This is a genomic window from Streptomyces sp. NPDC002181, from assembly GCF_042890485.1.
GTDB lineage: Bacteria > Actinomycetota > Actinomycetes > Streptomycetales > Streptomycetaceae > Streptomyces.
In genome coordinates this window covers 169,683-225,353 of the sequence record NZ_JBIASC010000002.1, presented here as the reverse complement: position 1 = coordinate 225,353, position 55,671 = coordinate 169,683, and the positions used below count along the sequence as shown (strand labels likewise).

The 55,671-nt window shown below is 72.3% G+C and carries 53 protein-coding genes and 1 pseudogene (2 of these 54 running past the window's edge); 25 read left to right on the top strand and 29 right to left on the bottom strand.

What is annotated here, in order from left to right; all coding sequences use genetic code 11:
- Positions 1-728: the 5' portion of an LLM class flavin-dependent oxidoreductase gene (locus ACFYXV_RS07240; RefSeq protein WP_385468884.1), read on the bottom strand. 271 nt of this gene lie to the left of the window's left edge; the window shows 728 of its 999 coding nt (coding positions 1-728); its start codon is at positions 726-728; the stop codon falls past the left edge of the window.
- Between the two features lie 53 nt (positions 729-781).
- On the opposite strand from ACFYXV_RS07240, the gene ACFYXV_RS07235 reads away from it, so the two are divergent.
- Positions 782-1,276, top strand: a complete 495-nt coding sequence (locus ACFYXV_RS07235) for a hypothetical protein (protein ID WP_385468887.1) — start codon at positions 782-784, stop codon at positions 1,274-1,276.
- Between the two features lie 141 nt (positions 1,277-1,417).
- Here ACFYXV_RS07235 and ACFYXV_RS07230 read toward each other — a convergent pair whose 3' ends face one another.
- Positions 1,418-1,633, bottom strand: a complete 216-nt coding sequence (locus tag ACFYXV_RS07230) for a dodecin (RefSeq protein WP_385468890.1) — start codon at positions 1,631-1,633, stop codon at positions 1,418-1,420.
- A 172-nt stretch (positions 1,634-1,805) separates the two neighbouring features.
- Here ACFYXV_RS07230 and ACFYXV_RS07225 point away from each other — a divergent pair, with 172 nt between their 5' ends.
- The 3 genes and pseudogenes from ACFYXV_RS07225 to ACFYXV_RS07215 all read left to right on the top strand — a co-directional run.
- Complete coding sequence (locus ACFYXV_RS07225) at positions 1,806-3,068, top strand: extracellular solute-binding protein (RefSeq protein WP_389382254.1); 1,263 nt, start codon at positions 1,806-1,808, stop codon at positions 3,066-3,068.
- 168 nt (positions 3,069-3,236) lie between these two features.
- Entirely contained in the window at positions 3,237-4,091 is an 855-nt protein-coding gene (locus ACFYXV_RS07220; protein WP_389382253.1) for a GNAT family N-acetyltransferase, read from the top strand.
- Positions 4,088-4,615, top strand: a pseudogene (locus tag ACFYXV_RS07215) (lysophospholipid acyltransferase family protein); the annotation flags it as partial. The gene ACFYXV_RS07220 and the pseudogene ACFYXV_RS07215, both read left to right, overlap by 4 nt.
- Positions 4,616-4,854: 239 nt before the next feature.
- Here ACFYXV_RS07215 and egtD read toward each other — a convergent pair.
- The 4 genes from egtD to egtA are packed head-to-tail and all read right to left on the bottom strand — an operon-like array spanning position 4,855 to position 9,342.
- Positions 4,855-5,916: an L-histidine N(alpha)-methyltransferase gene (gene egtD, locus ACFYXV_RS07210; RefSeq protein ID WP_385468899.1), complete on the bottom strand. Its 1,062-nt coding sequence runs from the start codon at positions 5,914-5,916 to the stop codon at positions 4,855-4,857.
- Positions 5,913-6,671 (bottom strand): ergothioneine biosynthesis protein EgtC, encoded by a 759-nt coding sequence (gene egtC / locus ACFYXV_RS07205; protein WP_385468902.1) that lies wholly within the window; start codon positions 6,669-6,671, stop codon positions 5,913-5,915. The genes egtD and egtC overlap by 4 nt, the downstream gene beginning before the upstream one ends.
- A complete protein-coding gene (gene egtB / locus ACFYXV_RS07200) occupies positions 6,671-8,002 on the bottom strand; it encodes an ergothioneine biosynthesis protein EgtB (protein ID WP_389382252.1) in 1,332 nt (443 codons plus the stop codon). The genes egtC and egtB overlap by 1 nt, the downstream gene beginning before the upstream one ends.
- Positions 7,999-9,342: an ergothioneine biosynthesis glutamate--cysteine ligase EgtA gene (gene egtA, locus ACFYXV_RS07195; protein ID WP_389382251.1), complete on the bottom strand. Its 1,344-nt coding sequence runs from the start codon at positions 9,340-9,342 to the stop codon at positions 7,999-8,001. The genes egtB and egtA overlap by 4 nt, the downstream gene beginning before the upstream one ends.
- 134 nt (positions 9,343-9,476) lie before the next feature.
- Here egtA and ACFYXV_RS07190 point away from each other — a divergent pair, with 134 nt between their 5' ends.
- Positions 9,477-10,319 carry a TIGR02452 family protein gene (locus tag ACFYXV_RS07190; protein ID WP_389382250.1) on the top strand — a complete coding sequence of 281 codons (843 nt, stop codon included), beginning with the start codon at positions 9,477-9,479 and terminating at the stop codon, positions 10,317-10,319.
- Positions 10,320-10,373: 54 nt separating this feature from the next.
- On the opposite strand, the gene ACFYXV_RS07185 is transcribed toward ACFYXV_RS07190, so the two are convergent.
- The 3 genes from ACFYXV_RS07185 to ACFYXV_RS07175 all read right to left on the bottom strand — a co-directional run bounded on the left by ACFYXV_RS07185 (position 10,374) and on the right by ACFYXV_RS07175 (position 12,033).
- Positions 10,374-10,838 carry a type II toxin-antitoxin system PemK/MazF family toxin gene (locus ACFYXV_RS07185; RefSeq protein WP_385468912.1) on the bottom strand — a complete coding sequence of 155 codons (465 nt, stop codon included), beginning with the start codon at positions 10,836-10,838 and terminating at the stop codon, positions 10,374-10,376.
- Positions 10,839-10,880: 42 nt separating this feature from the next.
- Positions 10,881-11,543, bottom strand: a complete 663-nt coding sequence (locus ACFYXV_RS07180; protein ID WP_389382249.1) for an O-methyltransferase — start codon at positions 11,541-11,543, stop codon at positions 10,881-10,883.
- A gap of 97 nt (positions 11,544-11,640) precedes the next feature.
- Entirely contained in the window at positions 11,641-12,033 is a 393-nt protein-coding gene (locus ACFYXV_RS07175) for a MerR family transcriptional regulator (protein WP_389382248.1), read from the bottom strand.
- A 116-nt stretch (positions 12,034-12,149) separates the two neighbouring features.
- Here ACFYXV_RS07175 and ACFYXV_RS07170 point away from each other — a divergent pair, with 116 nt between their 5' ends.
- Together ACFYXV_RS07170 and ACFYXV_RS07165 are read left to right on the top strand one after the other, a co-directional pair.
- Positions 12,150-13,223 (top strand): alkene reductase, encoded by a 1,074-nt coding sequence (locus ACFYXV_RS07170; protein WP_385468921.1) that lies wholly within the window; start codon positions 12,150-12,152, stop codon positions 13,221-13,223.
- A gap of 121 nt (positions 13,224-13,344) precedes the next feature.
- A complete protein-coding gene (locus ACFYXV_RS07165) occupies positions 13,345-13,911 on the top strand; it encodes a pyridoxamine 5'-phosphate oxidase family protein (RefSeq protein WP_385468924.1) in 567 nt (188 codons plus the stop codon).
- A gap of 63 nt (positions 13,912-13,974) precedes the next feature.
- Here the strand turns inward: ACFYXV_RS07165 and ACFYXV_RS07160 are convergent, their stop codons facing one another.
- Together ACFYXV_RS07160 and ACFYXV_RS07155 are read right to left on the bottom strand one after the other, a co-directional pair.
- Entirely contained in the window at positions 13,975-16,017 is a 2,043-nt protein-coding gene (locus ACFYXV_RS07160; protein WP_389382247.1) for a calcium-binding protein, read from the bottom strand.
- A gap of 164 nt (positions 16,018-16,181) precedes the next feature.
- Complete coding sequence (locus ACFYXV_RS07155) at positions 16,182-17,696, bottom strand: FAD-dependent oxidoreductase (RefSeq protein WP_389382246.1); 1,515 nt, start codon at positions 17,694-17,696, stop codon at positions 16,182-16,184.
- Between the two features lie 248 nt (positions 17,697-17,944).
- On the opposite strand from ACFYXV_RS07155, the gene ACFYXV_RS07150 reads away from it, so the two are divergent.
- From ACFYXV_RS07150 to ACFYXV_RS07140, 3 genes are all read left to right on the top strand, one after another.
- Complete coding sequence (locus tag ACFYXV_RS07150; protein ID WP_389382245.1) at positions 17,945-18,613, top strand: DUF5701 family protein; 669 nt, start codon at positions 17,945-17,947, stop codon at positions 18,611-18,613.
- Positions 18,614-18,656: 43 nt separating this feature from the next.
- Positions 18,657-19,559, top strand: a complete 903-nt coding sequence (locus tag ACFYXV_RS07145; protein ID WP_385468936.1) for an AraC family transcriptional regulator N-terminal domain-containing protein — start codon at positions 18,657-18,659, stop codon at positions 19,557-19,559.
- Positions 19,560-19,680: 121 nt separating this feature from the next.
- Positions 19,681-20,439 carry an SDR family NAD(P)-dependent oxidoreductase gene (locus tag ACFYXV_RS07140; RefSeq protein WP_385468939.1) on the top strand — a complete coding sequence of 253 codons (759 nt, stop codon included), beginning with the start codon at positions 19,681-19,683 and terminating at the stop codon, positions 20,437-20,439.
- Positions 20,440-20,581: 142 nt separating this feature from the next.
- Here ACFYXV_RS07140 and ACFYXV_RS07135 read toward each other — a convergent pair whose 3' ends face one another.
- A complete protein-coding gene (locus ACFYXV_RS07135; RefSeq protein WP_389382244.1) occupies positions 20,582-21,286 on the bottom strand; it encodes an alpha/beta fold hydrolase in 705 nt (234 codons plus the stop codon).
- A 70-nt stretch (positions 21,287-21,356) separates the two neighbouring features.
- A complete protein-coding gene (locus ACFYXV_RS07130) occupies positions 21,357-22,634 on the bottom strand; it encodes an MFS transporter (protein ID WP_389382243.1) in 1,278 nt (425 codons plus the stop codon).
- 378 nt (positions 22,635-23,012) lie between these two features.
- Between ACFYXV_RS07130 and ACFYXV_RS07125 the strand changes: the two genes are divergently transcribed.
- The 5 genes from ACFYXV_RS07125 to ACFYXV_RS07105 all read left to right on the top strand — a co-directional run bounded on the left by ACFYXV_RS07125 (position 23,013) and on the right by ACFYXV_RS07105 (position 29,077).
- Positions 23,013-24,026 carry a LacI family DNA-binding transcriptional regulator gene (locus tag ACFYXV_RS07125; RefSeq protein ID WP_385468948.1) on the top strand — a complete coding sequence of 338 codons (1,014 nt, stop codon included), beginning with the start codon at positions 23,013-23,015 and terminating at the stop codon, positions 24,024-24,026.
- Between the two features lie 198 nt (positions 24,027-24,224).
- On the top strand, positions 24,225-25,442 hold the full coding sequence (locus ACFYXV_RS07120; RefSeq protein WP_385468951.1) for a thiolase family protein: 1,218 nt from the start codon (positions 24,225-24,227) through the stop codon (positions 25,440-25,442).
- 163 nt (positions 25,443-25,605) lie between these two features.
- Positions 25,606-27,045, top strand: coding sequence for an aldehyde dehydrogenase family protein (locus tag ACFYXV_RS07115; RefSeq protein ID WP_389382242.1), 1,440 nt, complete (start codon positions 25,606-25,608; stop codon positions 27,043-27,045).
- An 85-nt stretch (positions 27,046-27,130) separates the two neighbouring features.
- The gene (locus ACFYXV_RS07110) at positions 27,131-27,520 is read left to right on the top strand and encodes a thioredoxin family protein (protein WP_385468957.1); all 390 of its coding nucleotides are present in this window, start codon (positions 27,131-27,133) and stop codon (positions 27,518-27,520) included.
- Positions 27,521-27,637: 117 nt separating this feature from the next.
- The gene (locus tag ACFYXV_RS07105; RefSeq protein WP_385468960.1) at positions 27,638-29,077 is read left to right on the top strand and encodes a dihydrolipoyl dehydrogenase family protein; all 1,440 of its coding nucleotides are present in this window, start codon (positions 27,638-27,640) and stop codon (positions 29,075-29,077) included.
- Here ACFYXV_RS07105 and ACFYXV_RS07100 read toward each other — a convergent pair.
- Positions 29,049-29,351: a DUF2087 domain-containing protein gene (locus ACFYXV_RS07100; RefSeq protein WP_389382241.1), complete on the bottom strand. Its 303-nt coding sequence runs from the start codon at positions 29,349-29,351 to the stop codon at positions 29,049-29,051. The genes ACFYXV_RS07105 and ACFYXV_RS07100 overlap by 29 nt on opposite strands.
- 165 nt (positions 29,352-29,516) lie before the next feature.
- Between ACFYXV_RS07100 and ACFYXV_RS07095 the strand changes: the two genes are divergently transcribed.
- Positions 29,517-32,264: a penicillin acylase family protein gene (locus tag ACFYXV_RS07095; RefSeq protein WP_389382240.1), complete on the top strand. Its 2,748-nt coding sequence runs from the start codon at positions 29,517-29,519 to the stop codon at positions 32,262-32,264.
- Positions 32,265-32,357: 93 nt separating this feature from the next.
- Here ACFYXV_RS07095 and ACFYXV_RS07090 read toward each other — a convergent pair whose 3' ends face one another.
- The 6 genes from ACFYXV_RS07090 to ACFYXV_RS07065 form a co-directional block, all read right to left on the bottom strand.
- Positions 32,358-33,008, bottom strand: coding sequence for a hypothetical protein (locus ACFYXV_RS07090; RefSeq protein ID WP_385468969.1), 651 nt, complete (start codon positions 33,006-33,008; stop codon positions 32,358-32,360).
- Positions 33,005-33,520, bottom strand: coding sequence for a DUF6114 domain-containing protein (locus ACFYXV_RS07085; RefSeq protein WP_389382239.1), 516 nt, complete (start codon positions 33,518-33,520; stop codon positions 33,005-33,007). Before ACFYXV_RS07085 ends, ACFYXV_RS07090 begins: the two co-directional genes overlap by 4 nt.
- Positions 33,511-34,173, bottom strand: coding sequence for a DUF6230 family protein (locus ACFYXV_RS07080; protein ID WP_383348635.1), 663 nt, complete (start codon positions 34,171-34,173; stop codon positions 33,511-33,513). Before ACFYXV_RS07080 ends, ACFYXV_RS07085 begins: the two co-directional genes overlap by 10 nt.
- 138 nt (positions 34,174-34,311) lie before the next feature.
- Positions 34,312-35,142, bottom strand: a complete 831-nt coding sequence (locus ACFYXV_RS07075) for a MerR family transcriptional regulator (RefSeq protein WP_389382238.1) — start codon at positions 35,140-35,142, stop codon at positions 34,312-34,314.
- 52 nt (positions 35,143-35,194) lie between these two features.
- On the bottom strand, positions 35,195-36,382 hold the full coding sequence (locus tag ACFYXV_RS07070) for a methyltransferase (RefSeq protein WP_385469068.1): 1,188 nt from the start codon (positions 36,380-36,382) through the stop codon (positions 35,195-35,197).
- A gap of 57 nt (positions 36,383-36,439) precedes the next feature.
- Positions 36,440-36,793: a tetratricopeptide repeat protein gene (locus ACFYXV_RS07065; protein WP_389382237.1), complete on the bottom strand. Its 354-nt coding sequence runs from the start codon at positions 36,791-36,793 to the stop codon at positions 36,440-36,442.
- 106 nt (positions 36,794-36,899) lie between these two features.
- On the opposite strand from ACFYXV_RS07065, the gene ACFYXV_RS07060 reads away from it, so the two are divergent.
- Positions 36,900-37,865 carry a pirin family protein gene (locus ACFYXV_RS07060; protein WP_389382236.1) on the top strand — a complete coding sequence of 322 codons (966 nt, stop codon included), beginning with the start codon at positions 36,900-36,902 and terminating at the stop codon, positions 37,863-37,865.
- A gap of 422 nt (positions 37,866-38,287) precedes the next feature.
- Here ACFYXV_RS07060 and ACFYXV_RS07055 read toward each other — a convergent pair whose 3' ends face one another.
- Both ACFYXV_RS07055 and ACFYXV_RS07050 read right to left on the bottom strand, forming a co-directional pair.
- On the bottom strand, positions 38,288-39,076 hold the full coding sequence (locus tag ACFYXV_RS07055) for a hypothetical protein (RefSeq protein WP_389382235.1): 789 nt from the start codon (positions 39,074-39,076) through the stop codon (positions 38,288-38,290).
- Positions 39,073-39,669 (bottom strand): hypothetical protein, encoded by a 597-nt coding sequence (locus tag ACFYXV_RS07050; RefSeq protein ID WP_389382234.1) that lies wholly within the window; start codon positions 39,667-39,669, stop codon positions 39,073-39,075. Before ACFYXV_RS07050 ends, ACFYXV_RS07055 begins: the two co-directional genes overlap by 4 nt.
- A 574-nt stretch (positions 39,670-40,243) precedes the next feature.
- Here ACFYXV_RS07050 and ACFYXV_RS07045 point away from each other — a divergent pair.
- Positions 40,244-41,146 carry a helix-turn-helix domain-containing protein gene (locus tag ACFYXV_RS07045; protein ID WP_389382233.1) on the top strand — a complete coding sequence of 301 codons (903 nt, stop codon included), beginning with the start codon at positions 40,244-40,246 and terminating at the stop codon, positions 41,144-41,146.
- A gap of 162 nt (positions 41,147-41,308) precedes the next feature.
- A complete protein-coding gene (locus ACFYXV_RS07040) occupies positions 41,309-42,286 on the top strand; it encodes a hypothetical protein (protein WP_389382232.1) in 978 nt (325 codons plus the stop codon).
- A 145-nt stretch (positions 42,287-42,431) separates the two neighbouring features.
- On the opposite strand, the gene ACFYXV_RS07035 is transcribed toward ACFYXV_RS07040, so the two are convergent.
- Positions 42,432-42,947: a helix-turn-helix domain-containing protein gene (locus ACFYXV_RS07035; protein WP_252310438.1), complete on the bottom strand. Its 516-nt coding sequence runs from the start codon at positions 42,945-42,947 to the stop codon at positions 42,432-42,434.
- A 100-nt stretch (positions 42,948-43,047) separates the two neighbouring features.
- Here ACFYXV_RS07035 and ACFYXV_RS07030 point away from each other — a divergent pair, with 100 nt between their 5' ends.
- From ACFYXV_RS07030 to ACFYXV_RS07020, 3 genes are all read left to right on the top strand, one after another.
- Positions 43,048-43,833: an SDR family oxidoreductase gene (locus ACFYXV_RS07030; protein WP_389382231.1), complete on the top strand. Its 786-nt coding sequence runs from the start codon at positions 43,048-43,050 to the stop codon at positions 43,831-43,833.
- 25 nt (positions 43,834-43,858) lie between these two features.
- The gene (locus tag ACFYXV_RS07025; RefSeq protein WP_389382230.1) at positions 43,859-44,218 is read left to right on the top strand and encodes a nuclear transport factor 2 family protein; all 360 of its coding nucleotides are present in this window, start codon (positions 43,859-43,861) and stop codon (positions 44,216-44,218) included.
- 462 nt (positions 44,219-44,680) lie between these two features.
- Positions 44,681-45,157 carry a cupin domain-containing protein gene (locus ACFYXV_RS07020; RefSeq protein WP_266782098.1) on the top strand — a complete coding sequence of 159 codons (477 nt, stop codon included), beginning with the start codon at positions 44,681-44,683 and terminating at the stop codon, positions 45,155-45,157.
- A gap of 410 nt (positions 45,158-45,567) precedes the next feature.
- Here the strand turns inward: ACFYXV_RS07020 and aspA are convergent, their stop codons facing one another.
- The 5 genes from aspA to ACFYXV_RS06995 form a co-directional block, all read right to left on the bottom strand.
- Entirely contained in the window at positions 45,568-46,977 is a 1,410-nt protein-coding gene (gene aspA, locus ACFYXV_RS07015; protein ID WP_073772927.1) for an aspartate ammonia-lyase, read from the bottom strand.
- 71 nt (positions 46,978-47,048) lie between these two features.
- Positions 47,049-48,071: an asparaginase gene (locus ACFYXV_RS07010; protein WP_385957198.1), complete on the bottom strand. Its 1,023-nt coding sequence runs from the start codon at positions 48,069-48,071 to the stop codon at positions 47,049-47,051.
- An 83-nt stretch (positions 48,072-48,154) separates the two neighbouring features.
- Entirely contained in the window at positions 48,155-49,594 is a 1,440-nt protein-coding gene (locus tag ACFYXV_RS07005; RefSeq protein WP_073796631.1) for an amino acid permease, read from the bottom strand.
- The gene (locus tag ACFYXV_RS07000) at positions 49,591-50,322 is read right to left on the bottom strand and encodes a FadR/GntR family transcriptional regulator (protein ID WP_073796630.1); all 732 of its coding nucleotides are present in this window, start codon (positions 50,320-50,322) and stop codon (positions 49,591-49,593) included. The genes ACFYXV_RS07005 and ACFYXV_RS07000 overlap by 4 nt, the downstream gene beginning before the upstream one ends.
- A gap of 31 nt (positions 50,323-50,353) precedes the next feature.
- Positions 50,354-51,145, bottom strand: coding sequence for a gamma-glutamyl-gamma-aminobutyrate hydrolase family protein (locus ACFYXV_RS06995; protein WP_389382229.1), 792 nt, complete (start codon positions 51,143-51,145; stop codon positions 50,354-50,356).
- 247 nt (positions 51,146-51,392) lie between these two features.
- Here ACFYXV_RS06995 and ACFYXV_RS06990 point away from each other — a divergent pair, with 247 nt between their 5' ends.
- Positions 51,393-52,301, top strand: coding sequence for a LysR family transcriptional regulator (locus ACFYXV_RS06990; RefSeq protein ID WP_326749616.1), 909 nt, complete (start codon positions 51,393-51,395; stop codon positions 52,299-52,301).
- 214 nt (positions 52,302-52,515) lie between these two features.
- Positions 52,516-53,781: a hypothetical protein gene (locus ACFYXV_RS06985; protein ID WP_389382228.1), complete on the top strand. Its 1,266-nt coding sequence runs from the start codon at positions 52,516-52,518 to the stop codon at positions 53,779-53,781.
- Positions 53,782-54,642: 861 nt separating this feature from the next.
- On the opposite strand, the gene ACFYXV_RS06980 is transcribed toward ACFYXV_RS06985, so the two are convergent.
- Entirely contained in the window at positions 54,643-55,299 is a 657-nt protein-coding gene (locus ACFYXV_RS06980) for an HSP18 transcriptional regulator (RefSeq protein ID WP_381744945.1), read from the bottom strand.
- A 128-nt stretch (positions 55,300-55,427) separates the two neighbouring features.
- On the opposite strand from ACFYXV_RS06980, the gene ACFYXV_RS06975 reads away from it, so the two are divergent.
- On the top strand, positions 55,428-55,671 hold the 5' portion of the coding sequence (locus ACFYXV_RS06975; protein WP_389382227.1) for an Hsp20/alpha crystallin family protein. 191 nt of this gene lie beyond the right edge of the window; 244 of the gene's 435 nt are visible here — the first part of the coding sequence; it begins with the start codon at positions 55,428-55,430; its stop codon lies off the right edge, out of view.

Here is a 55,671-nt window from a genome sequence, read left to right as displayed (position 1 = left end):
GCGAGGGACCAGGCCTCGGGGAACAGGATGCGCCGGGCCTCCTCCGGGGTCCGTGCCACGGCCACCGTCCCGGAGACCACCACGTACGGTTCCGAGCCGCCGGCCGAGGGACGGAACTCCGCGCGGTAGCGGTCGACGACCTCCTTGACCCGGCCGCGGGAGCGCAGGTCGCCCACCACCAGCGGCAGCCCGGCCCGGGCCGCGATCCCGGCGCCCTCGCCGGTGGCCAGGACGTACGCCGGAATCCGCAGCCCCTCCGCGGGGCGGGCGTGCACCTCGGGATGCGCCTGCTGGGTGCCGTCCAGCCAGCCCAGCAGCTCCGCCAGCTGCTCCTCGAAGCGGTCGGCGTCCTGCGTGTCGCGGCCCAGCGCCCGCCGAATCCCGCCGGTGAAGCCGACCGAGCGGCCGAGGCCCATGTCGATCCGGCCGGGGAACAGCGATTCCAGGACCCCGAACTGCTCCGCGACCACCAGCGGTTGGTGGTTGGGCAGCATGACCCCGCCCGTTCCGACGCGGATCCGCCGGGTGGCCCCGGCGACCGCCGCGGCCAGTACGGCGGGCGCGGAGCCGGCGACTCCGGGGACGCTGTGGTGCTCGGACACCCAGAAGCGGTGGTAGCCGAGCCGCTCCGCCGCGCGGGCGAGCTCCACGGTGTCGCGCAGGGCCTGCGGGGCCGGGTGCCCCTCGCGGGTCCGGGACCGGTCGAGGATGGAGAGTTTGCGGATCACACAGACCTGTAACGCACGGGCGCCGAAAGGATTCCCTGCCTACTCTGACCCGCATGAGTGACAGCAACGACCGCCGGCCGCTGGCCGTCTTCGACATCGACAACACCCTGGCCGACACCGATCACCGCCAGCACTTCCTGGAGGACCGGCCCCGGGACTGGGACGGCTTCTTCGGCGCGGCCCCGGCCGACCCGCCGCTGGCGCGCGGGGTGGCACTGGCGGTGGAGCAGGCGGCCGACTGCGAGGTCGTGTACCTGACCGGGCGCCCCGAGCGGTGCCGGGCCGACACGGAGGAGTGGCTGACGCGGCACGGGCTGCCCGAGGGCCGGGTGTGGATGCGCGGGAACCAGGACCGCAGGCCGGCCCGGACCACCAAGCTGGAGGTGCTGCGGCGGATCGCGCGGGGGCGGGAGGTGCGGATGCTCGTGGACGACGACGAGCTCGTCTGCCAGGCGGCGCGCGCCGCGGGCTTCACGGTGGTCCTGGCGAACTGGGCGGCGGACGCGCCTGAGCTCAAGTCCGCCCAGGAGGGTGAGGGCCGGACCTGATCCGAGGGCCGGACCGAACCGCGGGCCGGACCGAACCGCGGGCCGCACCCGGTCCGCGGGCCGCACCCGATCCGCGGGGCGCCCCCGGGCCGGCGCGCGCCCCGGCCCGGGGGCCGCGCGGCCGCGCGCCACCGCCGGGGTTCAGTCCTCGCCGTCGAGGCGGAACCCGACCTTGAGCCCCACCTGGTAGTGCGCCACCGTGCCGTTCTCGACGTGCCCGCGCACCTGCGTGACCTCGAACCAGTCCAGGTTGCGCAGCGTCTCGCCGGCCCGGGTGATGCCGTTGCGGATGGCCTGATCGATGCCCTCGGGGGAGGTGCCGACGATCTCGGTCACCCGGTAGGTGTGGTTCGACATGGGTTCTCCCGACGGTGGGTGGGCTTTTGCCTCGTTCCACGGTGCCCCAGTAAGTCCGTCTCCGCGAACTTTGCGTGAACAGTCCTGAGCGAAAGGGCCTTGACCCACCCATTGGTCTATGCCAATTTCAAGCCATCTCCGAGACCGGACCGGACTCCAGAAGGTGACCTTCGTGAAGATGCGCTTCCTCGCCGTGTGCACGGCCCTCGCGGCCGCGACCGCCCTCACCGGCTGCAGTCAGCTGGCGGGATCGGCGGGAGGAACGCAGAAGGTGACGCTCTGGCTGATGAAGGGCAGCGCCTCGGAGGACTTCGTCACGAAGTTCACCTCCTCGTTCGAGAAGGAGCACCCCGGCGTCGACCTCGACGTCAGGATCCAGGAGTGGACGGGCATCGGCGAGAAGGTCAACGCGGTGCTCGCGGGCAAGGGCACCGAGAGCGCCGACGTCATCGAGGTGGGCAACACCCAGGTCGCCCAGTACATCGAGACCGGCGGCCTGTCCGAGCTCACCCTTGAGGGCCTGCGGGAATGGGGCAGCAGGGACTGGCTCAAGGGCCTCGCCGACCCGGGGAGCATCGACGGGGCACAGTTCGGCGTCCCCTGGTACGCCGCGAACCGCGTGGTGATCTACAACAAGGACCTCTTCGCGGACGCGGGCATCAAGACCCCGCCCAAGAACCGGCAGGAGTGGATCCAGGCCACCCAGAAGCTGGACAAGGGCGGCCGGCAGGGCATCTACCTGCCCGGTCAGAACTGGTACGTCCTCTCCGGGTTCATCTGGGACGAGGGCGGCGAGCTCGCCGTCGAGACGGGCAGCGAATGGGTCGGCACCCTCGACGACGACAAGGCCCTGGCCGGCATGGAGTTCTACAAGCAGCTCCAGGCCCTCGGCGACGGCCCCAAGAACGCCGACGAGGAGACGCCCCCGCAGTCCGGGGTCTTCGCGAGCGGCGAGGTCGCGCAGATCATCGCCCCGCCCGGCCAGGCCGCCGCCATCGAGGCCGCCAACCCGGCCCTCAAGGGCAAGCTGGGCTTCTTCCCGATCCCGGGCAAGACCTCCGACAAGCCCGGAGCCGTCTTCACCGGCGGCTCCGACCTGATCATCCCCGAACGGACGAAGCACCGCCGCGAGGCCGTCGACGTGATCACCGCGCTGGTCAGCGAGACCTGGCAGACCGAGCTCGCGCGCACGATGAGCTACGTACCGAACAAGGCCTCCCTCGCCCACGTGGTCGACGGCAACGAGGGGGCCGCGAGCATGGCACCGGGAGCCGCCCAGGGCCGCGCCACCCCGAAGTCCGCCCGCTGGGCCGAGGTCGAGGGCAAGAACCCGATCAAGCCCTACATGACCGCCGTACTCACCGGAGAGGACCCGCGCCGGGCCGCCAAGGAGGCCTCCGTCATGATCGGCAAGGTCCTCAACTCCGACCGCTGACCCTCCGTTCGAGCGGACGCCGAGCGCCGCCGCGCCCGCCGAGTTCAGCGTTCGCACATCCAAGGGCCGCTGAGCGGTCATGTCGAATCCAGCCGGTCACGGAAGAAGTAAAGGAGCCAGGCCGCACCACCTGCCGGCCTGGCTCCCGTGCCCGGATCAGGAGCCGCCATGACCATCGCCCCCCTGTCCCCGTCCACCCTTCCCCCCACCGCGACCTCGCCCGTCACCCCCCTCCTCACCACCGCTGCCGTCCCCGCGGCCGCACCCGTCACGGCCCCCGCTGCCCTCCCCGCCACCCCCCACTACACGGTCCGCCTCGCCCGCGACGAGGACGAGGTACGCGCCGCCCAGCGCCTGCGCCACCTGGTCTTCGCCGGGGAGCTCGGCGCCCGCCTCGACGGGCCCGAGCCGGGTCTCGACTCCGATGCCTTCGACGCGTACTGCGACCACCTCCTCGTCGTCGAGGAGGAGACCGAGCAGGTCGTCGGCACCTACCGGCTGCTGCCCCCGGAGCGCGCCGCCGTCGCCGGCCGCCTCTACTCCGAGAGCGAGTTCGACCTCTCCGCCCTCGCCCCGATCCGCCCGGACCTCGTCGAGGTCGGCCGCTCCTGCGTCCACCCCGACCACCGCAACGGCGCCGTCATCGCGCTGATCTGGGCCGGCCTCGCCCGCTACATGGACCGCTCCGGCCACAACTGGCTCGCCGGCTGCTGCTCGATACCGCTCGCCGACGGCGGGGTCCTGGCCGCCGCCACCCGTGAGAGCGTCCTCACCCGCAACCTCGCCCCCGAGGAGTACCGGGTCACCCCGCACCTCCCGTGGAGCCCCGGGGGCATCGCCTTCCCGCCGCGTGTCGAGCTGCCCCCGCTGCTGCGCGGCTACCTGCGCCTGGGCGCCTGGGTCTGCGGCGAGCCCGCCCTCGACGCCGAGTTCGGCTGCGCCGACCTGTACGTCCTGCTCTCCCTGCGGCGCACCAACCCGCGCTACCTGAAGCACTTCCTCTCGCTCGTCCCGGCCGCATGAGCGTCTGGCTGCCCACCTCGCCCTGCACCCCCGAGGCCTGCGCCGGCCACGAGGGGGAGCGGGCGAGCCTCGCCCGCGCGGTGCTCCGGCTCACCACCGCCGTAGCCCTGGTCCTGCTCGGGATCCTGGGCTTCCAGCCCCTGCGGCTGCTCCCCGACCGCCCCCGCCGGACGCTGGTGCGGGCCTGGGCGACCGCCCTGGTCAGGGCCTTCGGCATCCGGCTCACCGTGCACGGGAGCACCGGCCCGGGCGGCGGCCGCCTGATCGTCGCCAACCACGTCTCCTGGCTGGACATCCCGCTCGTCGCCGCCGCCGTGCCCTGCCGGATGCTGGCCAAGAGCGACATCGGCAACTGGCCGGTCCTCGGACGGCTGTCCCGGCAGAACGGGACCCTGTTCATCGAACGGGACCGGATCCGCGCCCTCCCCGCCACCGTCGAGACCATGACCCGGGCCCTGCTGGCCGGCGACCGCGTCGCCGTCTTCCCCGAGGGAAGCACCTGGTGCGGGCGCGCCCGGGGGACCTTCCGGCGGGCCGCCTTCCAGTCCGCCCTGGACGCACGGGTCCCCGTACAGCCCGTGCGGCTCGCCTACCTGCTGCCCGACGGGAGTCCCGCCGGGGCCCCCGCCTTCGTCGGGGACGATCCGCTGACCGCCTCCCTGTGGCGGATCGCCCGGGCCCGCGGGGTACGCGCCGAAGTACGGCTGCTGCCGCGGATCCCGCCGGGCCGGCACGCGGACCGGCGGGAGCTCGCGGCCGCGGCTCAGGCCGCCGTCGCCGTCGCGTCCGTCCCCGTCGTACCCGTCACCTCCGCCGTTCCCGCCTCCTCGCTCCTCGCGGGCGTGCCGGCCCAGCCGAACTCGCCCTCGGCCACCGCCAGGGACAGCGCGAAGCGACCCTCCGCATCCGTCCACCACTGAGTCAGCTCAAGACCGGCCTCGGCGAGTTCCTTCCGTACGCCCTCCTGGCGGAACTTCGCCGAGACCTCCGTCAGGATCTCCTCACCCGCCGCGAACGGCACCACCAGATCCAGCGCCCGTACCTTCACCACCAGCTCCGACCGGGCCCGCAGCCGCATCTCGATCCACTCCTGCTCCCGGTTCCACACCGCGACGTGGCGGAAGTCGTCGGTGCGGAAGTCCGCGCCCAGCTCCCGGTTGACGACGGCCAGCACGTTCTTGTTGAACTCGGCCGTCACCCCCTGCGCGTCGTCGTACGCGGCCACCAGCACGCCCTCGTCCTTGACCAGGTCCGTCCCCATCAGCAGGGCGTCCCCGGGCGACAGCATCGCCCGTACGGAGGCCAGGAACTCGGCGCGCTCCGGCGGCAGCAGGTTGCCGACCGTGCCGCCGAGGAACACCACCAGCCGGGGCCCCGGCGCCTCCGGCAGCCGCAACGGCTTCGTGAAGTCGGCCACCAGCGCGTGCACCCGCAGCCCCGGGTGCTCGGCCAGCAGCGTCCGCGCCGCCCCCTCCAGGGCGCTCCCGCTCACGTCCACCGGGATGTACGTGTCGAGCGCGGGCATGGCCTCGATCAGGTGCCGGGTCTTCTCCGAGGAGCCGGAACCCAGCTCCACGAGCGTGCGCGCCCCGCTCGCCGCCGCGATCTCACCGGCCCGCGCCAGCAGGATCTCCCGCTCGGCGCGCGTCGGGTAGTACTCGGGCAGCCGCGTGATCTCCTCGAAGAGTTCGCTGCCCCGGGCGTCGTAGAACCACTTGGGCGGCAGCACCTTGGGGGACACCGTCAGCCCGTGCAGGACATCGGCGCGCAGCGCGGTGTCGGCGGAGTGCTCGTCGAGGGTGCGGGTCAACTGGAAGTCGCTCACGGGGAGGTCTCCTTCAGCGGTGTCAGGTCGACCCGTGTGGCACGGGCGGTCAGCAGGGTCCGGTCGGGTACTTCGCACCAGCGGGCATCGTCGTCGTAGGGCTCGGACGCCACCACCGTGCGCTGCGCCTGTGCGTCGGCCAGGTACCAGAGCGAATCGCCCCAGGCCGTCGCGGCGATGCCGTCGCCGTCCGTCAGCAGCAGGTTGAGGCGGGAGCCGGGCGCTGCCGCCGCGAGCTCCCGCACCGGTTCGGCCAGCGCCGTGCCGAGGTCGTCCCCGTGCTGGAGCCGGTGCTGCACGAGGGCCCAGACCAGCGCCGAGTCCGTGCTCGCGGCCAGGGACAGCAGCTCCGCGGGGGGCAGGGAGGCGGCGAGCGGCGCCGCCGCGTCCGGCCAGTCCCGTACCGCGCCGTTGTGGCTGAACAGCCACGGCCCGGCGGCGAACGGCGCCGCGGCGGCCTCCCCGTCCGCCCCGAACACGGTGGCGTCCCGTACGGCGGCCAGCGCGGCCCGCGTACGGACGACCCGGGCCAGATCGGCGAAGTTGGCGTCCCCCCAGACGGGCCCGGACCGGCGGTAGCGCGCGGGGACCGGGTCGCCCTCCGCGTACCAGCCGACACCGAAGCCGTCGGCGTTGACCGTGCCGTGGCGCTGGCGGCGCGGCTCCCAGGACTGCCGCACAAGGCAGTGCTCGGGCTCGGTCAGCAGCCGGGCCAGGGGTATCTCCAGCCCCACGAAAGCGATGTGACGGCACATCAGGCATCCCTCGCGGTCCGGAACCCGGAGAAGATCTGCCGGCGCACCGGCAGGTCCCAGTTGCGGAACGTGCCCCGGCAGGCCACCGGGTCCACGGCGAACGAGCCGCCGCGCAGCACCTTGTGCTCCGGGCCGAAGAACACTTCCGAGTACTCGCGGTACGGGAAGGCGCGGAACCCGGGGTAGGGCAGGAAGTCGGAGGAGGTCCACTCCCACACGTCGCCGATCAGCTGGCGCACACCGAGCGGGGACGCCCCGGCCGGGTAGCTGCCCGCCGGGGCCGGGCGCAGGTGGCGCTGGCCGAGGTTGGCGCGGTCCGGGGTCGGGTCCTCGTCGCCCCAGGGGTACCGGGTGGAGCGGCCGGTGGCGGGGTCGTGCCGGGCGGCCTTCTCCCACTCGGCCTCCGTGGGCAGCCGGCGTCCCGCCCAGCGGGCGTACGCGTCCGCCTCGTACCAGCTGACGTGCAGTACGGGCTCGTCGGCGGGCACCGGCTCGGTCGCGCCGAAGCGGCGGCGCAGCCACTGGCCGGCCTCGCGGTGCCAGAACAGCGGGGCCTCGATCCCGTGCCGGTGGATCTGGTCCCAGCCCTCGGGGGCCCACCAGCGGTCGTCGCGGTAGCCGCCGTCGGCGATGAACGCCTGGTAGGCGGAGTTGGTCACCGGTGCCGTGTCGATCCGGAACGCCCCGACGTCCCGGGTGTGCGCGGGCCGCTCGTTGTCCAGCGACCAGGGCTCGGCCGAGGTGCCCATCGTGAACGGGCCGCCGGGCACCAGGACTTCGGTGAGCGCGGGCGGCGGTCCTTCCGGGGGGTCCGGTTCGGGCGCGGTGAGCACCGGCTCGCCGCGGCGCAGCTGATGGGTGATCAGCATGGTCTCGTCGTGCTGCTGTTCGTGCTGGGCGATCATCCCGAACGCGAAGCCGTCGTCCAGCAGGGCGGAGCCTTCGAGCGCCGTGCGCTCCAGCAGGTCGAAGACCCGGCCGCGGACCTCGGCCGTGTAGCGGCGGGCCTCCGCCGGACCCAGCAGGGGCAGGTTCGGCCGCTCGGCGCGGGGGTGGCGGAACGCGTCGTAGAGCGGGTCGATCTCCGGGTGGAGGGAGTCGTGGCCGGCGACGTTGCGCAGCAGCCAGAGCTCCTCCTGGTTCCCGATGTGGGCGAGGTCCCAGACCAGCGGGGACATCAGGGGGGAGTGCTGGGCGATCAGGTCCCGGTCGCTCACGGCGTCGGTGAGCAGGGCCGTGCGCGCGCGGGCGGCGGTCAGGGCCGTGAAGGCCCGCTCGCGCAGGGCCGCGGGGGTCGGGCGGGCGGGTTCGGCTGCAGGTGATGCGGTCATGAGCGGGCCCCCGTCGCGGTGAGCTGCAGGTATCCGTCGTCGGCCGGGCAGCGGCCGCGCAGTGGGAAGCGTTCGGTGAAGGCGCCGACCACGTCCTGGACGTGTCGGCTCGCGCCGAGGCGCGGCAGCGCCTGCGCGGCGGCCCGGAAGCAGGCGGCAGCGGCCGTGCGCAGCTCCGGATCGGCCAGGCCGTACCGGGCGGCGGACTGCCACAGGGGATTGCGCGGCGAGGGCCGGGGCCCGTGGGTGTCGGCCAGGGCCTTCGCGGCCCGGTACGCGCTCTCGGCCGCCTCCGGGTCGTCGAACAGCGCGTGGACGACGGCGACCGGTACCAGCCAGCCGTCGTCGCCGGGCTGGGCGTCGATCATCCGGAACTCCAGGTGCCCGCGCGGGCGCACCGGCGGGAACAGCGTGGTCAGGTGGTACTCCAGGTCCTCGGCGGTGGGCGGCCGCAGGCCGTCCGGGCCCGGGGCGCCCCCGCTGCCGCGGCCGCCGGCGGCTTCGCCGGCGCGGAGCCAGTCGCGGAAGGTCAGCCCGCGCGGGACCGGCCACGGCCCGTCCCCTTCCGACCGTACGCACATCACCTCGGTGTCCAGCGCGTGCCGGGTCCAGCCGGCCCGCGGTTCGGCGTCCGGCGGCGGGGCCAGCGAGCGCCGGGCGTCGAGGTCGTTCCAGATCCCCTGCCGGGAGCACCGCCATCCGGCGTACGGGCCCTCGTGCGCGGGGGAGTTGGCGAAGGCCGCCACGAACACGGCGCCCAGCAGGTGCGCCAGCCGCCAGCGCCGGCCGTACCCGAGCGGGCCGGGTTCCTCGTACCCGGCGTCCACGCAGACCTGGACGGAGGCGGAAGAGCACATCATGGCCCGCCCGGCCGGGCCGGTGCGGTCGAAGTAGGTCTCCATCGCGTCGTAGCGCGGGCTGCACAGCAGGCGGCTCAGCGGCCGGCGTGGATCGCGGCCGGTGCCGCACAGGACCAGGCCCCGGGACCGCAGGGCGGCCCGCACGGCGGTCAGGTCGGCCTGGAGGCCGTCCACGCAGCCGGAGAGGGAGGAGGCGGGAGCGGAGCTCAGTTCCAGCTGGCCGCCGGGCTCGATGGTGAAGCGGGAGTTCAGGGGCAGGGCGCGGGCCGCGTCGTGCGCGGCCGTCAACCGGTCGGGCGGCAGTATCTCGCCGGGCCGCTCGGCGTCCAGTACGAGCCATTCGAGCTCGGCGCCGAGGGTGCGGGGCGGGCCCGTTTTGAAACAGATGCCGTGGACGAGGTCCTCGGCGGCGGTTTCACTGAGAGTGGGCGCGTCGCCCGGGGCTAGGGGGTCTGGTGGCGCGTACGAGTCCTGTGGCATGGCAGGGTCTCCTGTCCACGGGTGTGACCTGACCATGCCTACCTACCCGTCCTTGCCGGCCCGAAAAGGGGGGAGCGGGCCACCGCGCGGAAAACCCTTGGCCGCGGGTGGTTCCTGCCGTCGATGATGGCGGCGTGAGCAGCAGATTGCGCGAGATCGCGCGGGAGAACGCGACCATCGTGGCGGCCGGCGGGTACCGGACGCGGTCGGGGCGGCAGGTCTCCCTCGCCGCCGCCCTGGCGGAATCCAGGGCCGGAACCAGGATATATGGGCCAAACCAGGTCATTCCAGACGAGGAGCTCCCCGCCGGACGGTACGGGACCGTCGTCGAGGTGACGCCGGAGAGCAGCACGGTCGCTGCGCGCAGGCTCGCCGCGGACGCCCCCGGCCCGGTCTCCGGGGCGGGGGTGGCCGCCTTGAACTTCGCCTCGGCCCGCAATCCCGGGGGCGGCTACGTCCGCGGGGCCAAGGCCCAGGAGGAGGCGCTGTGCCGCGCCTCGGCCCTGTACGAGACGCTGCTGGAGGCCCCGGAGTACTACGAGGTCCACCGCGCGGGAAGGAGCACGTTCTACACCGACCGGGTGATTCACTCGCCCGGGGTGCCCGTCTTCCGCGACGACCGGGGCGAGCTGCTGGAGGCCCCCGTCCGGGTGGGTTTCCTGACCTCCCCGGCTCCGAACGCGGGCACCATCCGCCGCCAGGAGCCGGAGCGCGCCGCCGAGATCCCGGCGGCGCTGGCTCGGCGCGCGGAGCGCGTCCTGGAGACGGCGGCGCTGCACGGGTACCCGCGGCTGGTGCTGGGGGCGTGGGGGTGCGGCGTGTTCCGCAACGATCCGGCGGAGGTCGCCGAGGCCTTCCGGGCCCTGCTGGCCGGTCGTTTCGCGGGGGTCTTCGAGCGGGTGGTGTTCGGGGTGCTGGACCGCGACCCCGCGCCGCGGGAGGCGTTCGAACGGGCCTTCGCCGGGTTCGGCGCGTAGGTCCGGCGGTGCCGGCGTGCGCGGCGGCCGGCCGGAACGGCCGGCCCGGCCCGCCTACCGCCAGCCGTAGCGCTCGCGGAGCCGGTTGACGACCAGCTGGAACCTGCCCCGGTCCAGGGCGCAGGCCTCGCGCCGCATGCCGTCCTCGTGCACGCGCAGCACCCGGTCCACGTCGACCCAGGACTCCCGTCCGGCGCCGTCCCAGGGTCCGGTTCCGATCGGCACCCACTCGCGGTCGTTGTCGTGCCGCTTGCTGGACAGCTGTACGGCGAGCAGCGTGCGCCCGCCCGCCTCCCGGGCGACGACCAGCACCGGGCGGTCCTTGCCGCGCCCGTCGTTCTCCTCGTACGGGACCCAGGTCCACACGATCTCGCCGGGGTCCGGATCGCCGTCCTTGTCGGGCGCGTACTCGGTGCGCACGGGCCCGATGGCGTGCGGATCGGCCTCGGTGGTGGCGGTGGCCCCGCCGCGCCCGGGCTGCTCGGCGGGGTCGGAGCTGTGGTGGGAAAGTGCCGTCATGCGGCCGAGGTTAGTGGTTCGGGCGGCCGGCCGGGGCGCGGTTCAGTCGGTGACGAGGGCCATGACGAGGCCGTCGTACCCCTTGCTGCCGACGGTCTGGAGGGCGGTCGCGGTCAACTTCGGGTGTTCGGCGATGAGTTCGGTGAAGCGGCGGACGCCCCGGACACGCGGGTCGGAGCTGTCCGGGTCGACGACGGCGCCGTCGCGGACGACGTTGTCGCCGATGATGACGCTGCCGGGCCGGGTCAGTTCGAGGGCCCACTTCAGGTAGTCCGGGTTGGACGGCTTGTCGGCGTCGATGAAGACCAGGTCGAACGGGGCGAGGCCGGTGAGCTGCGGCAGCAGGTCGAGGGCCGGGCCGCGCCGGATGTCGACCACGTCCGCCAGCCCGGCCCGGGCGACGTTCGCGGCGGCCACGTCGGCGCAGTGCGCGTCGACCTCCAGAGTGACCAGCCGCCCGCCGGTCGGCAGGGCCCGGGCGAGCCAGATGGTGCTGTAGCCGCCGAGGGTGCCGATTTCGAGGATGGTGCGGGCGCCGCGGATCCGGGCGAGGAGGTGCAGCAGCTTCCCCTGGTTCGGGGCGACCTGGTGCGCGGGCAGCCCGGCGGCCTCGGCATCCGTGTTGGCGGCGGCCAGCGCCTCGTCCTCCTCCACGAGCAGTCCGTCGAAGTAGTCGTCGACGGCCGTCCACGTCCGCTGCCCCATGAGCTCTCCCGATCCCCTCGACCCGCTTGTGAGTTCCCAAAAGGAACTTACATGAAAGCGGCTCCTTTCGACAGGTCGTCTCTCGGCAGGCCGTCTTTCAGCAGGCCGTCGCGGAGATGTCCGCGGCCGCCCGCAGGCCCTCCCGGTGTGCCCGGGTCGTGGCCATCAGGCCGTCGAGGGCGTCCCGGGTGCGGATGAGATCGGCGATGTGGCCCGAGAGCCGGTCGCGCTCCTGCGCCATCCGCGTCAGCGCGGTATCGGAGGCCTCCTCGCTGGGCGAATCCACGCACGGCAGCAGTTCGGCGATGGTCCGGCTGGACAGCCCCGCGGCGTACAGCCGCTGGATGAACACGACCCGCTCCACCCCCTCGTCGGTGTAGTGCCGCTGCCCACTGGCGCTGCGCGTGCTGGCGAGCAGGCCCTGTTCCTCGTAGTAGCGCACCGACCGGACGCTGACCCCGGCCCGCGCCGCGAGCTCCCCGATACGCATCTCGCCCTCCCCGGCTGTGAGTTGCGGCACACAGCTTGCCTCTGACGTCAATGTCAGGTTTTAGCGTAGCCGCCGTGCCCGACACACGGGCGCCGCGGACAGCAAGGAGCTCTACGGTGACGACGCTTTTCGACAGCCATCGACTCGGTGACCTGACCCTGCCGAACCGGGTGGTGATGGCCCCGATGACGCGGTTCCGGGCCGCCGCCGACGGTCTGGCGACACCGTCGATGGCGACGTACTACGCCCAGCGGGCCACCGCCGGGCTGATCGTGACCGAGGGGGTGCAGCCGAGCCTGATCGGCCAGTCCGGCCCGGGGACCCCGGGACTGCACACCGACGAGCAGGTCGACGCGTGGCGCCCGGTGACCGCAGCGGTCCACGCCAACGGCGGACGGATCTTCGCCCAGATCATGCACGGCGGCCGCGTCTCGCACCCCGACACCACGGGCACGCAGCCGGTCGGGCCCTCGGCCGTCGCCGCGGTGGGCGACGTGTTCACCGCGGCCGGACCCCGTCCCGCGCCCGTACCGCGCGCCCTGGACACCGCCGAGGTGCCCGAGCACGCCCGCTCGTACGCCGAGGCCGCCCGGCGCGCCGTCGACTCGGGCTTCGACGGGGTCGAACTGCACGGCGCCAACGGCTATCTGATCTCGCAGTTCCTCTCCTCCAACGCCAACCTGCGCACGGACCGCTACGGAGGCTCGGTGGCGGGCCGGATCCGGTTCGCCGTCGAGGCGGCGGCCGCCACCGTCGACGCCGTCGGCGGGACCAGGACCGGCATCCGCCTCTCCCCGGGCGGCACGTTCTGGGGCGTCGCGGAAACCGAGGTCCCCGAGCTCTACGCGGCGCTGCTCGCCGAACTCGCCCCCCTCGACCTGGCGTACGTCCACCTCGAAGCGACCTCCGGCGAGGACGTGCTCCTCGGCCTGCGCCGCGCCTGGCCGGGCACCCTCATCGTGAACCCGACCCTCCCGATGGGCCCGAAGCAGACCGGCCGGACCGACGCGGACCACTGGCTCGGGCTCGGTGCCGACCTCGTCAGCTTCGGCCGCGCCTACATCGCCAACCCCGACCTGGTCGAGCGACTGCGCCTCGCACTGCCCGTCGCCCCCGCGGACGAGGCCACGTTCTACAAGGGCGGCGACGCCGGTTACCTCACTTACGGGTCGTACCAGCACACGCACTGACCGCGCGCCCACCCTCCGCCTCCCCCCCCGCCGCCACGTGCGGGCAGACGGGCGAAACGGGCGCGGCGGGGGTTTCCGCGGGGGGAGCGGGTCGTTACGGGACGAGGAAGGGAGGTCCGCCATGCCCGCACACGGACCCGAGAAGCACCCCGCGGCGACCGAGCTGGACGCCCGCTACAGCTCCGCCCTCAACCCCCGCCCGGGAGCCGCGGACGTCACCGCCACCGACTGGGCCGAGGCCCTGCGGCAGTTGGAGGGCGCCGAGATCTTCTGGGCGTCCACGGTGCGGGCCGACGGCCGGCTGCACGTCACTCCCGTGATTGCCGCATGGCACGACGGGGTGCTGTACTTCTCGACCGGCCCGGACGAGCAGAAGGCGAAGAACCTCGCCCATGACGGCCACTGCGCACTGACCACCACCACGGGTGGGAACTCCCTCACCGAGGGCCTCGACCTCGTGATCGAGGGCACGGCCCGGCCGGTCTCGGATCCGGCGGCGCTGGAGGAGGCGATCACGGCGTACGAGACGAAGTACGGCCCCCACATCACCTCCTCCGAGGGCACCTTCCACGGCATGGGGGACGCGCTGCGCAAGGGCGACGCGGTGGCCTTCGCACTGCCCCCGTCCACGGCCTACGGATTCGGCCGCGACAACGGCGTCTACACCCACACCCGCTGGACGTTCTGAGCGACGGCGGAGAGCCGTCGCCGGGTTCGCGGCGACGGCTCTCCGGCGAGGGGGTCAGGGGTGTCAGGGGCAGCTGGTGCGGGTGTCGCCCGGGTCCGTGGTGCAGGTGTCGGTGCCGGGGCCGCCGTTGGCGCTGTCGTTGGCGGAGACTCCGTCGGTGGTGGTCAGGCGGTCGTTGCCGTAGTCGCCCGTCAGGGTGTCGTTGCCCGGGCCGCCGTTGACGGTGTCGTCGCCGAAGCCGCCGTCGAGGTTGTCGTTCCCGTAGCCGCCGTACACGGTGTCGTTCCCGTAGCCCGCGCGGATCGTGTCGTTGCCGCCGAGACCGCAGATCACGTCGGTGAAGTAGCCGCCGGTCAGGGTGTCCGCGCCGACGGTGCCGATGATCGTGCACCCGTGGGCGTTGTTCACCGAGGTCGTAGCCGCCCTCGTGTTGTTCGCGGTCGACGGGTCCTGCTGCGCCGCGCTCACGACCGCCGTGTTCGTGATCGTGCCGGTGGACCGCGGCTCCGCCGTGATCGTGACCGTCGCGCTCGCGCCCGGGGCCAGGGAGCCGAGGGCGCAGCCGGTCCCCGTCGCCGTCGTCGTGCACGTACCCTGCGAGGCGGCCGCCGAGGTGAGGGCCACCCCGGCGCCGCTGAGGGTGTCCGTCAGCGTGACGCCGGTCGCGGTGGCGGTGGAGGCCGCGGAGTTGGAGACCGTCACCGTGTACGAGGCGCGGTCGCCGATGCTCACGGTGGCCGCGGGGGCTTGAGTCACCGACAGGTCCGCGCTCGGCGGCGGGGGAGGCGTGGTGCCGTCGCCGCCCTGGTAGCGGGCGAGGGCGAAGGCGAAGCCCGCGCCGAAGCCCGCCGCGACGATCTTGCCGTCCGGCTGTACGAGCACCCCGCGGGCCTCGTCCCAGTCCTGGAAGCCCGTGACCACGAAGCCGTCGCCGCCGAAGCCGGTGTCCACCGTGCCGTTGGTGTTGAAGCGGGCCAGGCCGAAGTCGTTGGCCTCCTGGCTGTTCGGGTCGTCTGCCTGCCCCGCGATGACGATCTTGCCGTTCGGCTGGAGCGCCAGGGCGTTGGCGCCTCCGCCGTCACCGGGGAAGTGGACCGAGGTGCGCCCGGCGGTGCCGAAGCCGCCGTCGGGGCTGCCGTCGGCGTTGTAGCGCAGCAGGGCGACGCCCACCGCGCCGGATCCCGCGGCGACGATCTTGCCGTCCGGCTGCACCGCCACGGCGTTGCCGAACTCGGTGCCGCCGAAGTTCGCGGTCACCATGCCGTCACCGCTGAAGGACGGGTCGAGGCTGCCGTTCGGCAGGTAGCGGGCCACGCCGATGTCGAAGTTGGTGTTGCCCACGTACCCGACCGCGACGATCTTTCCGTCCGGCTGGAGGGCCATGCGGCGGGCGATGCCGCCGGCGTCCTGGGGCGACGCGGGCGTGAAACCGGCGACGACCGCGCCGTCGCCGCCGAGCCCCGGGTCCAGGTGTCCGGCGGTGTCGAGGCGGACCAGGGCGAACCCTCCGCCGCCGCCCTTGCCCGCGGCGATGATCTTCCCGTCGGGCTGCACCGCCACGTCCGCGCCGTCCGCGGACCCGCCGAACTCCTCGACCCGTACGAGGCCGCCGTCGCCGAAGCCCGAGTCCAGGCTGCCGTCCGTGTTGTAGCGGGCCACGGAGAAGAAGCAGCAGCCGCCGCCCTCCTCCGGGACCTCGGTGGTGCCCGCCACGACGATCTTCCCGTCCGAGGGCTGGATCGCCACCGCGTTGGCGGAGTGGGACCCGCCGCCGAAGTCGCTGGTCACCGTGCCGTCCCCGGCGAAGCCGGAGTCGAGAACGCCGTCGGCGTTGTACCGGGCGAGCGCGAAACCGGCCTCGCTCAGCCCGACCACGACGAGCTTGCCGTCGGCCTGCCGCGCGATGTCGTGGCCTTCCGCGTATCCGGGGAACGCGGTGACCACCCGGCCGTCGGGTCCGAAGGACGGATCCGGATCGCCGGGCGCGGCCAGCGCGGAGCCGGGCAGCGCCAGTACGAGCGCCAGGCCGAGCGCGGCGGCCAGCACCCCGGTCCTCCCGCCGGTTCCGCGGCGGCGCCGCGCAAGTCTCAAGTGTGCGTGGGTCATGGGCGTACCAACCTCCGGCCTCGCGGGGTGCAGGGAGCAGCGCACAGCTTCGTACGGGAGCCCGCCCGCGCCCCGCGAGACGTGCCGTGCCGCGCCCGCCCGGCCCCGGGAACCACCCCGGCGGGGGAGCGCGCGGGTGGTGATCGCCGGGGTGGGCCGCGTACTCAGCGGGCGGCGGCCCCGAACCATTTCGGCAGGTGGGCCAGCAGATCCCGCTGGTCCTCGCCCACCCACACGACGTGGCCGTCCGGGCGCAGCAGTACGGCGGGCACGTCCAGTTCCTCGCTGACGTCGACTACGTGGTCGACCCGGTCCGACCAGCCGGCCACCGAGAGCCGGCCCGTCTGATCCAGCAGCAGGCCCCGGCCGCCGTGCGTGAGCCCGTAGAGGCGGCCGCGCCCCAGCGCCACGTCCCGCATCCGCCGGCCGAGCAGTTCACGGCCGCCGCGGGCCCGGTCCTGCCCCCGGTCCTGGCCGGAGCCGTGGCCCGGGCCCTCGGCCTCGCCCCCGTTCTCCCCCGTGCTCTCGCCCTGGCCGACGTCGTAGCGGACGGAGATCGCGGTGATCTTCTCGATCAGGTACCGGTTCACCTCCTCGAAGTCCACCAGTTCCGCGAGCAGTCGGCGTACCGCCCGCGCACCCGGCTCCGTCGACATCAGCTGGATCTGCGCGCGGGTGTTGTCCAGTACGTCGGCGGCCACCGGGTGGCGTTCCGCGTGGTAGCTGTCCAGCAGCCCCTCCGGTGCCCAGCCGGCGATCTCGGCGGCCAGCTTCCAGCCGAGGTTGAACGCGTCCTGGATGCCGAGGTTGAGCCCCTGCCCACCGGTCGGCGGGTGGATGTGCGCCGCGTCACCGGCCAGCAGTACGCGGCCGACCCGGTAGCGCTCGGCCAGCCGCGTCGCGTCGCCGAAGCGGGAGAGCCAGCGCGGCGAGTGCGCGCCGAAGTCCGTGCCCGCGAAGGCGCGCAGCTGCTGCTTGAACTCGTCGAGGGTCGGCGCGGCGGCCCGGTCCTCGGCCACTCCCTCGGCGGGCGTGACGACGCGGTAGAGGCCGTCGCCCATCGGCATGGCGCCGAACCGCAGCTGCTTCCGGCGGACTTCGGCCACCACGGAGGCCACCGTCTCCGCCGGTTCGGCCAGCTCCATCACGCCGAGCAGGGTCTCGACCCGGGAAGGCTCCCCGGGGAAGTCGACGCCGAGCAGTTTGCGGACCGTACTGCGGCCTCCGTCGCAGCCGACGGCGTAGCGGGCGCGCAGCCGCGTTCCGTCGGCCAGCTCGACGCTCACCCCGTCGCCGTCCTGGCTCAGCCCGACCACCTCGCGGCCGCGCCGGATCTCCACGCCGGTCTCGGTGGCGTGCTCGGTCAGCAGCCGCTCGGTGACCTCCTGCGGGATGTGGAGGACGTACGAGTGCGCCGTGTCCAGCCGCTCCGGCCAGCAGGTGCCGAGCCCGGCGAAGAAACCGCCGACCCTGAACTGCCGGCCGAGCGGGAGGAACCGCTCCAGCAGGCCGCGCTGGTCCATCACCTCGATGCTGCGTGCGTGCAGGCCTTGGGCGCGGGACTGACGGGTCGGCTCCGCCTCCTTCTCCAGCACGAGCACCCGCACGCCGTGCAGCCTCAGCTCACAGGCCAGCATCAGGCCGGTCGGCCCGCCGCCGACCACGATCACGTCCATCAAGAAAACCCCCGGTTGCGTTGAAAAGGCGCAGGTGGTCGACGATTGTGCGGGGTGGCGGGGGCCTTGCGGCAAGCCCCCTGCTGCGCTATATGTTGAGAGTGGCAAGGAGTGGGTTACCTCCTTGCCCTTCTTTTTTGAATCAATCCGGTCCGGGCGGGTGGGACCGGGCGCCGGCGGTGGGAACGATCCGGCGGGCCGCCTCGTTCGTCCGGCGTCCACCGCTGTGTACCGCGTACCGCAGGAGTGACGTGCCCGAGACCTCGTCCAGCCCCGGCCCGCCCCCTCTCCCGCCGCTCGCCGCCCAGGCCGAGCGCCTGATCGAGCTCGGGGTGCACGAGCTCGCCCGGATCCCCGCCGATGAACTGCGCGCGTTCGCCTCCGCGCAGGACACCGGCGGCGGCTACGGCGACGACGTCCTGCTCGCCGTCCACCCGGAGCGCGCCCCCGCCTCCGCCCTCGCGCCGCTGCTGCGCCGCGAGGACAAGCCCGGCTTCGTCGTCACCGACATGCCCGACGTAGACGGCTTCGGCCCGCTCGACGCCGTCGAGCTCCCCGAGACCCCGCTGTACGTCGTCACGGGCGTCGACCGGGGCGACCACATGTCCAACTGGAGCCCCGAAGAGGCACTGCCCGCCCTCACGAAGCAGGAGCGCACTCCGCTGCTGCTCACCGAGGGCATCCACTGGGTGCTCCAGCAGCCGGCCGCCCTGGAGCGCAACCGCTGCTTCATGACCATCGGCTCCCGGCTGCGCAAGGCGAACGGCGCCCTGGACGCCCGCACCCCGGCGATCTGGATCAGCAACGGCACCGGCCGGGACGGCCGCGAACGCCGCGAGGCCCCGAAGGTCGGCTGGTGCTGGTGGGGCAACCGCCACACCTGGCTCGGCTTCGCCTCCGCGACGAGCCGCACACCGTGACGCACGAGGGGTGACCGGAAGGCCGCTGTGCTGCAATCGACGTATGCAGCTTGAGGAACTCCGCGAACTGCTGGCCCGGCACGCGCGCCCGGACTGGAGCACCGACATCGAGGGGGTTCGCGTATCGAAGATCGAGAGCCCCCACCCGCCCACGCCGGCCACGTCCGGCACGGTGCTGGCCGTCATCGCCCAGGGGACCAAGCGGCTGGCGCTGGGCGAGCAGGTGTACGAGTACGGGGCCGGCCAGTACCTCGTCGCCTCGGTGGACCTGCCCATCACCGGCAACTTCACCGAGGCGAGCCGCGAGGAACCCGCCCTCGGGTTCGGGCTGACCCTGGAGGCGTCCGCCATCGCCGAGCTGCTGCTCGCCGGACCCGGTGACGCCGTACGCACCCCGGGCGGACCGCACCCCGCCATCGCGGTCAGCGACGCCCCGCCGGAGCTGCTCGACGCGGTGGTCCGGCTGCTGCGCCTGCTGGACCGGCCGCGCGACCGGGCGGTGCTCGCCCCGCTGGTCACACGCGAGATCCTGTGGCTGCTGATCACCGGCGAGCAGGGCGAGACCGTACGGCAGCTCGGTCTCGCCGACAGCAGCCTCAGCCACATCGCGCGGGCGGTGCGCTGGATCCGGGAACACTACGCCGAGCCGTTCCGCGTCGAGGACCTGGCCCGGCTCACCGGCTTGAGCGTGTCCGCCTTCCACCGCAACTTCCGGACGGTGACGGCGATGAGCCCCATCCGCTTCCAGAAGCAGATCCGCCTCTCGGAGGCGCGGCTGATGCTGGCGACGCGCTCAGGGGACGTCACCGGTGTCAGCCTGCGCGTCGGCTACGAGAGCCCGTCGCAGTTCAGCCGCGAGTACCGCAGGCAGTTCGGCGCCTCGCCCAGCCAGGACGCCGCCCTGCTGAGCCGTTCCGCACGCGCCCGGGCGGACGCCCTGCCCTGAGAGGAATGGGCAAGGACGCGGGAGGATCTTTCTTTCGGCGGTGCGCTGCCGGCTGGTTGCCTTGAAGTGTCACATTCCGGGTGGAGCGTACGTACTCCACCGCTTGAGCGGGAGGCACATCATGCAGGTAGCCGTGGTCACGGGCGCGAGCTCGGGCATCGGACGCAGCGCGGCGTTGCGGATCGCCGCACGGGGCGTCGGGGTCGTCCTCACGTACGGATCCGACCGGCAGGGCGGCGAAGACGCCGTCGCCGAGATCGAGAAGCGGGGCGGCACCGCCGTGGCGCTGCCACTGGACATCGCCGACACCGCAGGCTTCCCCGCGTTCCGCGAGGCCGTCGCCGACGCGCTGCGCGCCACCTGGCAGCGCGACACCTTCGACCACCTCGTCAACAACGCGGGATTCGCGGGCCAGTCGATGATCGAGGACACCACCGAGGAGCTCTTCGACCGGCTCGCCGACGGCCTGTTCAAGGGCCCGTTCTTCCTCACCCGGGAGCTGCTGCCGCTGATGGCCGACGGCGGGGCGATCGTCAACACCACCAGCAACTCCGCGCTGCCGCACGTGACGGCACCCGGGTACTCGGTCTATGCCTCGCTGAAGGGCGCCGTGACCGTGCTGACCCGCTACATGGCCAAGGAGTTCAGCCCGCGCGGCATCCGCGTCAACTCCGTCGCACCCGGCGCGACCCGCACCCGGTTCGCCGACAACGCCTTCGAACGGCACCCGGAGATCATCCCGGAGCTGGCGCGCGAGTTCGCGCTCGGGCGGATCGGCGAACCGGAGGACGTCGGCATGGTGATCGCCACCCTGGTCTCCGAGGAAGGCCGCTGGATCACCGCGCAGAACATCGAGGTCTCCGGCGGACAGAACCTCTGAGGTGACCGGTTCCGGTGTGCCGGTGCCCGGTGCCCGGTGCCCGGTGCCCGGTGCCCGGTGCCCGGTGCCCGGTGCCCGGTGCCCGGTGCCCGGTGCCCGTGGCGGTGTCGCCGGACGCCGGGCCCGAGAGCGGCTGGAGCGGCTAGAGCGGCTGGATCCAGCCCTCCAGCGAGGCCATGAAGCCGTCGAAGTCGTCCCGGTGGATGGTGTGTCCGGCGCCGGCGACCGACCGCACTTCGAAACCGCGCTCCTCCAGCAGCGAAGCCCGCTCCGGGGAGATCAGGAAGCTGGGGTCGGCGAGCTGGACGAGCGAGGGGACCACCGGCGCCGCCGGCAGCAGGTCCGTGCCGGACAGCCGGCCCAGGCCGAGCACCGTCGCCTCGTCCCACACGGCGAGGGTCTCCAGCTCGATGTCGATGTCCGCCTCCTCCCAGCGCGGGTTCATCTCCCGGATCCGCTCCCTGGAGGCGGACTTGAACTGCGCGAACACCTCCGGGCCCATTCCCCCGGCGGGACTGGCCAGGTGCCAGGCCGGGTCGGAGAACACCGCGCGCTTCGGCCTCAGCCGGTCCACGGCCAGCGAGAGGGTCAGCCCGCCCAGCGAGTGGCCGATGGCGAGGTCGGCGCCGGCCGGCAGGGTCTCGACGAGGTCCTCGGCGAAGAGCGCCGGATCGTACTCGCCCCGCCCGCTGGCGCCGTGGCCGCGCAGGTCCACGGCGATGACGCGGTAGCCGCGCTCGGCGAGCGCGGGGGCCACCCGGCGCCAGGTCCGGTGGTCGGCCATCATGCCGTGGATCAGGAGCGCGACGCGGTCGCCCTGGCCCCAGGTGTGGGTGTGCAGCTGCACGGTGAAGCCTTTCTCGGAGGGTTCTGGAAGGTTCTGAGAGGGTTCGGCGGTCGCGGAGGCTCCCGGGAGCTCAGCGGACGCTGCGGATCGGCTTCACCGCAAGGGCGCCCGCCACCGCCAGGACCGCCGCGACGATGAACAGCGCGGTGTAGCCGCCGCTCACCGAGACGATCACCGAGGCGATGAACGGCGCGATGATCTGCGGCCCCGCATTGGCGATGTTGAGCACGCCCATGTCGCGGGCCGCGTCCTCCGCCTTCGGGAGCACCATCGTCACGAGCGCCGTGTCGACGGCCATGTACGAACCGAACGCGAGCCCGTTGACGGCCGCGAAGGCGAGCATCGCCGTCCAGCTGTCCGACACGGCCGGGATCACGAGCGCGACGGCCGACAGCAGGGCCGAGGCGCCGACGAAGAGCTTGCGCCGGTCGAGCCGGTCGGAGAGGTACCCGCCGAGGACCGTGGAGACCACCATGGCGACGCTGGTCAGCGGCATCAGCACCGCCACCGCCTCCTCCGGCTCCATCCCGGCGGGCAGCACGGTGTGGTCCTGGAGGATGTACAGCTGGTACCCGCTGACGGCGAAGTACCCGAGGACGAGCAGCGCCCGCCCGATGAAGGCCCAGCGGAAGTCGTGGTCGCGCAGGGCGCCGGTGAACGCGGCCAGTTGCTCCCTGGCCGGCAGCGCGGCGCGCGCCGGGAGGCGCTCCTCGCGGGTGCAGGCGGTGAACAGGACCGCGGCGCCCGCCACGACCGCGCCGAAGAGGAGGTAACCGGTGCGGTAGTCGTCCGAGAACGCGGCGCCGATCAGCGCCCCGAGGGTGGAGCCGAAGGGCAGGCCGAGCCCGACGGCGGCGGAGGCCTTGCCGCGCGCGGACACCGGGACCCGGTCGGGGACCACGGAGGTGACGGCGGCCTGGTAGACGTTCATGACGGCCTGGCCGAGGCACCAGGCGATCGTGATCAGCAGGATCGTGTCGGCGGCGCCCAGCAGGAACATCGCCGGCAGGGCGGCGATTCCGCCGCCCAGGATCCAGGGGTTGCGCCGTCCGCTGCGGTCGGAGAGGGCGCCGGCCACCGGGTTGAAGATCGTGGCGAAGATCGCCGAGACCCCTGCGATCAGGCCGAAGTTGGCGACCTTGGCCGCCGGGTCGACGTCCTCGACCTGGAGGGCGAGAAGGACGCCGCCGACGCCGATGTAGAGCGTGTACATCGCGCTGTTCGCGACGAGCAGCAAGGGGAACAGGCCGCGTCCGGGAGCGCGCGCGGCGCCGGTGGCGGCCGGTGCGGCGGACGCGTCGTCGGGGGTGGCTCCGGTGGTGCCGGTGCCGGAGGAGGAAAGGGCCACGGTGCCCTCCTGGGCGGGTTCTTCGTGCGGATGAGGGTGGGGTCGAGCTGGAGTGGAGCTGAGGTGGGAGGTGCGGGAGGGGGTGTCGGGAGGCGTGGGAAAGGAGTGCCGTGACGGGTGCGGCGCGGGGTGCGGGGAGGGTCCGGGGAAGGTGCGGGGAGGGTGCGCGCCGCCCTGTCGCTGCGGCGGGGGTGCGTCGGATCACGACAGGACGGCGGCACGACGGGACACGGTCGGACACGTGCGGGAGCACCCCCGGGGAACGGGATGTGACGCCCGGGTTACACGTGTCAATGAATCGTGTAACCACTGTGTAGCATTCGTTTCCGGCCATCCGCTAGCCCTCGGGCGCAATCGGTCTGGAAAGATGCCACGGCAATGTCACAGTCATCGAAACCGCCGCAGCCGGCCCCCGTGCCGACCAGCGCCGACGTGGCCCGTCTCGCCGGAGTGTCGCGCGCGACCGTCAGTTACGTCCTCAACAACGCGGAAGCCGTACGCATCAGCGAGCCGACCCGCCGCAAGGTCCGCAGGGCCGCCGAGGAACTCGGGTACGTCCCGCACGCCGCCGCCCGCAGCCTGCGCGCCGGACACACCCGGATCGTGCTGCTGCCCACCTCGCACGTGCCCATCGGGCCGCTCTACAGCGCCTTCCTCAACGAGCTCCAGTGGTCGCTGCGCCGCCTCGACTACACCGTGGTCCAGTACGGCAGCCTCGGCCTCAGCGGCGACGAGGCGGCCCGTGCCTGGGCCGAGCTGCGCCCGGTCGCGGTGATCTCGCTCGGCGAGATCACCCTGTCCGCACACAACGTGGCCACGCTGAAACGGGCCGGCGCCCGTGCGGTGATAACGATGGGACCGGTCGGCGTCCCCGGGGCACACGCCCTGGTGATGGACCAGAGCGAGGTCGGCGCCCGGGCCGCCGCCCACCTCGTCGAGCGCGGGCACCGGCGGATCGGCGTGGCCGTCCCGCAGGAGGAGGGGCTGGAGCTCTTCTCCACCCCGCGGCTGGAGGGCGCCCGCTCGGTGGCGGGCGCCGAGATCGAGGCACTGCCGATGGCGTACTCGGAGGAGTCGGCCGCCGCGCTCGCCGCCCGCTGGCGCTCTCTCGGCCTGGACGCGGTGTTCGCGTACAACGACGAGTACGCGATGCTGCTGATGCGCGCGCTGCTGGACGAGGGGCTGCGGGTCCCCGAGGACGTCGCCGTCATGGGTGCGGACGATCTGCTCATCGGCCGTCTGCTGCGGCCGCGGCTGAGCACCGTGCAGATCGAGCTGCCGACCGGGGACCACCTGGCCGAGCTGGTGGACCGGGCGGTGCGCGAGCCGTCCGAGATCACGCAGCGGCAGGACCTGATCTCGGCGGTGGCCGTCCGGCGGGAGTCGACCTGACGGCCGAGACGGCCGCGACAGCCCGGCGGCCGCGTTGGCCGCGACGGCGCGTGCATGGCCGGCAGGGGGCCGTTGACAGGCGGTGACCTGCGGACGGAGACTTCGGGCGCGCCCCACCGGGCGCGCCCGGCGTCCGACCGGTGCCGACCCCGGCGCCGCCCCGGCGCCGCCCGTACGGATCCGCCCAGGAGAGCCCCCATGAGCATCCGCACCGCCCGCGACGGACGCACCGTCCGCGACGTCTACGTCGTCGACGCCGTCCGCACCCCGATCGGCAAGTTCGGCGGAGCGTACGCCGGGGTCCGCCCCGACGACCTCGCCGCGCACGTCGTCCGCGCGCTGGTGGACCGTACGCCCGACCTCGACCCCGCCCGCATCGACGACGTGGTCTTCGGCGACGCCAACGGCGCGGGCGAGGACAACCGCGACGTGGCCCGGATGGCCGTCCTGCTCGCCGGGCTCCCGGTGTCCGTCCCCGGGGTCACCGTCAACCGGCTCTGCGGCTCCGGCCTCGAAGCGGTGATCCAGGCCGCCCGGGCCATCGCGCTGGGCGACGCCTCGGTCGCCGTCGCGGGCGGCGTGGAGTCGATGAGCCGGGCCCCCTGGGTGGTGCAGAAGCCCGAGCGGCCCTTCCCGGCCGGCCACCAGCAGATGTGGTCCACCACCCTGGGCTGGCGGATGACCAACCCGCGCATGCCCGCGGAGTGGACGGGCTCGCTCGGCGAGGGCGCCGAACTCATCGCGGAGAAGCACGGCATCACCCGTGAGGCCCAGGACCTCTTCGCCCTGGAGAGCCACCGCAAGGCCGCGGCCGCCTGGGCCGCCGGGCAGTACGCGGACGAGGTCGTCGCGTACCCCGGCGTGGACCTCGTACGCGACGAATGCATCCGCGAGGGCTCCACCCCCGAGGCCCTGGCCCGACTGAAGCCCGCCTTCCGCACGGACGGCACCGGTACGGTCACGGCCGCGAACGCCTCCCCGCTCAACGACGGCGCCGCGGCGCTGCTGCTGACCGACGAGGAGGGGCTGGCGGCCACCGGCCGGGAGCCGCTGGCCCGGATCAGCGCCTCCGCGGTCACCGGCATCGAGCCGCAGCTCTTCGGCCTCGGCCCGGTCGACGCCGTACAGCGGGCGCTCGCGAAGGCGGGCCGGAGCCTGGCCGATCTGACGACCGTCGAGCTCAACGAGGCGTTCGCGGCCCAGGCGCTGGGCTGTGTCGCGGCCTGGCCGGAGCTGGACCCGGCCGTGCTCAACCCGCGCGGCGGCGCCATCGCCATCGGGCACCCGCTCGGCGCCTCCGGGGCCCGGCTGGCCGGTTCGGTGGCACACCAACTGGCCGCGGCCGGCTCGGGTACGGGCCTGGCGACGCTGTGCATCGGCGTCGGGCAGGGCATCGCGCTCGTCCTGGAGCGCTGAGCCGGAGCACCGAACGCCCGTACAGCGCCGCGCCGTCGATCGTTTCCGGTCACGACGGCGTGTCAACTGCCCAATAACAGAACAGATGTGGTGCCTCCGGTCTGGCACGATGGCGCGTGCTGCCGCCCCCCGCCCCACCCATCCCCACCGGAGGCCCCGCGCCATGCCGCTCCTCGAACCGACGCTCTGGCAGGACGGACCGACCCTCACCGGGGGCCCCGCCCCGGTCGTAGAACCCGCCACCGGCCGCACCCTGGCCACCCTCGCGCTGGCCGCGCCCGCCGACGTCGCGGAGTCCGCCGTACGGGCCCGGGCCGCCCAGGAGGCCTGGGCGCGGACCGGCCACACGGAGCGGGCCGCCGTCCTGCGCCGCGCCGGAGACCTGTTCGCCGCCCACGCCGAGGAGCTGCGGGACTGGCTGGTGCGGGAGTCGGGCTCCATACCCGGCAAGGCCGACTTCGAGCTGCACGTCGCCGCCCAGGAGTGCTACGAGGCCGCCGCGCTGGCCTCCCGGCCGGCCGGGCAGGTGCTGCCCAGCGAGGCGCCGCGGCTCTCCTTCACCCGCCGGGTCCCGGCGGGCGTGGTGGGGGTGGTGGCCCCGTTCAACGCGCCGCTGATCCTGTCGATCCGCTCGGTCGCCCCGGCCCTCGCCCTCGGCAACGCGGTGCTGCTCAAGCCGGACCGGCGGACCGGTGTCTGCGGCGGCCTCGCGCTCGCCGCCGTCTTCGCGGCCGCGGGACTGCCGGCCGGGCTGCTGCACGTGCTGCCCGGGGGCGCGGAGACCGGGGCGGCGGTCGTCGCCGATCCGCTGGTCCGCGTGGTGTCGTTCACCGGGTCCACCGCCGCCGGGCGGATCGTCGGGGAACTGGCCGGCCGTCATCTCAAGCGTGCCCACCTGGAGTTGGGGGGCAATTCGGCGCTCGTCGTCCTCAGGGACGCCGATGTGGAAGCCGCCGTCGCGCAGGCCTCCTGGGGATCGTTCTTCCACCAGGGCCAGATCTGCATGACGGCCGGCCGCCACCTCGTCCACGCCTCGCTCTACGACGAGTACGTCGAGCGGCTCGCCGCGCGGGCCGAGGCACTGGCGGTGGGGGACCCGTACCGCGAGCGGGTGCACCTGGGACCGCTGATCGACCGCGGCCAGCTGGAGCGGGTGCACGCCCTGGTCGAGGCGAGCACGGAGCGGGGGGCCAAGCTCGTCGTCGGTGGAACGTACGAGGACCTCTTCTACCGGCCGACCGTGCTGGCGGGCGTCGCCGACGACACCCCCGCCTACGCGCAGGAGGTCTTCGGCCCGGTGGCGCCCGTACGGTCCTTCGTGACGGAGGACGAGGCGGTGGCCCTGGCCTCGGCCGGCCCGTACGGACTCTCCCTGGGGATCGTGACCCGGGACGCGGCGCGCGGGCTGGAGCTGGCCGGACGGATCCCGACCGGGATCGCGCACGTCAACGACCAGACCGTGAACGACGAGGCCGTGGCCCCCTTCGGCGGGGTCGGCGCCTCCGGTACCGGGGCCCGGTTCGGCGGTGAGGCGAACCTGGACGCGTTCACGGAGCTGCGCTGGACGACGGTCCGCTCGACTCCGGCGGGGCACCCCTTCTGAGACGGCCCGCCCGCGGACGCTGCGGAATGCGTGGGGCGCGCCGATCGTTCAAGGTGCATACAAGGCAATCAGGAGGTCTGGAACCGTGGCTACTGTCGAGCTCACCAAGGAGAACTTCGACCAGACGGTCAGCGAGAACCCGTTCGTGCTGATCGATTTCTGGGCGGGATGGTGCAGGCCCTGCCTGCAGTTCGCCCCGGTCTACGACAAGGCCTCGGAGGCCAATCCGGACCTGGTGTTCGCCAAGGTGGACACGGAGGCGCAGCAGGAGCTGGCCGCGGCCTTCCAGATCACCTCGATCCCGACGCTGATGATCGTCCGGGACCAGGTGGCGATCTTCTCGCAGCCCGGCGCGCTGCCGGAGGCCGCGCTGACCGACCTGATCGGACAGGCGCGGGCGCTGGACATGGAAGAGGTGCACGCGAAGATCGCCGCGTCGCAGCAGGACGGCCGGACGGGTACCGCGGAGGCCTGAGCGAGGACCCGACGCGCCGACGGCGCGCCGATCCGCAGGCCACGCCGCCGCGCGTCTGCGGCGCGGCCCACGGTCCGCACGTAAGGTGACGGGGAACAAGAGCCCCTGGAACCACGGATGGTGACTGTGTCGGAAGCGGTGGAGTACGACGTCGTGGTGCTCGGCGCGGGACCGGCCGGCGAGAACATCGTGGACCGGACCCGCGCCGCCGGGCTGAGCACGGCCCTGGTGGAGGCCGAGCTCGTCGGCGGCGAGTGCTCGTACTGGGCCTGCGTACCGAGCAAGGCGCTGCTGCGCCCGGCGCTGGCCAGGGCCGAGGCCCGCCGGGTGCCCGGGCTCGCCGGCTCGGTCCAGGGCCCGCTGGACACGGCGGCCGTGCTGGCGCACCGCGACTACTGGACCTCCAGCTGGAAGGACGACGGTGCGGTCGACTGGGTCGAGTCGACCGGCGCCCACCTCTACCGGGGTCACGGCCGCCTCTACGGCGTCCGCAAGGTCGCCGTCACCAGCCCCGAGGGCGAGCACGTGGTGCTCGCCGCCCGGCACGCCGTCGTCGTCGCCACCGGCACCCGCGCCGTCATCCCGGACGTGCCCGGGCTCGCCGGGGCGCGGCCGTGGACCAGCCGCGAGGCCACTTCCGCCCAGCACGCGCCGGGCCGGCTGCTGATCGTGGGCGGCTCCGTGGTGGCCGTGGAGATGGCCACGGCCTGGCAGGCCCTCGGCTCCCGGGTCACGCTGCTCGTACGCGGCTCCGGACTGCTGCCGCGAATGGAGTCCTTCGCGGGGGAGCTGGTCGCCGAGGCGCTGCGCGAGGCCGGCGCGGTGATCCGTACGGACGTCTCCGTCGAGGCGGTCGTACGGGACGGTTCGACCGGGCCGGTCCAGGTCGTACTGGAGGGCGGCGAGATCCTGGAGGGGGACGAGCTGCTGATGGCGACCGGCCGCACCCCGCACACCGAGGACATCGGGCTGGAGACCGTCGGGCTGACGCCCGGGGGCTGGATCCCGGTCGACGAGAGCTGCCGGGTCGAGGGCCACGACTGGCTGTACGCCGTCGGCGACGTGAACCACCGTGCGCTGCTGACCCACCAGGGCAAGTACCAGGGCCGCATCGCCGGGGCCGCCATCGCCGCCCGCGCGGCGGGCGCCCCGGAGCTCGACACCGGCCGCTGGGGCGCGCACGTGGCGAGCGCCGATACGCAGGCCATGCCGCAGGCGGTGTTCACCGACCCGGAGGCGGCCGCGGTGGGCCTCACCCTCGCGGAGGCCGAGCGGGCGGGCCACCGGGTCCGCGCCGTCGACTACGACCTCGGCAAGGTCTCGGGCGCCGGCCTGTACGCCGACGGGTACCGGGGCCGGGCCCGGATGGTCGTCGACCTGGACCGGGAGGTGCTCCTCGGGGCCACCTTCGTCGGCCCGGGCGCGGCCGAGCTGCTGCACGCTGCCACGATCGCGGTCGCGGGGGAGGTGCCGATCGCGCGGCTGTGGCACGCGGTCCCGGCGTTCCCGACGATCAGCGAGATCTGGCTCAGGCTGCTGGAGACGTACCGGGGGTAGCGGATTCCACCCGGTCGGCGCGGCGGTAGCTGCCGCCGTCCCGGGTGCGGGTCAGCAGGCCCGAGGTGATCAGGTAGCGCCGCAGCGCCGAGCAGTCCTCGTGCACCGTGCGCAGCGCGTCGTTCACCTCGGGCTCCGTGTAGGTCCGGCCCTCCTCGAAGAGGGTCTCGGCGAGGTGGGCGAGCAGCTGCTCGCGGCGGGCGACCTTGCGGGGGACGGCGATGAGCCGGCCGCCGGAGAAGAGGTCGGCTACTCGGCGCTCTTTCTGTGACATGACAGCGACCCTCTCCGACATCCCGCGCGTCCGGCAACGCATTTATGCCCTCGGCCGGGGCTCGGGACCAACTCCCCTTAAAAGTGACGGTCGTTCATCTTACTGAGCGGTAGACCTCGCCAGTACCCTCCCCGTGACCGCTTCCTGCCCCACGGAGGAGCACGCATGCGACGTCCCACCGCTCGCCTGAGAACCGCCTTGGCCGCCGGGGTGATCGCCCTCGGCGCCGCCCTGCTCACCCCGCCCCCGCCCGCCGCGGCCGCCGATCCCGTACCGCTGCCCATCGCCGACTACTGCGGCGGCCAGTGCGCGGACATCCTGCCGCCCGGACAGAACGGCAACGCGACCCTCGCCCAGATCCTCCTGCACAAGGCGTTCGGCACGATGCCGGCCCACGCCTCGGACCAACTGGCCCGCTACGACTCGCTGGTGGCCGGATATCCGGGGCTCACCGACGCCAAGGTCAACGACTTCTTCAACGACGCCTCCTTCGGCGTCCCGGCCAACCAGGTCGAGTCGGCCACCAGCCCGCGCGCCGACGTCACCATCACCCGCGACAAGAAGACCGGCGTCCCCCACATCAAGGGCACCACCCGCTACGGGACTTCCTACGGCGCCGGATTCGCCGCCGCCCAGGACCGCCTCTGGCAGATGGACCTCTTCCGCCACGTCGGCCGCGGCGACCTGACCCCGTTCGCCGGCGGCGCCCTCGCCAACCAGGGCCTGGAGCAGCAGTTCTGGCCGCAGGCCCCGTACACCGAGGCCGATCTCCAGGCGCAGGTGGACCGGATCCGCACCACCGAGGGCGACCGGGGCCGCCTCGCAATGGAGGACGCGCAGGCGTACGTCGACGGGATCAACGCCTATCGCGTCCAGTCCAAGAACGGCCGCTACTTCCCCGGGGAGTACGTGCTCACCGGCCACATCGACTCGATCACCAACGCCGGCGAGATCCAGCCGTTCAAGGTCACCGACCTGATCGCCCTCGCCTCCGTCGTGGGCGGGCTCTTCGGGGGTGGAGGCGGCGGCGAGGTGCAGGCCGCGCTGTCCCTGCTCGCCGCGCAGCAGAAGTACGGCCTGGAGGAGGGCACCCGGGTCTGGGAGTCCTTCCGCGAGCGCGACGACCCCGAGGCCGTGCTCACGGTCCACGACGGCAGCAGCTTCCCGTACGCGCAGAAGCCCGTGAACCCGCAGGGCACCGCGCTCCCGGACCCCGGCTCGGTCACCGCCGAGCAGCTCGTCCACGACCGCACGGGCGCCGCGGCCACGGCGGCCGCAGTGAACCCGCCCAAGCCGGTCAAGCAGAGCATGTCCAACGCCCTGCTCGTGTCGGGGGCGAAGACCGCGAGCGGCCACCCCGTCGCCGTCTTCGGCCCGCAGACGGGCTACCTCGCGCCCCAGCTCCTCATGCTCCAGGAGATCCAGGGCCCCGGCATCAGCGCCCGCGGCGCGTCCTTCGCCGGGGTGAGCATGTACGTCCAGCTCGGCCGCGGCCAGGACTACGCCTGGAGCGCCACCTCCGCCGGGCAGGACATCACCGACACCTTCGCCGTCGAGCTGTGCGAGCCGGGCGGGGGCACGCCGACCACCGCGAGCGCCTCGTACCTCTACCGGGGCACCTGCACCCCCATGGAGAAGCTGGAGCGCACCAACGCCTGGAAGTCCTCGGTGGCCGACCCGACGCCGAGCGGCTCGTACCGGATGCAGGTCTGGCGGACGAACTACGGCATCGTCACCCACCGCGCCACCGTGGCGGGCAAACCCGTGGCTTACACCGCGCTCCGCTCCACGTACCGGCACGAGGCCGACTCGATCATCGGCTTCCAGATGCTCAACGACCCCTCGTACGTGACGGACGCGCGGACCTTCCAGCAGGCCGCCGAGCACATCGGCTACGCCTTCAACTGGTTCTACGCCGACGCGCGCGAAGCGGCCTACTACAACAGCGGGTTGAACCCGGTCCGGCCGTCCGGGGTCGATGCCGCGCTGCCGATCGCGGGCAAGCAGGCGTACGAGTGGCAGGGCTTCGACCCGGCGGCCAACACCGCCGCCTACACCCCGCCGGCCGAGCACCCGCAGTCCATCGGGCAGGACTACTACGTCAGTTGGAACAACAAGCAGGCCAAGGACTACGCCGCGGCCGGGTTCGGCATGGGCTCCGTGCACCGCGGGGACCTCCTCGACCAGCGGGTCAAACCGCTCGTCGCCGCGGGCGGGGTCACCCGGGCAAAGCTCACCCAGGCCATGGCGGACGCGGCCGTCACCGACCTGCGGGCCGAGAACCTGCTGCCCGAGCTGCTCGCCGTGCTGCGCAGCGGACCGGTCACCGATCCGGCGGTGGCCGCCGCGGTCGACAAGCTGGCCGCGTGGCAGGCGGCGGGCACCGAGCGCAAGGAGACCGCTCAGGGCTCGAAGACGTACGCGTACGCCGATGCCGTCCGGATCATGGACGCCTGGTGGCCGCTGCTGATCGAGGCCGAGTTCAAACCGGGCCTCGGGGCGCCGCTCTACGACGCCCTGCGGGCCTCGCTGACCGTGGACGAGGCGCCCAACGCGGGCCACGGGCCCACCGGTTCGCACGCCGGGTCGGCGTTCCAGTACGGCTGGTGGAGCTACGCGGACAAGGACCTGCGCACGGTGCTCGGACGCCCGGTCGCCGGTCCGCTGGCCAAGGCGTACTGCGGCGGCGGCTCGCTGTCCGCGTGCCGCGACGCGATGGCGGCCACGCTCAAGCAGGCGGCCGCCGCGACCCCGGCGTCGGTGTACCCGGCCGACGGGACCTGCGCGGCGGGCAACCAGTGGTGCGCGGACTCGATCGTGCAGCGTCCGGTGGGCGGCCTGAGCCACCCGCAGATCAACTGGCAGAACCGGCCGACGTACCAGCAGGTGGTGGAGTTCCCGGCACACCGCTGAGCCCCGTACGGGCAGAGGCCCGCCGGCCCCGGATCGCTCCCGGGCCGGCGGGCCTCCTCATCAGGTCCGTTGCCGTCTGTCAGGGGCCGTCTCTCAGGGGCCGACGGTGATCTGCTGCGCCGGGTCGGTCGTGTCGCTGACCTTGTACACGGCGTTGAAGACGGACGAGGTCGCGCTGGTCGGACAGCCGAACCCGCCGGTGACCGTGACCGGTACGGAGGAGTTCGTGAAGGTCAGGCTCGGCGGGGCGCCGTTCGCCCAGGTCCCGGCGACGTTCGCCGGCGCGGTCGGTGCGGCGGTGACCGTACAGGTGGCGAGGCCGGACGTCTGCACGACGAGCCCGCCGGTCGGGACGGTCATCGTGGCGGTGATCGGGGAGCCGTCCTGCATCGACACCGACCAGGAACCACTGGTGGTGACCGTCGGGGTCACGCCCCAGATGCTCGACGTACAGGAGCTGTACGTGGGCGGGGAGATCGGCGACGAGACGGGCCCGGAGGCGTTCTGGTTCCCGGGGGCGGCCGGGACGGTGCCGGTGGAGACGGAGACCGTACAAGTCACGGTCACCGAACCGGCCTTGAGGGTGGCCTTGCCGCTGAGGGTGGCCTTGAACGAATGCCCGGCCGGGGTGACGGTGGTCGATCCGGCCAGCGGCGCGGGCGCGGCGGTGGCGGTGACCGAGGCCACCGACAGCGCTCCGGCGGCGGCCAACCCGAGGGCGAGCGCGGTACGCGTGCGACTCATGGCTGTGCTCCTTGGGGATCGGGGTGCGCGGTGGTGCCGGTTGGGGTGGTTCGCGTGGGGGTGGGGGACTGCGGTTCGTGCGGCTCGGAGGACTTGGAGGGTTCGGGGGGCTCGGAGGACTCGGGGGGTTCGGGGGGTTCGGGGGAGGGGCGCCGGGCGCCGGCGTTCGGCTGCCAGGCGAACATCAGGCCGCCGCCGAGGATCCCGAGCAGGGTGCCGATCAGGAACCCGCCGAGGTTCGACATGATCAGCGCGGCGGTGGCGATGAGCGTGGTGAGGACACCGGCGAGGCTTCGCTGGGCGGGCGAGAACCAGGCGGTGAGGCCGAGCACGATCATGACGATGCCCATCAGGACGGACGGGATGCCCGCGATGCCCTGCTGGAGCATCACCTTCAGCGGTGCGAGCGGCAGGGCACAGATCTCGGCCCCGGCGAGGATCGCGAAGAACCCTCCCCAGAACGGCCTGCTCCGACGCCACTGCCGCCACCGCCGCCAGAGGCTCAGAAGCATTCCTTCTTGCCCTTGCTGATGTTCATGCTGAGCCCGGAGAGCTTGAAGGTGCCCGCGTTCGTGGCCCAGGCCGTCTGCTGCAGATCGGTGATGCTGACCGTGTCCGCCTGCTGGGCGAACAGGTCCTGCATGCCCACGGCTTCCGCCGGCCCCTTGTCGAGGGTGGAGGCGTCGCGGCCGATCTCGATGTTGCTGAACACGGCGTCGCCGGCGAGCTGGGTGGCGTCGACGAAGAGGTTGCTGGCCTCGACGGGGGCCTTCTTGCCCGCGGTGAGGTTGAGCGAGATGTCGCCGACGACCGGGAGCGTGGTGACGACCGACTGGCAGAGGCTGTGGAGCTTGGCCTCCTTGATGGCGGTGACCGCCACGGGGATGAGCTCCTCGCGGGCGTTGACGTCGATACTGCCGTACTGGGCGAAACCCTCGCCCTCCAGGCTCGTCGCCGACACCTTGAACTGCTGGCCCGATACCGCGAAGGAGGCGGCGAGCGCGCCCTGGGCGAGGGCGATGCCGAGGCCCGCGGTCACGGCGATGGCGGGGACGGTCAGGACGGCGAAGCGGCGCCAGCGGACGCGGCCGCCTCCCTCGCCGTCTCTGCCCTCGTCTCTGCCGGGCGGGGCGGAGGAATCCGATAAGTTGGGGGAATCTGCCATGAGATCGTCCCTTATTCCGGCTGTGCACCGTTGTTACCGACGAGTTGAATGTAAGAGTGCCAATGGGGGTTGGCAAGGTTGTTCGACCGTGCCTTTTCGGCCGACTCCTACCGGTCGGTTACCAGTTCCCGGGAGGGCTCACGCGTCCTTGCGGAGCAGTTCGGCGACCTCCGCCTCCACCCGCCGCGCCATCGCGCGGGCGAACTCCGAAGCCACGACCTCGCCCGCCACCGGACGCAGCGCGGCCACCGCGTCCGAGACGTGATCCAGTTGGGTGGCCGAAAGCCGCTCCAGTCCGTCCGGTCCGATCACATGCCGCCGGAACAGTCCGACGAACCGGTCGGCGACCGCGGCCGCCTGCGTCTGCACGAAGTCCCCCGCGTCGAGGATCTCCGCGAGCGGTACGCCCTGGCGCACGAGCGTGAGCGTGGCCTCCAGCAGCCGCCTGCTCCGGTGCGTCACCCGGTCGCCGTCGATCCGTACGTACCCCAGCTCCGCGGCGCGCCGGGTGTCCTCGGCCGTCCCCGCCGGGCCGAACAGCTCGCGCAGCTCGGCGAGGGACATGGTCACCGGCTCCTCGTGGACCCAGTCGCGGGTCATCGCCCGCTCGAAGCCCAGGAGTTGGGACAGGCCGCCGCCGGCCTCCCAGGCGTGCAGCAGCTCCGCGATGCCGTTGACGGTGTACCCGCGCCCGAGGAGGTCGCTGATCAGGCGCAGCCGGGTCAGGTGGTCCGCGGAGTACCAGGCGATGCGGCCCTCGCGGCGCGGCGGCGGGAGCAGCCCGCGTTCCTGGTAGTAGCGCAGGTTGCGCACCTTGACGCCGGCCGCGCGGGCCAGGTCCTCGCGGCGGTAGCGCGGGCGGTCACCGGCGCCGTCCGCGCTGCCGTCCGTACGGCTCGGCGCGTTGCCGTCCGTACGGCTCGGCGCATTGCCGTCCGTACCGTCGTCTTCTCGTACCTGGCTGCTCACGCGGCCGAGTGTAGGACGAACCGGGGGAGCTACCGGCGGGTGTACCGGCAGGTCACATGGGGCGCGGCCGCTCTTCCTGCTTGACCGCCCGCAGCACCACGAACTTCGGTTCGCTCGCGGCGACTTCGCTGTTGCCGAAGAGGCGGCGCAGATGGGTGTGGTAGCCCATGTGGCGGTTGGCGACCACCCACAGCTCACCGCCCGGGCGCAGCACCTTGCGCGACTGGGCGAACATGCGCAGCGCCGTCGCGTCCGTCGTCGCCTGGTGGGAGTGGAACGGCGGGTTGCACAGCACCAGGTCGACCGAGCCCGGGTCCAGCATGGCCACGCCGTCGCCGACCAGGAAGTCGGCCCGCTCCCGCTCGCGCTGGACGTTGGCGCGGAAGGTGGCCTTGGCCGAGGCGACGGCCTGGTACGACTCGTCGGTGAAGACGATCTCGGCCTTGGGGTCGGCGACCGCGACGGCCGTGCCGACGATGCCGTTGCCGCAGCCCAGGTCCACGACGCGGGCGCCGTTCGTGTTGTTCGGGATGCTCTGGAGGAAGAAGCGGGTGCCCACGTCGAGCCGGTCCGCGCAGAAGATGCCGGCGTGGTTGACGGCGGTCAGGCCGGAGCCCGAGCCCGCGTCCTCGTCCAGGGTGTACGTCACCGGCCACGGGTCGACGGCGCGCGTCGAGGTGGCGCTGGGCGTGCAGAAGATCAGCCGGGCCTTCTTCTCGGCGAGCGAGGTCCTGGTCGGGCCGAGGATCTTCTCGAAGAGCTTCAGCGTGGAGGTGTGGATCTCCTTGACCATGCCCGTGCCCACGACGACCGTGCCGGCGTGCACGTGCGGGGCCAGCCGGTACAGCTGGTCCTCCAGCAGCGCCAGGCTCTTGGGCACGCGTACGAGCAGTACGTCGATCCGCTCGGGCGGCGCGTCCTGCGTGGTCAGCAGCCGCACCGTGGACTTCGCGGTGCCGATCCCGGCACGGTCCAGGTTGGCGGCGGTGCCGGCCCGGGCGAGGTAGGAGTCGGTGATCTGCGCGGGGTGGTACGCGGCCAGGGCCGTGGTGAGCGCCCCCCAGCGGTCCCCGAGGATGGTGATCTGCCCGGCGCCGGCCAGGTCCACCGGGCCGTGATCGCCCGTACCGGCGTCGAGGTGGCGCAGCAGGTACTCGTCGGCGGCGTCCCAGGCGCGGAGCTGGTCGCGCGGGTCTTCGGGGAAGCGGGTGAGCTCGTAGGAGCCGAAAGGCGTGGTCAGACGGTTCATCGTGACCCCAGGCTAACCGAGGCGGCGGCCCGGCTCCGCACCATCCGCTCACTCCTCGGGGAACTCGCCCGCCATCGCGGCGGCCATCCGCAGGTGGGGGCGGGCTTCGCCGGCCCGGCCGCGGCGCTCCAGCGTCCGGCCGAGCAGCAGGTGCGCGTAGTCCTCCACCGGCCAGCGCTCCAGGAGGGCGCGGAGCTCCTCCTCGGCGCGCGAGAGCTGGGCGGAGTGGTAGTAGGCGCGGGCCAGCAGCAGCCGGGGCGCGAGCTGCTCGGGGGCCTCCTGCGCCAGCGCGCACAGGATCTGCGCGGCCCTCGCGTACTCCTTCGCGTCGAAGAAGAGCCGGGCGCGCTCCCAGCGCTCGGCAGCCGTGCCGTGCTCGAAGTACGTCGTCGGCGCGTTCATGGGGCCCCTTCCGCCGTTCAGGTGATGTCTCCGCACGCCCCAACACGTGAGGGCGGCCGGACATTCCACCGAACGCGGCGCGGGCGGCGGTACTAAGTTGTGCCGTATGAGCAATCTCGATCGCCAGCCCGCTCTCTCCGCCTGCGGCGGCCGCGGCTTCGTCGTCGCCGAACCCGTGCGCGAGCTCCTCAGCCCGCGCACGGTCAAGCTCGGCGAGTCCACCGAGGTCCGCCGACTCCTGCCGAACCTGGGCCGCCGCATGGTGGGCGCCTGGTGCTTCGTCGACCACTACGGTCCGGACGACATCGCCGGCGAGCCCGGCATGCAGGTCGCCCCGCACCCCCACTGCGGTCTCCAGACCGTGAGCTGGCTCCACGACGGCGAGGTGCTGCACCGGGACAGTGTGGGCAGCCTGGAGACGATCCGCCCGCGCGAGCTCGGCCTGATGACCTCCGGCCGCGGGATCAGCCACTCGGAGGAGAGCCCGCGCTCGCACGGCCGCATCCTGCACGGGGCCCAGCTGTGGGTGGCCCTCCCGGAGGAGCACCGGCACGTGGACCCCCACTTCCAGCACCACGCCGAGCTCCCGCACGTGACCGCCCCGGGCCTGACGGCGACGGTGATCCTGGGCAGCCTGGACGGCGCGACCTCGCCCGGTACGGCGTACACCCCGATCGTGGGCGCGGACCTGACCCTGGCGGCGGGCACGGAGACCCGGCTCCCCCTGAACCCGGACTTCGAGTACGCGGTGCTGTCGATGTCGGGCGAGGCCCACGTGGACGGCGTCCCGGTCCTCCCGGGCTCGATGCTCTACCTCGGCTGCGGCCGCACGGAACTCCCCGTCCGCGCGGCCTCGGACGCAGGCCTGATGCTCCTGGGCGGCGAACCGTTCGAGGAGGAGATCGTGATGTTCTGGAACTGGATCGGACGGTCACACGATGATATCGCGCAGGCCCGAGAAGACTGGATGAACGGGTCGCGATTCGGTGAGGTGAAGGGCTACGACGGCCCTCCGATTCCGGCCCCAGAGCTTCCCCCAACCCACCTGAAGGCGCGAGGAAGGGTGCGTTGACCTGCTGGTTTGTGCGCGCGAGGGCTGGGTGTGGTAATCGCGCCCGGCCCTCCGGTTTTGGTTTCGCAGGGGAGGCTGTCGAATGCGGGGCGAGAGCCTTCGGCGCCGACGGTCGAGTCTCATGTGTCGCAGGCTGTAACCAGGTTTGGTCGGACGAATGCTGACCTTTTGCTGACTTTACTGACGAGTAGTTAGATCTGGTTGCCGGCTGCGTCGCCGCCTCTTGGCGGTCAAGGGCGATGGTGGTCGCCGCCGGGCCGTCGCCTCCCACCACCCTGGCGGCGAACCATGCCGGGGTCTGCGATCCATGGATGAGGGGGGCGGGTTAGTGCGCGGCGGGTGTTGTGCACAAGTGACAAGACATTGCTCGGCCGGTCCTCTTCGCCGCGCGGAGCTGGAAACGTCGTGTGAGAGCGGGAAGCCTACGGCTCCGATGTGACGGGGCGTTCCAGTGGAGTGCCCTCTTTGAGGAATCGGGTGACCGCGTCCATGCGGTCGGAGAATCCGACTGGTGTGTGGTCCGCCAAGAGGTCGAGGTGATCGGCGGGCCAAGCTTGGGGGTTGCCCTTCAGCAGCACGAGGCGCTGGTCGAAGGCGTAGTCCGCGCGCTCGATGCGCTGCACGAGCGACAGGGCATGCTCCAGGCCCTGCTCAGAGCCGCCGACGGCCTGCACCAGGACTGTTCGCTTGGGCAGGTTGATGCGCGCGGTGGGGCGTACCTTGGCGCCGCGGGGGAGCTCCACGGTGGGGCGCCGGTCGTAGGCGATGCGGGCATCGTCGAGGTACGCGTAGAACTGACGCACGAGCTTGCTGTCCCGGTCAGGGGCTGCGAGCCATCGCAGGCCGTCGGTGGTCAGCATCGCACTACTGATGTCCGATACGAGCGTCGCCGCCTGTTGCAGGGGCCGGCGGCCAACGATTCGTCCGTCTACTTCGCTGAGGCGGAATGCGCTGAGTGTCTCGGTCCAGGCGGTCGCTGCTCGGGTTGGGCCCCAGACGTCGACTCCAGCATCGGCCAAGCGAGAAACCATGGTGCCGCCGTCGCTGGCCAAGGCGTCGTCTCCGGACACTTGGAGAAGGACGGTCAGGCCGTCTCCGTCAGCGAAGTACGAGCGTCCTGTGAGTGCGACGGATCCCGGGCGGCTTGCCGGTGCGATGTGCCAGCAGCGCAAGTCCTCGGTGAGGCGAGGGTCGAGGGGGGAGGCGCTCATGGGTATTCCTCGAATCCCTCTAGCGGCGGGGCCGGTATCGGCGGCGTGGGCGGAACCCAAACGTAGCCTGCGGAGATGTCCATCTTGCATTCCAGGACGAAGTCCCTGACGACGCGGTCGTACTCTTCGTCCATAGAGGTGAGCGTCGCATTGGCGATCGGGTCCGGCGCGTGACGGATGTCGTCCGGGGCGTAGACGTCCCGGTTGCCTCGCTGTTCGCTCCACCTGTGTTTGTGCGTGCGATTGATGAAGTGCTCGCCAGTTTCACGGTCGAGGTGTGTCCCCCGAACATCGAGGCGGCGGAGGACCGTGCGGCTTCCGGGGTGGAGGAGTATCAGGCTGTACTCCCACGGCTTGTCGAGGCCTATTCGGAAGCGGAGGTCGAGGCGGCAGGAGAGATCGGTGCGGACAGGAGTGTTCGCCTCGACGTGGATAGGGGAGTACGCGCGACGCGGAGCATTCTTCTGTTTCCACCGGAACGGAAGGTGGAGAGCGCCTCCGACCTTGCCCCCGAGGATCTTGTCGGCCAGGGCATCGATCATCACGTCGTCAGGGTCCATGCACTCCCCCCTCAGCATCGAGACGACGAACATAGAACCAGCACCACGGGATTGATAGTGGAACGGATCAACGTCTTGCGTCTTCCTCAAGGTCTTCGGCCACACCCCGCGCGAGCCTCCACCGCTCCAGCAAGCCGCCGGTGGTCTGGGCTCGGTCGACGCGGAGGGCGGTTCCTCTGTGCGTCGGCGCTGGCAGCAACTTGCCGACCGGGTTCGGAAGTCTGCGCAGTCGCCGTGACAGCCGCCGACACCAGAGAGCCGCGCCGTATGGCTCAGCAGATTCTTCGTCTGCTGGTGGTACACGCGCCACACCCGTCCTGAGCAGGCAAAATGAAGCAATCTACCTTCGATGGCTCGGTACTGGCCCGCATCTGGCCCGGATCGTGGTCGTGGGGGAGCCCAGGCCCCGACCTGGGGCCCGACGCCCTCGCGTTGGGGCTCCAGCGCCCGATGGCGGACACGTCACTGACCAGGTCGTAGACCCGGGCGGCGCGGCATCGACCCAGCCGTGCCGGGTGAAGGCGAAATCCGATGTGTCCAGGACCCGCTGGTGCCTATCCACGCCAGGGTCAGGCTGTGCGGTCGGGCCCCGCCCATACTCGGATCCATGAAAGCAAAAGTGCGGCTCGGGGAGTTCCTGCAGACGCGGCGATCCCAGCTGCAGCCGGAGGATCTCGGGATACCCGACTACGGCGAGCGGCGCCGGGTGCAGGGTCTTCGACGCGAGGAGCTGGCGTCGCTGGCGGGTGTCAGCGTGTCCTACTACACCCGGCTGGAACAGGGGCAGTCCCTGAACGCCTCACCGCAGGTGCTGGACGCGATCGCACGGGCCCTGCGGCTGGAGGAAGCCGAGCGCCTGCACCTGCAGAACCTGGCCCGATCCTCGGCCACGGGCTCGGTACGAGGCCGCCGGCCCGCCCTGGAGCGGGTGACCGAGGCGACCGGCCAGCTGCTGGAGGCACTGGTCCACGTCCCGGCCATCGTGACCGGCCGCCGCAGTGACGTCCTGGCATGGAACCGGCTGGGCCATGCGCTGTTCGCCGGACACCTGGACCCGGGCACCCCGGACCGGCCGGCACAGCGGCCCAACATGGCCCGGCTGGTGTTCCTCGATGCGCACACCCGTGACCTGTACGCCGACTGGCCGGCGAAGGCCAGGGCCGTGGTGGGGAATCTGCGCCTGGTAGCGGGCCGGCACCCGGACGACACCGCGCTCCATGCGCTGGTGGGCGAACTGAGTGCGAAGAGCGCGGACTTCGCCTCGATGTGGGCCGACCACCGCGTCACGGCCTGCGCCGTCGCGACCTACGAGATGCGGCATCCGCTGGTCGGCCCGCTGACCGTCACCCAGCAGACCCTGAGCCCAGGCCAGGACCCGGATCAGGGGCAGAGCATCGTGGTCGCCACCACCGAGGCCGACTCGCCCGCGCGGACCACGCTGGCCCTCCTCGCCCAGGTCACCCCGCAGCACGACCCGGCGCGCCCGGGAGTCCGGGCCGGGTCCGGCTGACCCGGCCCACACCATCGGACGCCGCACAGACGTCCGCGAGTGCCCGTCCGTCCCTCCACTCGCCCCGGTACGAGCGGCCACCGGCCGCCCCTCCCTGAAGCCATCCCCAACCCCCGCGCGTCGGCGTACCGCTGCCGCATGCCCGAAAACAGTGAAGGAACCATGTTCAAGAACACGTACACGTGGTCCAAGACCGCCACGGCAGCGTCCGTCGTACTGACCGCGGCAGCGGTCCTCGCGGCCACCCCCGGCGTCGCGTCAGCCCTCTCCGCCCCGCTGAGCTGCGCACGCATCGCCACGCACTTCGACCTGGCCCGGCACCAGACGCCGGAGAACATCGCGCTGGCTCCCGACGGCAGCGCGTACGTCACCTTCGCCGCCGCCCGCCAGGTCGCCCGCATCACCCCCGGGGGATCCACCCGGATCCTGGCCACCCTGCCCGCACCCGCCGACGGCGGCATCCACACCCCGGTCCTGGGCTTCGCCCTGACCACCGGCATCGTCCGTGCACACGACGGCACCCTGTACTTCCTGTACGCCACCGGCACCTCCGAACTGACCGGCCTGTGGCGCCTGCGCCCCGGCGGCACACCGCAGCGCATCGCCGCGCTGCCCGCGGCCGGCCTGCCCAACGGCCTGGCCCTGGACCCGCGGACCCGGACCCTCTACGTCACCGACTCCGTCCTCGGCACCATCTCCAGTGTGCCCACCACCGGCGGCACCCCCCGCACCTGGTCCGCCGCCCCCGAACTGGCCTCCACCGGATTCCTCGGCGCCAACGGGCTGAAGATCCGGGGCGGGGCGCTGTGGGTCACCAACCTCGACCGGGGCGTCGTCCTCCGCATACCCGTCCAGCGCGACGGTCGCGCCGGCCAGGTCCAGACCCGGGCCACCGGCCTGGCCGGGATCGACGACTTCGCCTTCACCGGCCACGGCGACCAGATCCTGGCCGCCCTCAACGGCCCCGGCGAGGTCGCCCTCGTCCAGCCCGACGGCACCCACTCCACCGTCCTGACCGCCGCCGACGGCCTGCAGAACCCCACCTCCATCGCCCTGCGCGGCGACACCGTCTACGTCCTGAGCGCCGCGTACGTCACGGCCAAGGACCCCAACCTCCTCCTGGCCCACCTGAACGGCTAGCCCCAATGTCGTGAGGGTCCATCAGGATTCATGGCACTCGCCACCCGCCGTTGCGGCCGGTGCGACGGTCCCCGCAGCCGACGCCACATCGGCCGAGGCGCTGATCGCGGTTCTTGGAAACGTTCGGTGCTTGGCCGCGGCATCGCTACGCCTCCGAGGGTGTGGCCGGCCGCGTCGCGTAACGGTGGCGCATGGCGTCGCTGGCTGCGGGGCCTGCGGTGAAGACGTAGGTGTCGCTGTCGTCGAGCCGGCGGCCGGTCTTGGCGTCGACGACGACGGGCTCGACTTCCTCGCCGCTGTGCGCGTTGACGAGGATCATGCTGCGTTCGGCCGGTGTGAGGCGGGAGTTTCCCCACGCGGCCAGGGCGACGATCACCGGTCGCAGGGAGTGTCCGAGTTCGGTGAGGACGTACTCGTGACGCACGGGGTTGGTCTGGTAGGGCCGGCGCTCCAGTAGTCCGTCCGCGACGAGGGTTTTAAGCCGGGTGGTGAGCATGCTGGAGGAGATGCCCAGGCTCTCCTGGAACTGGTCGAAGCGGGTGTAGCCGTCGAAGGCGTCGTGGAGGATCAGCAGCGTCCACCACTCGCCGACGTGTTCCACCGTCGTGGACAGCGGGCATTCCCGGTCCTCCAGCCTGATCCGGCTTGCCAAGGCGACCATCCCCTCAGTTACTGCTAAAGTCGAAGTTAGTGACTTCCATTTTAGCAGTAACAAGGGATGGGGCGCCCTCTGCGCCCCGCACCCGGGAACGGAGCACAGCGTGACCGCATCCATCAGCGAATCTCTCGAAGGCCGGCGCGCTCTGGTCACCGGAGGCACCAAGGGCACTGGAGCCGCCATTGCCCGGCGTCTCGCCCAGGTCGGCGCGACCGTACTGGTCACCGCCCGCAGCCGCCCCGACGACGTGGAGGAGAAGACGTTCATCACCGCCGACCTGTCCACCGCCCAGGGCGCCGCAGACGTAGCCGCCGAGGTGGGGGCCCGCGTGGGAGGCGTCGACATCCTGGTCAACACCCTCGGCGGGTCCGAGGCACCGGCCGGCGGGTTCGCGGCGCTCGGAGAGGACGACTGGGCGAGGGAGCTGAACACGAACCTGCTGGCCGCCGTTCGTCTGGACCGCGCGCTCCTGCCGCACATGATCGCCACGGGCAAGGGCGCAGTCGTGCACGTCACCTCGATCCAGCGCCGCATGCCGCTGTGGAACGGAACTCTGGCCTACGCCGCAGCCAAGGCCGCCCTGACCACCTACAGCAAGGGCCTGGCGAACGAGGTCGCCCCGCACGGCGTCCGCGTCAACACCGTCTCGCCCGGCTTCGTGCAGACCTCCGCCGCCGACAACCTCATCGCCCGGATCGCACAGGAGGCAGACATCACCCAGGAAGCCGCGCTGGGCCGGCTCATGGACTCCCTGGGCGGCATCCCTCTCGGCCGCCCCAACCGGCCCGAGGAGGTCGCCGAGCTCGTCGCCTTCCTCGTCTCCGACCGCTCCTCGGCCATCGTCGGCGCCGAACACGTCATCGACGGCGGCACCACCCCCACCGTCTGAACCCGCCACCACACCGAGGAACGTCATGCACGACAGCCAGCCCCGAACCATCACCCCGGACACCCTGCCCGAGGTGATCACCCGCTACCTCACAGCGCACCGCGCCCACGACACCGCAACCGCAATCGCGGCGTTCACCCGCGAAGCCACGGTGATCGACGACGGCAACACCTACGAGGGCACCAAGGCGATCGAGGGGTGGCTCGGCCGATCCGCCACCGAATTCACCTACACCATCCACCTCGCGAACGCTCAGCAGACCGACGCGACCCACTACATCGCCACCCACCACCTCGAAGGCAACTTCCCCGGCGGCACCATCGATCTGCGCTACCAGTTCGCACTCCGTGGCAACCTCATCGAACGCCTTGTCATCGAGCCCTGAGTCCGCTCACCTGTTGCCGCCTGCGCGACAAGCCCCGCTCACCCAGGGGCGCCCTCCCAGCCGTGCCCAGTATCCGCCCGACCGCCGGGCCAGCCCGCGGTGCTGCCCGCCGGACTGGACGTAGCCGTAGACCTCATGACTGGTCTGGAGCCCGTTCACGACGGGCGGTTAGCTCGTGGAGGTCAGCCGCCTGGAGATACTCGATCGTCGCCTCGGTGTCCGACGTGATCTCGGCGAGCTCCCGGGCAGACGGTCTCACTTGGCTCTGACATCAAAGTCATCAACGTCGACAGGCTCCCGCTCCACTTCGACGCCGAGCTGCCGCGTGTGCCCGGGGCCCGTGACAGCCCGGCTCGAGTGGCACTGGCGTCGGGCCAAAACATCCCGGTCAGTCTGGAAGGGTTGGCCCGGCGCAAAACCTGTGCCGGAACGCGTACCACCTCCGTCGACCGGGAGAGAAGCATGACCATCAAGGACATCGGGCCCGAACCTCAGAGTTTCGACCTCGAGCAGGCGACGCTGGAGAACACCAGCTACCGCTCGGTCGCCTGGTCCGGGAAGTACCTCCAACTGACCCTCATGTCGATCCCGGTGGGCGAGGACATCGGCCTGGAGGCGCACCCGGAGACCGACCAGTTCCTCCGGCTCGACGCGGGTCGCGGCCGCGTTCAGATGGGCAGCGCGAAGGACCGCCTCGACTTCGATCAGGAGGTCGAGGACGGCTGGGCGGTCTTCGTACCCGCCGGCACGTGGCACAACGTCACCAACACCGGGGACGAGCCCATGCAGCTCTACGCCGTCTACGCCCCGGTCCACCACGCCCCGGGCAAGATCCACGCAACCTTCGCCGACGCGGAAAGCGACGAAGGGTCGGGCAACGACGAACCCCCGACCTGGTCGGTCCAGCCCACCCACCACCCCGCGGACAAGCACGCCTGACCACAGTGGGGACCCAGGAGAACAGACGAGCACCAGGTCGCTGACCTGGGCTCCGCTATGGAGCGGATGCCGGACCCGGATCGGCTTCCGGCACACGATCCGCTGACCGGGTCCGGTCGGTCCTCGCGGTATGCACCGCGCGTGGCGCCGGTTGCCGCGCAGTCCTCCCGCGACGACACCGCAAGCCCGGTCCCCCTCACCCAGAGGGAGCCGCCGATCGCCGGCGGGTGGCACGCGAGGCGCCATCGCGGCCTCAAGGCGCTGGCCGACGTCGGCGCGGCCCGGGAGGTGCTCGGCGGCGATCGTGGGCGTCGCCACCTCGGGCCGTATCCGCCCCGCACGACCACGTCCACCCGCTGCACCCCGCGCTCCGACCGGGCGGACCCAGTCCGGTCCCAGTCCGGTCCCGGTCAGGGACGGGCCGGGCCGGTTCCCGCGAGCACCTCGGGGCGCAGCAGGGAGGTGAGCCGCTCGGCCGGCAGCAGCCCCCGTTCCAGGACCAGCTCGGCCACGCCCCGGCCGGTGGCCAGGGCCTCCTTGGCGATGTCGGTGGCGGCGGTGTATCCGATGTGCGGGTTCAGGGCGGTCACCAGGCCGATGGAGTTCTCGACGGTGGCGCGCAGCATCTCGGTGTTGGCGGTGATGCCGCTCACGCAGCGTTCCGCGAGGGTGAGGCAGGCCGCGCGCAGGTGAGTGACGGACTTGGACAGCGAGTGCAGGATGACCGGCTCGAAGGCGTTGAGCTGGAGCTGTCCGGCTTCGGCGGCCATGGTGATGGTGATGTCGTTGCCGATGACCTCGAAGGCGACCTGGTTGACGACCTCGGGGATCACGGGGTTGACCTTGCCGGGCATGATGCTGGAACCGGCCTGGACCGGGGGCAGGTTGATCTCGCCGAGTCCGGCGCGGGGCCCGGAGGACAGCAGGCGCAGGTCGTTGCAGGTCTTGGACAGCTTGACGGCGACGCGCTTGAGGACGCCGGACATCTGGACGAAGGCACCGCAGTCCTGGGTGGCTTCGACCAGGTCGGGAGCGGTGACCAGGGGCAGGCCGGTGATGTCGGCGAGGTGGCGGCGGGCGGCCTCGGCGTATCCGGCCGGGGCGTTGAGACCGGTGCCGATGGCGGTGGCGCCGAGGTTGATCTCGTGGATCAGTCCGAGGGCCTCCGCGAGTCGGCTGCGGTCCTCGTCCAGCATGACGGCGAAGGCGGAGAACTCCTGTCCGAGCGTCATCGGCACGGCGTCCTGGAGCTGGGTGCGGCCCATCTTCAGGACATCGTGGAACTCGGCGGCCTTGCGGGCGAAGGCGTTCTGCAGGACGGCCATGGCGTCGAGGAGACCGCGCACCGCGAAGACGGTCGCGATCCGCACGGCGGTCGGGTAGACGTCGTTGGTGGACTGGCCGAGGTTGACGTCCTCGTTGGGGTGCAGGTGTCCGTACTCGCCCCTGGAGTGGCCCAGCAGCTCCAGCGCGCGGTTGGCGATGACCTCGTTGGCGTTCATGTTGGTCGAGGTGCCGGCGCCGCCCTGGATCACGTCGACGACGAACTGGTCGTGGAGCTCGCCGCCGCGGATCTCCTGGCAGGCGGCGACGATGACGGCCGCCTTCGTGGGCTCCAGCAGGCCGAGTTCCCCGTTGGCGAGGGCCGCGGCCTCTTTGACGGCGGCGAGGGCGTCGATCAGGTGCGGGTAGGTGGAGATGGGCGTGCCGGTGATGGGGAAGTTCTCGGTGGCGCGCAGGGTGTGGACGCCCCAGTAGGCGTCGGCGGGGACGTCGCGGTCTCCGAGCAGGTCGTGTTCGGTGCGGCTGGAGGCGGTCAAGGCGGTCACGGGTGTACGGATCCTCTTCCTGAGGTGAGCGGATCGAAGGTGGGGAGAGGGGCAGGCGGGTGTCAGGCGGTTGCGGTGACGGGGGCGCCGGGCGGGTTCAGGGCCGCTACCGGCCGGATGCCGCCGACGGTCCGGCCGCCACCGGTGACGGGCTCGCCCGTGAACCCGGCGAGCAGCCGGGGCTCGACTCCCGCACGTGCGAGGGCGGCGGCCGTCACTGCCGTACGCGCGCGGTCGGCCCCGTCGGCGACCTTCACGGCGACGGCCCGGCCGTCGGGCAGCGCGGCCACCTGGACGCCCTCGAAGCCGTCCTTGGCCAGCAGTCCGGGCACCGCGCGCATCAGTGCGGCGGTGTCCCGCCCGGTACCGGAGGCCATCTCCGGGTGGAGGCGCAGTGCGTTCGCCACACGGTGCTCGGCGGTGTCCGGGGCGGCGGTGGCGATGCGGGCGGCGGCGCGGGCCAGGCCGTGCAGGGACACCGCGAACAGCGGGGATCCGCAGCCGTCAACGGTGACGTTCGCGATGTGCTGGCCGGTGAGCTCCTCGACGACCTCGGCGATCGCCCTCTGGAGCGGGTGGTTCGCGTCGAGGTAGCTCTCCAGGGGCCACCCGGACAGCTTGCACAAGTACAGCATCGCCGCGTGCTTGCCGGAACAGTTCTGGGCGAGCCGGGACGGCCCGCGGCCCTCGCGCAGCCAGGCGTCGCGGACGGCCGGGCCGTAGGGCAGGTCGGGGACGTTGCGCAGGTCGGCCTCGGTGAGACCGGCCAGCTCCAGGACCAACCGGACACCCGAGAGGTGGTGCTCCTCGCCGGAGTGACTGCCCATCGCGAGGGCGAGCAGGGCTCCGTCGAGCGGCAGGCCGGCCCGCACCATGGCGACGGCCTGGACCGGCTTGAGTGCCGAGCGTGGATAGCAGGCGGCCTCGATGTCTCCGATGCTGGTCCGGACCTCGCCCTCGCCGTCGAGGACGGCGACGGAACCGTAGTGGACCCCCTCGATCATGCCGCCCCGCATGACGTGGGCGACGGGGGCGTGCCGGGGCTCGCGGATCGCGGGCGCGTCCGCGGGGAAACTGCTGCGCATCACTGCCTCGTTCTGTGGTGGGTCGCTGCTGACCGGGTGGCGACCGGCACCCCCGGGCGCAGGCGGACGGGCGGGCGTCCGGCTCAGCCGTCGCTCCGGGCGGCGGCGCGCGCCACGCGGCCGCGGACCGCGTACCAGCCGGCGACCAGCGCCGCGGCGATCAGCGGTACGCACAGCACGGTGGTGCGCCCCGCGCCTCCGTCGGCGTACATGAGGACCAGGACGGAGGCGAGGAAGGCCAGCGTCACGAGTTCGGTCCAGGGGGAGCCGGGCAGGCGGTAGGAGGGGCGGGTGAGTTCACCGTCGCGGGTCTTCCGCCAGAAGAGGAGGTGGCAGACCATGATCATGCCCCAGGTGGCGAGGATGCCGATCGCGGCGAGGTTGAGGACGATCTCGAACGCGTCGGCGGGGACCACGAAGTTGAGCCCGACGCCCAGGACGCACATGCCGCTGGTGAGGAGGATGCCGCCGTAGGGGACCTGGGTGCGGCTGAGCCGTGCGGTGAACTGCGGGGCGGAGCCGTTGACGGCCATCGAGCGCAGGATGCGGCCGGTGGAGTAGAGGCCGGAGTTGAGCGAGGACATGGCCGCGGTGAGGACGACCAGGTTCATCACGTCGGCGGCCGCCGGGACGCCGATGTGGGAGAGCACGGTCACGAACGGGCTCTGGCCCGCGCTGTAGCTGCTCCAGGGCATCAGCATCGACAGCAGGACGACCGAGCCGACGTAGAAGAGGCCCACGCGCCACATGATCGAGTTGATCGCCTTCGGCATGATCTCCTCGGGCTTCTCGGTCTCGCCGGCCGTGACGCCGACCAGTTCGACGGAGGCGTAGGCGAAGACGACGCCCTGGATGATCAGCAGCATGGGGAGCAGGCCGTTGGGGAATATCCCGCCGTTGCCGGTGATCAGGGCAGGGCCGGGGACGGCGCCGTCGACGGGGTGCCGGGTCGCCAGGAGGAAGATCGCGATCCCCATGAAGACGACCAGGGCGCCGACCTTGACGATGGCGAACCAGAACTCCAGTTCGCCGAAGATCCGCACCGAGATGAGGTTCACGGTGAGGACCACGGCCAGGGCTATGAGGGCGATCACCCACTGGGGGACATCGGAGAACAGGTGCCAGTAGTGGGTGTATGTGGCGACGGCGGTGATGTCGGCGATGCCGGTGGTCGCCCAGTTGAGGAAGTACATCCAGCCCGCGGTGTACGCGCCCTTCTCCCCCATGAACTCACGGGCGTAGGAGACGAAGGCGCCGGAGGACGGCCGGTACAGGACCAGCTCGCCGAGCGCGCGCACGACGAGGAACGCGAAGATCCCGCAGACGGCGTAGGCGATGAACAGGGAGGGCCCGGCCTCGGCGAGGCGTCCGCCCGCGCCGAGGAAGAGCCCGGTACCGATCGCGCCGCCGATGGCGATCATGTTGACGTGGCGGGGTTTCAAGGACTTGCTGTAGCCGGTGTCACCGGCGTCGACGTGACGGGTCGTGGGGCGCTTCTCGTCTTTGAGGAACTGCTCGCTCACGCCTCGGGTCTGCCTTCTGTAGGGGCGGTCGTGCGCTGGGAGCGCACGATGTCGGTAAGGGTCGTCTCGACCCGGAGCAGGTGGTGGGACATGGCCTCCACCGCGTCGTGCTCGCTGCCGTCGGCCAGCGCCTCCAGGATCGCCCGGTGCTCGCAGTTGGACTGCTCGCGCCGGCCGCCCAGTTCGTTGAGGAAGGTCGACTGACGCGCCAGTGCGTCGCGGATCTCCTCGATGACGCGGCGGAAGACGGGGTTGCGGGAGGCCTCGGCCACGGCCAGGTGGAACACGGTGTCCATCGCCACCCACGCGGTGGTGTCGGTCTCCTGCTCCATCCGGTCCAGCAGATGGCCCAGGTGGTCCAGGTCCTCGGGGGTGCGGCGCAGCGCTGCGTACCCGGCGACCGGGATCTCGACGTGCCGGCGCACTTCCAGCAGGTCGCTGGCGGCGTAGTCGCCGAAGGTGGGCTCATCGACCGTGTTCGCCAGGACGAACGTGCCCTTGCCGCTCTTGGACACGGTCAACCCCATGGCCTGCAGGGCCCGGAGGGCCTCCCGCAGCACGGGTCGGCTGACCTCCAGGGTGCGGCACAACTCGGCTTCCGAGGGGAGCTTGTCGCCCACGGCGTACTCACCGCGCTCGATGGCGCTGCGCAGGTGGCCGAAGACCGCTTCCATGGCACTGACGCGCCGCGGAAGGGGGCCACCTGTCTGGCTGTCTGACAGGTTCACGGTGTGATCCTGGGGGGTCCGCCCCGGGGTGTCAAGGCACCTGTGCCGGGAAAGTCCGGCCCGGCGCGTTTCGCACCGTGCGCGTGTTCCGTCCGGCCGTCCGTGCAGGACCGGTACCTCCGGCGGAGCCCGCGGCAGCCACCAGGGCCCGCATGACCGGCGCGCCGTCGCCCATCTCCGGGTGCCACTGGACGCCCACGGCGAAGCGGTGCCGGGTGCTCTCGATCGCCTCGACGGTGCCGTCCGCCGCACGGGCGGCGACGACCAGTCCCGCGCCGAGGCGGTCCACCGCCTGATGATGGTGCGTGGCAACGTGGTGCGTCCCCGGCAACAGGGCGCCGACCCGTGTCCCGGGTACGGTGGTCACGGCGTGGGAGCAGAAGTGGCCCCGATAGGGGTTGTGGCCGTCGTGGCCCACCCGGTCGGGCAGGTGCTGGATCAGGGTGCCGCCCTCGTGTACGTTCATCAGCTGCATCCCCCGGCACACCCCGAGCACGGGTATGTCGCGGGCGAGGCCGGCAGCCAGGACGGCCCGCTCCCATGCGTCGCGCTCGCGCACCGGCGGCCCGGTACGCGGATGGGGCACGGCCCCGTACAGGGCGGGATCCAGATCCTCGCCTCCCGCCAGGAGGATCGCGTCCAGACGTTCGACCACGTCGGCCGCGGCTTCCGGCGCGTCTGGTGGCAGCAGTACGGCGCGGCCGCCGACCGCCCGGACGCAGTCCGCGTAGGCCGCGGGCAGCACTGCGGCAGGCAGGTCCCACTCACCCCACTGCGCGTGGGCGAGGTAGGTGGTGAGTCCGATGAGCGGTGGCTGGGGCATACCACTTCCTTTCGGGGCATGAGGGGTGGCCGTCGACAGCCGCAGCCGAACCGCCCGCAGCCGCCACGGCAGGCGGCGGCGGGTGGCGAGGTGGTACGGGCGGAGGCCACCGTGACGGCGGGGGAGGGGTGTTCGCGGTCCAGGAGCGCAGGCTTGCGTTTTCTTGCCGCGAGCAAGAATCCTGCTGGCGTTCATCTCCAATCACAAGAAAACACATCTTCGCGACAGATAAGTGAGCCTTAACTCCGTGCACGGACTCGACCCCCGCCTGCTCGCCACCCTCGAAGCCGTCGTGCGGCACGGCTCCTTCAGCGCCGCCGCACGCGAACTCGGCTACAGCGCGCCCGCCGTCTCCCAGCAGATCGCCGAACTCGAACGCCGCGCCGGCCTCAGGGTGCTGGAGCGGCGACCCGTTCGCGTCACACCGGCCGGCGAAGTCCTCCTCGGCGCGGAGCAGGGCGTCCGCAGCACGCTGGCGGCGGCGTCGGTCGAACTCGGCGCCATGCGCGCCGGGACGGCCGGACGGATCCGGCTCGGCGCCTTCGCCTCGGCCGCCACCGGCATCGTTCCGCAGGCGCTGGCCCGACTCCACGCGGCCTACCCCCACGTGCAGGTCAGCCTCAGCCAGCTGGAGCCCGAAGCCGGCTACAACCGGCTCAAGCGGGGGGACATGGACCTGGCGCTCAGCTACGACTACGACTTCATCCCCGTCCCGCCGCCGCGGATGCTGCGCCGGACGCTGGTCGCACGGGATCCGGTGGTGGCCGTCGTCCCGGCGCGCCACCCCCTGGCCGACCGGGAGGTCATCGACCTGGCCAGCCTCGCCTCCGAGACGTGGATCGCCGCTCCGGAGGCCGCGCTGCGCCTGGAACTGCTCTCGCAGATGGCCAACACGCCCGGCTTCCAGGCCCGCCTGCAATACGAGGGGGACGACTTCAACACCGTGCTGGGGTTCGTGGCCGCGGGCCTGTGCGTGGCCGTCATGCCGCGACTCGCCCTGCCCCGCACCCACACCCAGGTGGTGGCCCGCCCCTTGGCCGAGCCGCAGCTGACGCGCTTCATCTACGCCGTCCGCATCGACACCCGGCACGCCCCGCGCGTCGTCCTGGACCTGGAGGAGATGCTCGCCGCCCAGGCGTTGGCCGCGCTCGCGTAAGGCGCACGGTGTCCCGGGGACAAGCGGGTGAACGGATCGTGGGGGAACGCGAAAAGCGGCCAACTTGGCGGCCGTCGCACGCGCGTAGACCTCACCGGCACGCCGTACTTCCCATCGTGTCCGACTACCGGACACTGTGGCTGAAAGTTAAACTATTGTGTGACAGGCGCACTACGTTTGCCGCGGTTGACGTTCCAGCGAGAGGAAACCCCTCATGACCGCAGCCGACAGCATGCCGGGAACGGCGCACGTCCTCACCGGCTACCGCCCCGAGGACGGCTTCATGGCCGCAGAGCTGGACCCGCCCCCGGCCGAGTACGTATGGCACGACGAGAACGCCGAACAGCAGGACCAGCGTTACGGCCCGGGAGTCGGCTACCAACAGTGGCTGGCGGTGGACGCTCGCGACGGCGCCGTCTGGTTCGGCGACACCGACTGGCGAGCCCCGCAGGAGTCCCCTGGCAGCCGGCTCCCCGGCATCCCCCGCAGGGCACTCGGAGACGGGAACGTCCCCGCCCCCGGCATCATGGTGCAGCTGCTCGGCCACCTGAGCCACGACGAACAGCGCGGCTGTACATGGCGCTTCTTCGACGCCGAGGAACTGCACGCGCTCGCGGTGCGCGTCCTGCCCGCCGTGCAGCGGCTCGTGGACTCGATCCACCGGATCGGGCCCGACGGCGAGCTCGAGTGGTCGGCCGAGGCGGCCACCGCATGGGACGACATCGAACAGGCCGCGACGCCCGCCTTCGACCCCTCCGGGGAACTCCTCTGGCCCAGACCGCGTACCACACCGGTCCCGGCCTGGCGCGTCGAGGTCGGGGCCTTCCTGGCCGCCAACCCCGGGCTGTGCGATCCCTCCTGGGACCTGGCCACGGACGCGGAACTCGACACCTACGCCGACTACAGCCCCCAGAACGGCTACGGCGGCGTACCGGGCCGGATCTGCCGCGACGCCGACCGGCAGATAGAGGACGGCTTCACCTTCTACGGCCATCGCGCCGCCCTGTACGCCCACCGGGCACGGGCCTGCGGCGACCGTACTCCGACAGACGCCCGCGTCTGGCTGGAGACGACGGGGGCCGGGCGGGACACCTGGGAGGCGGCCAAGCCCCTCGGAGCCACCCTCGCCGACGTCCCCGACTGCGTGCTGGTGTCCCTGGCCGAAACGTTTCAGAACGCCGCGCACGAACACGGGCTGGCCCTGACGGGCCTGACCGCCCATCTCCGGCAGCTGCGCGGCGCGGAACGCTCCGCCGTCGACCGGCAACTTGTCCACGAGGGCGAGGAAGTCGAACGCCTCGAAATCATGCTCAAGGACTTTCGAGCCGCACGTAACCGCACCGTGACGCGGATCCTGGCCTGGTCCGACGGACGCGGGGACGCGGAGATCGCCCGCCTGGCCTCCATACCCGATGCATACGTCAGTGACTGGAGGGCCCGCCTCACCGACGAACAGACCACCATGACCCCCGGACCGTGAAGCACGCGCGGCCACTGCCAGAGCGTCAGGCTCCGGCCTTGCGCTTGTTGTAGAGGTCGAAGCCGACGGCCGCCAGCAGGACCAGGCCCTTTTGGTCGCCTGGTGGTACAGCAGTCGCACTCACGCTGACCTGGGAAAACGGCGCTGCGCAAGGCTCTTGGGTGTGAGCTGGTCCGGGTTTTGGTCCAAGCGGTCGTCGGGCGGGGAGGGGACGCCGAGTTCCAGCACACCGTAGGCCACGCACCCGAGTGCGACGGCGAACGGATGCTGCCCGCCCCTCAGGGCCTGGCGCACATGCCCGGCGCGGTCCGGATGGCCTCGTGGAACGTCCGCCAGCGCCGGCTTCCCGCCTCCAGCTCGTCCCACGCCCGCCAGGGCCCCGACGGCCGAGGCCTGCGGGCAGCTGCCTCCCGGGCCCGTGCCGCCTGAGGCTGCTGTGGCTGCCCGGGCCGTGACCATGCCGGGACCCTTGTTGGGGCAGGGTGGCGACGTCGCCACCCTGCCGCTGTCCGGCGGGGGTCGAAGACGACCGTGGCCGACTGCGCGACCGCGTTCACCTCGACGTCCAGCACCCTCGGCCGGCGGCCCGGCACGGCAGCGACGGTGTTCTGCTGAGTGGCCCGGACCATGCCCCGCACGTCCAAGACCACCGTGCTGCGCTCCTTGCCCCCGTCGCGCGGCTCGGGCCTCCGCGGGTGCCGCATGCCCGTCCACCTCCCCGATCCGACAGCGGGTCCACTCGGCCAGGGCGCCCACCAGGAGCCTGTGGCCGTCGCGACCGCCGCGCAAGGGCAGAGCAGGCGCCCGGAGAGCGGGCGGTGACTCCCGTCCGGGCCGGGGCCGTGCCGTATCGATTGCGGATCACGTGCTGCGCTGGTCGTGGGTGTCCCGGCGAAGCTGGTCGGTGTGGCGGGTGAGGGCGTCGATGCGTTCGGCGAGCTCGGCGTCCTCGGGCCGCAGGTGGGGCCGGGTGTCGGCCAGGGGGCGCACGAGGCGGGCGGTGTCGTTGTGGGCGAGGGCCTGGTTCAGGTCGTCGATGGCGCCTTCGGCGCCGGCGGGCAGGCCGGCCAGGGCGGTGATCTGGCCGGCGAGGCGGCGCAGGTCGGCGGCGTTGTCGCGGGCCCAGGTGTCCACGCTGCGGTCGGCGGCCCGGGTGTCGCGGGTGGCCTGGACGCGTTCCTCGCCGGTGCTTCCGGCTTTGCCGGGGCGCATCCGGAGGTAGCGGCGTTCTGCGGCCTGACGGCTGGCGACTCCGAGGGGGCCGGCGAGGTCGGCCCAGCTGGCGCCTTGGCCGCGGGCGTTCTCGATCAGGCCGGTTTCCCAGCCGACGAGCTGCTCGCGGACCTCGCGGAGCATCAGCAGCGCGGCCAGGGCCGGGTGCGGGCCCGCGGCCGGTGCCGCTGCCGACGTGCTTGTGGAGGCTTGCTGCGCGTCCTTGACGGCCTGGTTGATGGTCTCCAGTGCCGCGGCGGCGGCCAGGAAGGTGACGGGTGCAGTCGGCTCTGCGGCCTCGGTCATGGCGGTCTCCGTGGTCTGTCATCCTCCAGATGACTGCTTGCTTGTCATCGTTTCGATGACATGTTACAACGGAAGCACGTTGAAGCGCATTGGCAGTTCCTGCCTGAACCAACTGGAGGTGTTTCGCGATGTTGATGCGCACCGACCCGTTCCGCGAGATGGACCGGATCGTCCAGCAGCTTTCGGGTACGTCGGGCACGTGGTCGAAGCCGTCCGTGATGCCGATGGACGCCTACCGCCAGGGCGACGTGTACGTGATCGCCTTCGACCTGCCCGGTGTGAGCACCGAGGCGATCGACATCGACGTCGAGCGGAACATGCTGACCGTGAAGGCCGAACGCCGGCCCGCGGAGAAGGCCGACGGCGTGCAGA

Excerpts from the sequence above, each read along its gene's own strand:
- ACFYXV_RS07235 (WP_385468887.1), top strand. The coding sequence starts at position 782 with ATGAGTGACAGCAACGACCGCCGGCCGCTGGCCGTCTTCGACATCGAC.
- ACFYXV_RS07230 (WP_385468890.1), bottom strand. The coding sequence starts at position 1,633 with ATGTCGAACCACACCTACCGGGTGACCGAGATCGTCGGCACCTCCCCC.
- ACFYXV_RS07220 (WP_389382253.1), top strand. The coding sequence starts at position 3,237 with ATGACCATCGCCCCCCTGTCCCCGTCCACCCTTCCCCCCACCGCGACC.
- egtC (WP_385468902.1), bottom strand. The coding sequence starts at position 6,671 with ATGTGCCGTCACATCGCTTTCGTGGGGCTGGAGATACCCCTGGCCCGG.
- egtB (WP_389382252.1), bottom strand. The coding sequence starts at position 8,002 with ATGACCGCATCACCTGCAGCCGAACCCGCCCGCCCGACCCCCGCGGCC.
- egtA (WP_389382251.1), bottom strand. The coding sequence starts at position 9,342 with ATGCCACAGGACTCGTACGCGCCACCAGACCCCCTAGCCCCGGGCGAC.
- ACFYXV_RS07185 (WP_385468912.1), bottom strand. The coding sequence starts at position 10,838 with ATGACGGCACTTTCCCACCACAGCTCCGACCCCGCCGAGCAGCCCGGG.
- ACFYXV_RS07180 (WP_389382249.1), bottom strand. The coding sequence starts at position 11,543 with ATGGGGCAGCGGACGTGGACGGCCGTCGACGACTACTTCGACGGACTG.
- ACFYXV_RS07175 (WP_389382248.1), bottom strand. The coding sequence starts at position 12,033 with ATGCGTATCGGGGAGCTCGCGGCGCGGGCCGGGGTCAGCGTCCGGTCG.
- ACFYXV_RS07165 (WP_385468924.1), top strand. The coding sequence starts at position 13,345 with ATGCCCGCACACGGACCCGAGAAGCACCCCGCGGCGACCGAGCTGGAC.
- ACFYXV_RS07160 (WP_389382247.1), bottom strand. The coding sequence starts at position 16,017 with ATGACCCACGCACACTTGAGACTTGCGCGGCGCCGCCGCGGAACCGGC.
- ACFYXV_RS07145 (WP_385468936.1), top strand. The coding sequence starts at position 18,657 with ATGCAGCTTGAGGAACTCCGCGAACTGCTGGCCCGGCACGCGCGCCCG.
- ACFYXV_RS07140 (WP_385468939.1), top strand. The coding sequence starts at position 19,681 with ATGCAGGTAGCCGTGGTCACGGGCGCGAGCTCGGGCATCGGACGCAGC.
- ACFYXV_RS07125 (WP_385468948.1), top strand. The coding sequence starts at position 23,013 with ATGTCACAGTCATCGAAACCGCCGCAGCCGGCCCCCGTGCCGACCAGC.
- ACFYXV_RS07120 (WP_385468951.1), top strand. The coding sequence starts at position 24,225 with ATGAGCATCCGCACCGCCCGCGACGGACGCACCGTCCGCGACGTCTAC.
- ACFYXV_RS07115 (WP_389382242.1), top strand. The coding sequence starts at position 25,606 with ATGCCGCTCCTCGAACCGACGCTCTGGCAGGACGGACCGACCCTCACC.
- ACFYXV_RS07105 (WP_385468960.1), top strand. The coding sequence starts at position 27,638 with ATGGTGACTGTGTCGGAAGCGGTGGAGTACGACGTCGTGGTGCTCGGC.
- ACFYXV_RS07100 (WP_389382241.1), bottom strand. The coding sequence starts at position 29,351 with ATGTCACAGAAAGAGCGCCGAGTAGCCGACCTCTTCTCCGGCGGCCGG.
- ACFYXV_RS07095 (WP_389382240.1), top strand. The coding sequence starts at position 29,517 with ATGCGACGTCCCACCGCTCGCCTGAGAACCGCCTTGGCCGCCGGGGTG.
- ACFYXV_RS07090 (WP_385468969.1), bottom strand. The coding sequence starts at position 33,008 with ATGAGTCGCACGCGTACCGCGCTCGCCCTCGGGTTGGCCGCCGCCGGA.
- ACFYXV_RS07085 (WP_389382239.1), bottom strand. The coding sequence starts at position 33,520 with ATGCTTCTGAGCCTCTGGCGGCGGTGGCGGCAGTGGCGTCGGAGCAGG.
- ACFYXV_RS07080 (WP_383348635.1), bottom strand. The coding sequence starts at position 34,173 with ATGGCAGATTCCCCCAACTTATCGGATTCCTCCGCCCCGCCCGGCAGA.
- ACFYXV_RS07065 (WP_389382237.1), bottom strand. The coding sequence starts at position 36,793 with ATGAACGCGCCGACGACGTACTTCGAGCACGGCACGGCTGCCGAGCGC.
- ACFYXV_RS07060 (WP_389382236.1), top strand. The coding sequence starts at position 36,900 with ATGAGCAATCTCGATCGCCAGCCCGCTCTCTCCGCCTGCGGCGGCCGC.
- ACFYXV_RS07055 (WP_389382235.1), bottom strand. The coding sequence starts at position 39,076 with ATGAGCGCCTCCCCCCTCGACCCTCGCCTCACCGAGGACTTGCGCTGC.
- ACFYXV_RS07050 (WP_389382234.1), bottom strand. The coding sequence starts at position 39,669 with ATGTTCGTCGTCTCGATGCTGAGGGGGGAGTGCATGGACCCTGACGAC.
- ACFYXV_RS07045 (WP_389382233.1), top strand. The coding sequence starts at position 40,244 with ATGAAAGCAAAAGTGCGGCTCGGGGAGTTCCTGCAGACGCGGCGATCC.
- ACFYXV_RS07040 (WP_389382232.1), top strand. The coding sequence starts at position 41,309 with ATGTTCAAGAACACGTACACGTGGTCCAAGACCGCCACGGCAGCGTCC.
- ACFYXV_RS07035 (WP_252310438.1), bottom strand. The coding sequence starts at position 42,947 with ATGGTCGCCTTGGCAAGCCGGATCAGGCTGGAGGACCGGGAATGCCCG.
- ACFYXV_RS07025 (WP_389382230.1), top strand. The coding sequence starts at position 43,859 with ATGCACGACAGCCAGCCCCGAACCATCACCCCGGACACCCTGCCCGAG.
- ACFYXV_RS07020 (WP_266782098.1), top strand. The coding sequence starts at position 44,681 with ATGACCATCAAGGACATCGGGCCCGAACCTCAGAGTTTCGACCTCGAG.
- ACFYXV_RS07010 (WP_385957198.1), bottom strand. The coding sequence starts at position 48,071 with ATGCGCAGCAGTTTCCCCGCGGACGCGCCCGCGATCCGCGAGCCCCGG.
- ACFYXV_RS06995 (WP_389382229.1), bottom strand. The coding sequence starts at position 51,145 with ATGCCCCAGCCACCGCTCATCGGACTCACCACCTACCTCGCCCACGCG.
- ACFYXV_RS06985 (WP_389382228.1), top strand. The coding sequence starts at position 52,516 with ATGACCGCAGCCGACAGCATGCCGGGAACGGCGCACGTCCTCACCGGC.
- ACFYXV_RS06980 (WP_381744945.1), bottom strand. The coding sequence starts at position 55,299 with ATGACCGAGGCCGCAGAGCCGACTGCACCCGTCACCTTCCTGGCCGCC.